Origin of the sequence: Jeotgalibacillus haloalkalitolerans (assembly GCF_034427455.1) — a bacterium.
Classification (GTDB): domain Bacteria; phylum Bacillota; class Bacilli; order Bacillales; family Jeotgalibacillaceae; genus Jeotgalibacillus; species Jeotgalibacillus haloalkalitolerans.
On record NZ_JAXQNN010000001.1, the window covers coordinates 922747 to 980417 of the forward strand.

The window sequence follows — 57671 nt, forward strand, 5'->3', positions numbered from 1 at the left end:
TGTCAGGAGAATTGAAGAAGAGTGTAAAAGAAAGACAGATGAGGTTATGTTTTTTTAATATGGATTCAATTTTTCATCAGGCTCCTTTAGAGGGGCTTTTTTTATTGTATCAGAAGGAAATCCTTTGAAGTTAATTATATATTTTTTCGCAAATCATTATTCTTATTTTTTGTACGGAATATGCTAATAACGCAAAACTATTAGACTATGTATAAAAATTAAATTCTATGAATAGACTGATATTAGCGCAATGTTCTTGCAATGAAGGAAAATATATACTAAAATTAATTAATACTAATTAACTATATAATTTACATGCCAGTGGAAGGGGTTACTTTTATGCCGGACAGGTGGGAGCTCAGCGTAAAATTTAATGACTATGAATATCAAATTAAAGGAAATCAGAAAGTGGTTGCTCAGCATATGTCATTAGCCATGAGCCATGCGAAAGAAGCTAATCATGAAAAAGCGCCTTTACCGGTGGAACTCACTATAAAAGCAGATTCCCCGGAATATCTTAAAGAGCTGATCCCTGTAACAATTGATGCTGTCAGTGGTGGTGGATGGGAACGATCTGTAGATAAAAAAGTTCTGGTTGAATTTGTCGGACAGCTTGGTGCAAGAATCGAATGGGTATATGCGCTTGGAATGGGGTATTTTTTAACTGAAGTGCTGAAAGAAAATATCTTATCTGCCAAAAATCTCAGAAGCTTGTACAGAGAGGCGAACATCACAACTCCACAAAATATCCACCTTGGTATCAACCAGTGTGTGAAAAAGGGCTATTTAAAAGAAATTGGAAAAGTTGATAACGTTAAAACATACATGATCACTGAAGATGGCAAACAATTTATTGAAAAACAGATCAATAAAGAAAAGCCGGATATTGGTGAAGCGATCTATGAAAATAACTATCAAAAAGATGCAATTGAGGATTTCCTCAATCAATTGACTGATGAAGAATACGCAGTGTTAAGGTCAAGTACTGATATGACAGAAAGAATTCTCATGTTGATGTTTTTAATGAAGAGTAAGGGGATTGATGAACCTCTGCGTCCAAATATGATCTACGTTTCTATTGTTAAAATTTTCAATTATGAAGGGCTGAAACGCTCAGTTCATCTTGGATTAAGCCGCACAAGACCTTTAACCAGAAAGCTGAAAGTGCGCAATCAGGTTCATTATGAACTGACAGAGGATGGTTTTTTACAGGCTGAGGTTTATTACGACAATCTGAAGCAATCGATTGAAGAATAACACTGTATATGGTGCATTCTTTATTTGCTTTATTATTATTACCTTAAACCCTGGCAGGTTGAAATGATTGCTTAGTATGGATCGTCTGGTTAAAAGGCACTTTAATAAAGGAAATAAAGTCGTGTTAATAAAGAGATATGTAACTGATTTAGAGGAAATCACAAGCAGCGCACTGTTTAATCACAGTGCGTTTTTTATTTAGCTTTGTTAAAGCAGGCTCTTGATTTCCGCTTCAGGGGGAATTTGCGGCTGGGCGGTGTAACATTACCAAACTTTATTAAGGAAATTTACCCAAAGCCTATTGCACCATCCAAATAATCATGTATAATAACTTTAACACATAAAAGCATAAAAGCGTCGAAGTGTAAAAGTGAATCAGGGGGTAATGTGATGAAAAAGGTTTGGTTGTCAGGTGCAGCGTTGTCTGCAGCAATGGTGTTAGCGGCTTGTGGTGAGGAGACTTCTGAGACGTCGGCTGAGGGCGGCGGTGAGGATTCATATACGATTGGGGTAACGCAGATTGTGGAGCACCCGTCTTTGGATGCCGCGACTGAAGGGTTTAAGCGTGCATTTGAGGAAGCTGGCCTTGAAGTAACGTTTGATGATCAGGTGGCGCAGGGTGATCAGAATAACAGTCAGTCGATTTCACAGAAATTTGTGGCGGATGGTGTGGATCTGATTTTCGCGAATTCAACGCCGAGTGCTTTGAGCTCGCTGAATGCGACGGCTGATATTCCAATTGTGTTTACATCGGTTACGGATCCGCTCGCTGCAAATCTGGTTGCGGATATGGAAGCACCGGGTGGAAATGTGACAGGTACGACGGATATGCATCCGGATGCGATTTCAAACACAGTAGAATTTATGACGAATGAGCTTGTTGTAAAATCAATCGGAATGGTATATAACGCGGGTGAGCCGAACTCGGTTGTGCAGGTGGATGCGGTAAAAGAGGCTGTCGGATCGGACGTGACGGTTGAAGAAGCGGCTGTTTCGACTTCTGCAGATGTGAAGCAGGCGGCTGAATCGCTTGTTGGAAAAGTGGATGCATTCTATATCATCACTGACAACACCGTTGTTTCTGCACTTGAATCTGTGATTGGTGTTGCAAATGATCAGGATATTCCGCTTTTCGTTGGGGAGCTTGATTCAGTTGCGCGCGGCGGATTCGCTGCATACGGATTTGAATACGGAGATATCGGCTATGAAGCAGGTCAGATGGCAGTTGAAATTTTAACAGAAGGGGCTGATCCTGGTGAAATGGCGGTTCAGTACCCTGGCAATCTGAAGCTGATGATCAATAAAGATGCGGCTGAAGAGATGGGCATTGACATCAAGCCTGAGTGGGAAGAGATGGCTGAATTTACTGAGTAAAAGCAATGAGCGGAGCGCGCTGCTTCGCTCTTTTTGATCAAAGGGAGAGAGGAAGGGTTGTATGTGGATGTCGATTTTTACATCAGTCGAGGTTGGACTGATGTTTGCACTGATGGCGCTTGGCGTCTATCTATCTTTTAGAATTCTTGATTTTCCCGACCTGACAGTGGACGGGAGTTTCGTAACAGGCGCGGCAGTTGCGGCAGTGATGCTTGTACATGGCGTGAATCCGCTGATGGCGGTAGCGGCAGCATTTGCAGCAGGTTTTATTGCAGGAACTATCACAGGCTTACTGCATACAGTCGGCGGGATCAACCCGCTTTTATCAGGGATCTTGATGATGATCGCGCTGTACTCAATTAATCTGCGCATCATGGGCGCACCAAACGTCTCACTGCTTGCCCAGGATCACCTGTTTACATGGATCCGCCAGGGCATCGGCGGCACGTGGGCGATCATGATCGTCATGGTTGCATTCGTACTTTTAGTGAAAATTATGCTCGATTTCTTTTTAAAAACAGAGTTCGGCCTTGCGCTGAGAGCGGTTGGCGATAATCACTTAATGATCACGTCTTTCTCAGGCAATATCCACTTTTATAAAGTGTTCGGGCTTGGCCTGTCAAACGGGCTGGTCGCAATCGCAGGGGCACTCGTTGCACAGTACAGCGGGTTTGCTGACGTCAATGCCGGAATCGGAATGATCGTCATCGGACTTGCTTCCGTGATTATCGGTGAAGCGATTTTTGGTAAAAAGACGATTATCCGCACAACGCTTGCTGTGATTGTCGGTGCGATCATTTACCGTATCATCGTTGCCCTTGCACTGCGGGTGGAATTCCTTGAAACAGGCGACCTGAAGCTGATCACAGCAATCATCGTCATACTCGCACTTGTCCTGCCAAAAGGAATCGCCAAACAAAAAGAAACAATGCGAAAACGACAGCGCCGCCTGAGACTCAGCGCGCAGAAAGGATAGTGTCAGATGCTTCAGCTAAACGATATTTATAAGGTTTTTAACGAAGGAACGCCTGATGAAAAGGTGGCGATTGACGATATTTCGCTTGATGTGAAGAAGGGTGATTTCATTACAATTATCGGCAGTAATGGGGCAGGTAAATCCACTCTTTTTAACATTATTGCAGGGAAAATGTATCCTGATCTTGGCGAGGTGCTGATCAGTGACCAGAATGTAACCGGGCTGCCGGAATACAAGCGTGCCCGACGCATCGGCCGCGTTTTCCAGGACCCGATGGCAGGCACATCACCAACGCTTACAATAGAAGAAAACCTGTCTATTGCATATAGCAGAGTGAAGCCCCGCACTTTGCGGCCGGGTGTGACAGCGAAACGCAGAGCATTTTTCAAAGAACAGCTTGAAACACTTGGGCTTGGGCTTGAAGACCGCCTGCGTGCCAAAGTCGGTCTGCTCTCAGGTGGAGAACGCCAGGCGTTATCGCTGCTGATGGCGACATTTACAAAGCCTGACCTGCTTTTACTCGATGAGCACACAGCTGCCCTGGACCCATCCAGAGCAGCACTGATCACAAGGCTTACAAAAGAAATCGTCGAACGCGAACAGCTCACGACCATCATGATCACGCATAACATGCAGCAGGCAGTCGACCTCGGCAACCGCATCCTGATGATGGATAAGGGAAAGATTATTTTTGAAGAAGAAGGTGCACGTAAGAAGCATCTGACAGTTACTGATCTGCTGAATGAGTTTGGGAAGATGAAGGGGACGGAGCTGTCGGATCGGACTTTGCTTGGGGTTTAGATGATAAAGGTTACAGGGACAGAGGTTGGTTTCTTTCCTTAGAAATAGAAATTAGCTGACACAAATTCTGGGTGGCGGCTTAGTCTGTCATATAAATTTATCAAAAAACGTAAAATACTCATAAACCAGTTTATGAGTATTTTACGTTGATTACATTTTATGGATTTTGTGTTAAAATGATCTTTCTGAAAAGATGATTTTTACAGAGGAGCCACTATATTGAAGAAGATTATCGGGTTGTGTTTTTTAATTCTTATAATTTTATCAGGCTGTGGTGAGAATAACGTTGAATGGGAGAAGACTTTGGCAGATTCATCACCTGAGAGAGAGTTTGATATTTTGACCAGTCACTCTCCTGAAAATCATTATACAATCAATTTAAGAGAAGTCAGCGAGAGAATGATAGATGAAAAAGATAAAAAAATTTCTTATCGTGCCTCCGCTTTAAGGATTTATTCCGGGGATTTTGGAGAAGAGATTAACCATTTCGAAGATTACCAGCATGTTGAGGTGTCAACCGTAGACTTTTTCAAAGTGGAGTGGAGAAGTGAGAGTGAGGCTGAAGTTCACATTTATCGTGCCGATCAAAAGGGTGACAGCCGGATTGATGACTCGATCCTGATCAAGGTCCATAAATAAAATGCTGCACCAGCCTTAAATAAGGCGGTTGCAGCATTTAGCTATTCATCTGAATTGATCTCATAGATTAAAAAGGCCAATTTGATCAAGAGAAAATCTCTCAATAAAATTAGCTTTTTGATTAACGTTCAGAAAAATCCGGGAATGGGTCTTCAAGCAGATGCCAATCTGACTGCAGCTCTTTTTCAGTCAGCAGACAATCATCCAGATCTTTAATGATGGTATCCTTATCAAGGTCAATACCAATAAACACAAGCTCATTGATTCGGTCGCCCCATTCAGGATGCCAGCGGTTTTTAAGGTCAGGGTCTTCTGCCATTGAACGGACCTGATCTTCTTGGGAAAGAGCAGCGACCCAGGTTCCCGCAGATTGCAGTTGTATAGACTTTCCTGCCTGTGAAACAAGCCCTGCCGAATTCTCTTTTGTTGCGAGCCAGAAAAACCCCTTTGAACGAACAATTTCTGCAGGCAGTTCACTCAAAAACCCGTAAAATCTTGCCGGGTGAAATGGGTGCTGTCTTTTATAAAGGAAAGACGTAATACCGTACTCCTCTGTCTCCGGAATATGCTCCTCGTTTAATTCCTTTATCCACCCTGCACCCTGACTCGCTTTTTCAAAGTCGAAAGCATTCGTATTTAAAATGTCCAACGGGTCCACCTGACCATACGAAGCCGCTACAAGCTTTGCATCAGGGTTCAGTGTCTTTAATAAAACACGTATTGCATCAGCCTCTTTTTCAGACACAAGATCTATCTTATTTAAAATAATGACATCAGCAAACTCGACCTGATCAATCAGCAGATCAGAAACATCGCGTTCGTCCTGCACATCATCAGTCTGCTTACGGTCAAGCAGGGTCTCGCCGCTCTCAAGATCATCTGCAAACCGCAGCGCATCAACCACTGTCACCATCGTATCAAGCCGGGTCAGCTGACTTAAGTCAATTCCGGTTTCTTCATCCTCGTACACAAAAGTCTGTGCCACAGGGATCGGCTCGGAAATCCCGGTAGATTCAATGATGATGTAATCAATTTCACCAATCTCAGCCAGCCGTTTCACTTCAATCATTAAATCTTCACGCAGCGTACAGCAGATGCAGCCATTCTGCATCTCCACAAGCGTCTCATCCGTACGTGAAAAATAACCCTTTTTCAGCTGCCCTCCGTCAATATTTACCTCACTCATATCATTTACAATCACAGCCGCTCTCAGATCCTGCTTACTATGTAAAATATGATTCAACAAAGTCGTTTTTCCGGCACCTAAATAACCGCTTAACACTGTTACTGGAATCGTCATGAATGGTTCTCCTTTTTAAAACGTAATTATTACGATTTAAAGAATAGCTGATATTTAAAAGATTGTAAAGCGAAAACTTAATGGGATAGGCAGCACAAAACCCTTACTGTTACGCTTCATGTATAATGGAAACATTATCCGGTTAAAGAAGGGAGCCAGAACGATGTCGAATCAGAGAGGACTTTCAACTGCATGGCAAATGCTCGGCTGGCTGCTTTTGGCTCAGGTAGCGGTGGCACTTGTGGGGCGGTCGCTTGCACCGCTTGGCCCGTTGATTGCTGAGGATCTAACACTTACTAAGGCACAGGTTGGTTTGCTGCCTTCGTTTTTATTTTTGGGACAGATGCTCGTCAGTATTCCGGCCGGGATGCTGACTGATAAGATCGGGACGCGGCGATTGCTGTTAATTGTGTGCCTGGTGCTTGGAACGGCTTTCCTGCTGGGATCATTTTCATCGGGATTCTACATATTGCTTTTCTTTATCATGCTTGGCGGAATGGGTTACGGGGCCACACACCCAGTGACAAACAGGGGTATTCTTTATTGGTTTCCAGCTAAAAGAGGAACAGCGATGGGGATCAAGCAGATGGGTGTCACATTTGGTTCAGCCCTTGCAGCAATTGCGCTCCTGCCGCTTGCAGTTGCATTCGGGTGGAGGATAGCTATGGCGATTGCGTGTATTGTACTTATGCTAAGCGGCATCATTGCTTTTCGTTTTTATAAAGAACAGCTCGCTGAAAAAACAGCGCGTGAGCCGGCAGTTCAGGGCAGTATGATGGGCATCATCACGTATAAGCCATTGCTGTTAATCAGCGTAGTGGCCCTTATCCTAAATGGCTCGCAAATGAGCGTGAATACTTATTTGCTATTTTTCGTAACAGATGAACTGTTTTTCAGTCTGGCACTTGCCGGAACAATGCTTGTACTGTCTGAAGCAAGCGGGTCGTTTGGCAGAATCATTTGGGGCTCAATCAGCGACTCGCTTTTTGGCGGGAAAAGGTTCCCGGTTTTAATGATTATCATTGCCACAGCACTGACAGGGACACTGGGCATGGCATTTTTATCAGATGGTATTCCATTGCCGGTGCTCGTAGCGGTTGTACTGATACTCGGTTTTGCAGTGTCAGGATTTAACGGGCTCTGGATGAATATTGCTACAGAACTGACGCCAAGACAGCAGGCAGGTGCAGCGAGCGGAGTCAGTCTGACGATCGGATCGGCAGGCGTCATTATTTTACCGCCGCTCTTTGGTCTGACGATCGATATGAGTGGAAGCTTTCAGACTGCGTGGCTGATGCTGGCGGGGTTGCTGGGTGTGTCCGGAGTGCTTGCTTTTGTTTTAAGGAAATTGAAGGAGTTTTAGTTTGCACATCGGAAATTGTTCCGGTGTGTTTTTTTGTTTGAAGCAGGATGCACAATTCCATCCCGCCTCTGTACCGGCAGAAAATATAAAAAAGGAAATTCAATCCCGCCTCTTGAACTTAACGTTAACGTCAATGATATTTTAAATCTATGCAGGAGTGATACATGTGAAAACGATTCGTGAGGTTGCTGATTTGTTTGGGGTGTCGACTAGGACAGTGAGGTATTATGAAGAGCTTGGGCTGATTCGCCCGGAGCGGTCTGAAGGGAATATCAGGCTGTACGGATCACGTGATATGGCGAAGCTAAAGCTTGTATTCAGAGGGAAGCGGTTTGGTTTTTCGCTTGAGGAGATTAAAGAAATGGTGCTGCTGTTCGACCTGGACCGTTCGGGTAAGAAACAGCTGGAGCGGACGGTTGAATATGGTCATCAGCGCATTGCTGAAATAGAGGAAAAGATTATTGAGCTTGAGGAAATGAAAGATGAAATGAAAGGACTCCTGCTGGAATTTGAACAAAAATTACGGGAAAAGGGGTAGTTGTGATGAACACATCTGATTTATTGGCTTTTCAGGCAGGTAAGTATGGGAGCAGGGATGCGATCAGGTTTATGGGGAAGGGTGTGACCTATGGGGAGTTACATATGAAGGTAAATCAGTTCAGCCAGGGTCTAAAACAGCAGGGGATTCAAAAAGGAGATAAGGTTGCATTGTTTTTGCCGAATACACCGGAGTTCGTCATTGCTTATCTTGCTGTACAGCGGCTGGATGCGATTGTGGTGCCTGTGAATGTAAAGCTGACAGCTGAAGAGCTGGCTTATATTTTAGATCATTCTGATGCAAAAGCTTTGATTGTTCATGAGTGGGTGGAAGCAGCGGCGAAGGATGTGACGTCTCCCGAGATCAGGATTACAACGGCAAATCCTGATACGGGATGGCTATCTTTTAACGCGTTATTTGTAAAAAGTATTGAAGAGGTGCGCAGTGAATCTAAAGAGGATGATGAGTCGACGATTCTTTATACGTCAGGCACAACAGGGCGTCCTAAAGGCGTGCTGTTCAGCTACCGGAATATTTTTACCGTCGCGTCAATGATTGCAGTAGAGATGGAAGTGAAGCCTGAGAGCAGGATGCTGCTGATGATGCCGCTCAGTCATTCGGCACCGTTGCACCTTTTTATGATGGCTGGTTTATATGTTGGTGCGACGCTTGTGTTAACACCGACATTTACACCGGAATTGCTGATTGAAACAGTTGAGACAGAGAAGACCACACACTTTTTTGGTGCACCGGTTGCGTATTTGTTAACAGCAGGTCATCCGAAGCTGAAGACTGCAGATTTATCATCAATGAAATGGTGGATCTATGGAGGTGCTCCGTTATCTAAAGGAGAAATTGAAAAAATTTCATCGGCATTTAAAACGGATCGTCTGGTGTGTGTATATGGGCTGACAGAAGCGGGTCCAAGCGGGTCATTGCTTCATGCGGAAGAACATGCTGAAAAAGCGGGCAGCATTGGCAGGCGCGCACCACTTCATACAGATTTGAAAATTGTAAATGATGATGGTGAAGAGACAGCGGCTGATGAAGTTGGTGAAATTGTGCTTGCCGGGGAAGGGAATATGCTTGGCTATTACAAGGATCCTGAAGCGACAGCGAAAACAATGACTGGCCACTGGCTTCGCACCGGAGATCTTGCAAAACGGGATCAGGACGGGTATATCTGGGTGGTTGACCGGAAAAAAGATCTGATTATTTCAGGCGGTGTGAACGTTTATCCGAAAGAAATTGAAGAAGCGATGCTGACGGTCCCGGGAATGCGGGAAGCAGCCGTAATTGGTGTGCCGCATCCCGAATGGGGAGAGACAGTGAAGGCAGTGTTTGCTGCTGAGAACGAAATTAGTCAGAAGGAACTTTTATTACATTTAGAGAAAAAGCTCGCATCCTTTAAGATTCCAAGATTAATCGAGCAGGTGGAGGCATTACCGCGGAATGCTTCAGGGAAAATCCTGAAACAGGTGCTGCGCGAGGCGGTGGTGAAATGACCAGGGTTTTAACAGAGGAGCGCACGCCGCTGAACCGCAATTTCTTCGATGGCAATGAAACGCTGAAAAAGCTATTAAAAGAAAAACTGGATGATGCACTTTACGCTTTTGCAGATGAAGAACTGCCTGAGCTTGGGCGTGCTGCAGCCAATGAGATTGATGAGCGGGCGCGTCATACGGATCGTGAAGGAGCACCGAGGCTTGAGAAGTACGACCGGTTTGGCAACGATCAGTCAAAGGTGTGGGTGAATGAGGGGTATGAAAAGACGGTTCAGCAGGTGTACGATACCGGGATTGTTGGATATGTGCATGAGCCGATCCCAGCGCTTGGCCGCAAAGGAAATTATCTCTACAGTTTTACACAGGGATTTCTGGTTTCACATGCAGAAGCGGGCTTTTACTGTCCGGTTACACTGACGATGGCGACTGCCTATCTGCTGGATCATTTTGCAGATGAGCGTGTCCGTAGCCGCTTTTTACCGCATGTGTGCTCAACCGGAGACCTGCCGTTGTATGAAGGCGCCACCTTTTTAACGGAGCGGCAGGGCGGGTCAGATGTCGGGGCAAATGTGGTGAAGGCAGCGTTTGAAGATGGAGAGTATCGCCTTTATGGAGAAAAGTATTTTGCGTCAAATGCCGGCATGGCCGGTGTTGCAATGGTGCTTGCGAGAATTGAAGGCGCGCCGGCAGGATCAAAAGGACTGACCCTTTTTGCTGTGCCGTGGAAAGTCGATGGAGAACTGAACGGAATCAAAATCAGGCGTTTAAAGGATAAGCTTGGCGTGCGTGCGGTCCCTTCAGGTGAAGTCGAATTTGATGGAGCAAAAGCTTATGTAGTCGGTGATCCATCAAAGGGCATTTACTACATGCTTGAAGCGCTGAATCTCTCGAGAATCTGTAATGCTGTCGCTTCAATCGGCATTATGCGTAGAGCGCTTCTTGAAGCAAAGGACTATGCTGAAAAGCGGGAAGCATTCGGTGCGCCGCTTACACAATATCCAATGATCAAGGATTCGCTCGGGAAAATGGCTGCCACCCTGCATGCAGAGACAGTCAGCGTGTTTGAGCTGATCTCCCTGTATGACCGGGTATCAGCGGGCGATGCAAGTCGTGAGGATGCACTTCTCGTCAGACTCCTGATTGCCCTTTTGAAAAAAGAAACCGCTGAAAATGCCATTCACTTTTCACACGAAGCCATCGAAATGCATGGTGGAAATGGCTATATTGAAGACTTCGTTACACCGAGGCTGCTGCGGGATGCACAGGTGCTGACCGTCTGGGAGGGTACGGCAAATATACTCGCAATGGAACTGATCCGTCTATTAAAAAGTGGGATAGTCGAAATTTTTGAGACGTGGGTCCATAAGCAGCTGGCTGCCATTCAATCTTCATCCTGGCACGATTTTTTAAAGGGGCAGGGTGAACGGATTTTAGAGGAGCTCAAACAATTCGAACGAATGCCTTCAGACCTTCAGAGCTATGAAGCAAAACGCATGATGCAGGAAATGACAAAGCTGACAGAAAGCCTTTTTACTGCTGCTTTTGCAGTGAGACACGGGGAGAGGGAACTGGCGCTGTGCGAGGTGTTTTGTGAAGAGACGTGGGAAACCAGAAGCTTTGGACAGGAAATGAAAACATCTGAGATGACCGGGCTTTTAATGAGGAACGTATAGAAGAGGCAGGTGAGGGAGTTAGGACTCCTTCACCTGAGTGCCTTTATACTGACTGTTTCTCAAGGCTGACTGAAACAGCCGCTTTCTTTTCGGTCTGAACTAAAGGTCTGCCCACTTTACCAGCGATATAGGCTCCAGCCTTAAATTTATTGAGAATAAAAACAGTTAAAATCGAACCCGAAATGCTAATCACAGCTGCAAATACAAGATAAACAAATGCATATAAATAATCATTCTGTATCAGTTGAGGGTTTAGAAGATTCCGGTAAGCTAATAGAAAAAATGGGTGCAATAAATAAATACCGAATGAATATTGACTGATTTTAACGATCACAGATGGTAAGCTGTTTAGCTTTGTCCCCACATAAAACAAAAAGAATGCCAGTGATACCGTATAAATAAAAATATCGATGCGCTTAGAATGAATTTCCTGATATAGGCCACTGACGTGTAAAAATACAAGAGAAGCGGCAGTTACTAATAATGTGAGGGTAATCATATATTTATATCGATTTAAAAATGTGAGAAAGCTTTCATGATATTTTCCGCAATAAAATGCAATGGTGAAGTAGCCAATCCATGCTAGAAAAGTCATTTTATATGGGAAAAATGTATATGGATCAACAAAGTTAAAATAACTTAAATACAATAAGTTGACTGCAATTGAAACAGATAAAACAGCTTTGGGGCTGAACCGATGCTGAACATATCTGATAAAAAACAGATGTAAAAGATAGAATTGAAAAATAATCATAATAAAATAGCCATTAAAGTTACCTGCAATAAAATAATCATAAAACATGAAAAGCAGCTGTTTTCCTGTAAGACTTCCGGCTTGCAGTATATCAATCATCATCGTTACAAAACCGATGACGAGAAAAGGGACAAAAATATATTTCATTCTTTTAGTAAGGAAATGTGCAGGTGTGCTTGAATGATAGGTTTTTGCCAGTACAAACTCAGAGATAAAAATAAACATAGGTGTACCAAACATCAATAGAACCTGGAGCAGACTTAATCCAGCAATCAGTTCAGTGTGGTGAAAAGCAGCATTTCCGTCAACATTCCTGTTCAGTGAGGTAATCGCGTGAATAAAGACAACAGCCAAACATGCCAGGGCTCTTAACAAAAAAATCTCTTTAACAAGCGGTTTCATTTCAAGCACCCCCTCAATACGTTCTTTATTAAGAACATATTACTCTTTTTTTCGACAGAAGTAAACAGGATCAATGACATGTGAATATTCATGAAAAGCAGAGGATACAAAATCAATTTCAAAAACCGATTGTATTTTTATACAAAATAATGATAATATATAAAGCATCTTAGCAGCTGATTGTGAGGTCATTGGATATGGAACGTATACATAGTGAAGTTGAGAGAGCAAATGCTTTTTCTGCAAAGCAATATATGAAGTTTTGGCTGCCGTCTTTGATCGGTGTTTTACTTTTTCTTGTACCGGTGAAGTTTGGTGGGAAGGTGACGATTGGACTTGGAATTTTGGCAGATAGTCTGCAGGGTGCGCTTGCTGCTTATATTCCGGGATTTATGACGTTTGTGCTGGTATTATCAGCGCTGGGCAGTCTCCTTGTTAAGCTGCCGGCGCTCAGCCAGGTCAAACAGAAGCCGGCTGTTGCGCTATTGTTTGATGTTGCGCCGTTTTGGGTGTCACTGCGCGTAATTGGTGCGCTGTTTGCATTAGCGACATTATTTGAAGCAGGACCTGAGCTGATCTGGTCGCCGGTGACGGGGCAGGTCATGCTGTATGATCTGATTCCTGTGCTGATGGTCTGGTTTTTGTTTGCATGTTTATTCATGCCGCTGCTGTTAGAGTTCGGCTTGATGGATTTTATCGGAACGATTGTGCGAAAAGTAATGGTGCCGCTGTTCACATTACCGGGCCGTTCGTCGATTGATGCGCTGGCATCGTGGATGGGTAGCGGAACGGTTGGTGTGCTGCTGACGACTCAGCAGTATGAGTCGGGCTATTATACAAAGCGTGAAGCGGCAGTGGTTGCGACGAACTTTTCAATTGCGTCGATTGCCTTCAGCTTAGTTATCGCCAGATTTTTAAATATCGACAGCATGTTTGTACAGTTTTATTTCACCGTGATCGTAACGGGTGTGATTGTAGCAGTCATTTGCCCAAGAATCCCACCGCTTTCACGTAAAAAGGAAACGTATTACGAGCCTGTTGGCAAGCAGATCGAAGAGGTTGTGCCTGAGGGCGTTTCGAATTTTAAATGGGGTGTGGAGAAGGCTGTTGAGAAAGCAGATCAGGTCAAGAGTTACCGTGGTGTAGCAAAAAAAGGTATCGTGAACGTCCTTGATATCTGGTTTGCGCTGATCCCGCTCGTGATGGCGATCGGAACAATTGCACTTATCATCGCTGAATTCACGCCTGTATTCACTTACCTGTCATATCCATTTGTACCGCTGCTTGAGCTTCTCCGAATTCCGGAAGCACAGGCTGCTGCACCTGCAATGATTGTAGGATTTGCAGATATGTTCCTGCCGGCAGTTATTGGGAGCGGTATTGAGTCAGAGCTGACAAGATTTGTGATCGGCGTCTTATCCTTAACACAGCTGATCTACATGTCAGAAATCGGCGTGCTTTTAGTGAAGTCAAAAATTCCGATTTCAATCTGGGAGCTGTTCATCGTATTCCTGCAGCGTACAATCATCAGCCTGCCAATCGCAGCATTGATGGCTCATCTATTATTCTTTTAAAAATGTCCGGGGGAGCTTTGCTTCTTCGGATTTTTATTTTTATAAGGGGTCTCATCACTGATATACTAACAACAACCAAACTAGGGAGTGAACACATATGAACTTCACAAAATACATCTCAAAACATATCGAACCCGCCCTTAAACACGACCTGCCCGGTGCATGGATGCCGGTTGTGCCTGAAGGCTGTGTGCGGCTGAGCTCAGGGTTCCCGGATGCATCGCTTGTGCCGGTAACTGAACTGAAGCAGTCTGTGACACGTTTATTAAATGAAGAGAACGATTTGCCGCTTCATTATGTGGGCAGTCCGAAAGTGGATCAGCTGCACACGTGGCTGATCAAACGCATGAATGAAAGAAACATACATATCAAGCCTGAAGAACTGCTCGTTACATCAGGTGCATGCCAGGCCATTGACCTGATTGCCCGCATTTTAATGGATGAAGAAACTTATATCGTTGTCGAATCACCCACCTACATGGAAGCGCTAGAAATTTTTCAGAACTATACCGACCGGATTCTGACTGTGCCGGTTGATCAAGATGGACTGCGTACAGAAGAGCTTGAGGAGATGTTAGCTGGGAGAACGCGTAATCATCAGCCGCTTCCCAAGGTGCTGTATACGATTCCAACCTTCCAAAACCCGACAGGCACCACACTTTCAATCGAAAGAAGAAAGCACCTGCTTGCGCTGGCAGAGACATATGAATTTCTGATTATGGAGGATGATGCATACGGAGAGCTTCATTTTGAGGCGCCGGTCCAGACGCTGAAATCAATGGATGAGGACGGCAGAGTCTTTTACATCGGCTCATTATCAAAAGTCGTCGCTCCGGGCATGCGGGTCGGCTGGATTGCAACTGATGAAGCATGGATTGAGACACTATTCCGCTTTAAAAAAGACCTGGACCACCCTTTCGCTCAATCCGTTATGGCGACTTACCTTGAAGGAGTTGACTGGTCAAAGCATTTGGAAAACCTGCAAACCCTTTATCAATCTAAATGTAATACCATGCTTGAAGCATTGTCTGTACAAATGCCAAAAACCGTTACCTGGACGCGTCCTGATGGGGGTTACTTTGTCTGGCTCACTATACAGGAAGCTGATACGGCAGCACTTTTAGAGAAGGCGACAGATACAGGTGTATCCTATATCCCCGGGAAGTATTTTTATCTGGAGCAGGAAGATGGTCTGACTAATCTGCGGCTGTCATTTAGTGCAGCAGATGAGAATGAGATTGTTGAGGGAGTCAGGCGGCTGGCAGTGTGTATGAGTCAACTTTAGTAAAATGACTGGCAGAGTCTGCTTAATAGGGCAGGCTCTGATTTTTTCATCAAATAAACTTCTTGTCTGATCAGGGACTGAATGTTCTTTACAGGGATCTTTATGTTCTTTATAATGAACAAAAGAGGCTTTTAGAGAACGTTCCACTGAAGCATTCAATTGTGGGATAGAGAGGTGAGGCTGATGAATATAGATCATGTTTTATGCAACGGTCAGCATAATTTTCAAGTCAGAAATTTTCCAGCTGATAACAGGAAGCTCACATGATGAGCCGGCAGACTGCAATTAATATAGGTGCTCAAATCATCAGTCTGGTTGTAACATTTGGAATCAGTTTTTTTCTGACTCCTTTTATTGTCCGGAATATAGGCGTTGATTCTTTCGGATATATTGGACTAACGAATAACTTTATTAATTTTATTCAAATTATCACTGTAGCAATTAATTCGATGGCAGGAAGATTTATTACAATCAGTCTGTATAAAGGAGAAACCCTGCAGGCAAAAAAATACTTTGCTTCAGTTTTCTTTTCGAATTTATTTATTGTCCTGATCTTAACAGGTCCGGTTGTATTTATTTTATTAAATCTTTCTGATTACATTAATATTCCTGCTGCACTGGTTGCTGATGTGACCATGCTTGTGGGCTTAATGTTTATTGTTTTTTGTATGAATGTATTAGGTACAGTTTTTGGTGTTGCTGCGTTTGCCAGAAATCGCCTGGACTTATTGTCTGTCGCTGATATAGTGGGAAATCTTATTAAAGTCGCTGTATTAGTATCTGCATTCAGTTTGTTTATCCCAAAACTGACTTATGTTGCTGTTGCGATGATCATTTCTACATCATTTATGATGATACTGAATATTTATTATACGCGTAAGCTGTTACCTGAAATTAATATCAGATACAAATATTTTGAATTAAAGAGCATTAAAGAAATTCTGTCAGCCGGTATATGGAACAGTCTTACCAGGTTATCTTCGTTTCTGTCAAAAGGATTGAGCCTGTTAATTACAAACTTATTTATTGGGCCGGGAGCGATGGGCCTGCTCGCGGTTTCCCAAACGATTCCCAATACAATCGGTACAATCATCAGTAAGTTATCTGATGTTTTTGCACCTGATTTAACAATCAGTTTTGCGCATGAAGATAATAAAAAAATGCTTATGCAACTGAATACATCAATTAAAATACTTGGTTTTTTCTCAGCTATTCCATTAGCCATACTCTTCACTTATGGAGAACACTTTTTTGAGTTGTGGCTGCCGGGACAGGATGCTGATCTGTTGCATCGGCTTTCTATTCTTATTTGTCTGGGGTTTACAGTTGCTCTCCCGATGGAGGGGATATGGAATGTATTCACTGTGGTAAATAAGGTAAAGCAGACATCATTTTTTCTATTGGGGAATGCAGCTTTAACACTCCTGCTAATGTTTGCCGGTCTGAGCCTGATTGATGATTCTGTCCACCGGCTTTATGTAGTTGCTTCTGTTGAGGCTTTTGTTTCATTAATTAGTTCACTTATTTTTCTGCCAATCTATGCAGCTAAATGTATGAATGTGAGTGTTAAAACATTTTATCCACCTATATTAAAAAATACGATATCGCTTCTGCTGATTGTCAGTCTATCATTTTATTTGAAGGAGCTAATAGATATCTCAGGCTGGCTGACCTTTATTATGCTTTGTTTGTTGACTGCGATAATCAGTGTGCTGATAAACAGCTTTTTCCTTCTTAATCGCTATGAAAGAAAGGTGCTGACCTCAATTATTTTAAAAAAGAAATAAAGAAAACCTACTGTAATCATAAAAGCGGACCCGCTCATTCGGGTCCGCTTTATCAGTATCCGGCTGTATTAAAAGTCCAGCTGATTCTTTTATTCTCTTTTAATGTGATGAGCAGCTTAAAGGTTTTGTAATAGATAAAAACAGAGTTCATACATACTGCAAGACCTGCTTTACATGCCCGGGACATATAGATGTTTTGTCTGATTTCCCGCCATTGACGCCGCAGGAATTGTCTGTATGCACGATTGAATTCAGTATTTGCTTTATAGGTATTGTAGTAATCCATATCATAAAAATACACAAGTGGATGTAATAGAAATGCAGCATACAAGCGATAATAAGTATCTCTGGAAATTTGCCGGTTAGACTTTAGTGCCATAATATTCTGTTCAATGACTTTTACAAGATCAGGAGAGATTTTCCGTTTGGTTTGTCCCATAATACTGTCATGTCGTTCAAAATATAAATAAAGGCCTGCAGAGGTAACTGCAATCTGATCGACTCTGGCATAAATTTGCGGTATCAATAATAGATCCTCGTATAAGATGCCCTTTAAAAAACGGGTGTCTTCAAATAACTTGCGATCAAAAAGTTTACTACAGGCTTCCCACTGAGGCTTTTTAATAATTGTTTCTATTAAAACATTGTCTCCTGTAACCAGGCGGGGCGTGGTATCAAAATGATATTCAGGCTCCTTTCCTTCGGGAACGCGCTGAATTTGTGCAACTGATATTCTTGTCTGGAGGCTGATCAGATTATCATATAATACTTCAACCATTTGAGGGGCAAACATATCATCACTATCCAGAAATGTAATATACTCACCCGTTGCTGCGTCAATACCTGCATTTCTTGCATCAGATAATCCGCCATTTTCTTTATGAATGACTTGAATACGGGAATCCTCCTCAGCCCATTTATCGCAAATTTCCGGACACCGGTCGGGAGAACCATCATTCACCAGGATAATTTCAAGATGAGGGTATGTCTGATTCACGACACTCTTAATACAGCGGTCTAAGTAGGGTTCCACCTTATAAACCGGAATGATCACAGAAACTTTTTTCATTTTATTTCACTCCTCCACATGGTAATCATAAGTTCTTTTTAAAATATATTTTGTTCTTTATAAAGAATATAATACAAGTTTACTTTCCTTTTCATTTTATGTCAAACAAAAGTGAAATATGACATTGATTGTAGCTTTCAATTAATGAAAGGGAATGCATGATATAATATATTTATCAGAAAGTTCAATCTATTATAAGGGGTTTTTGGCCTTGTCAAAATTGATAAAAAGCGCTGTGATCGGAACTGGTTTTTCTGCAATGGCTCATTTGGAAACGCTGAAGAGGCTGCCGGGGGTGGAGGCAGCAGGAATCGTATCAAGGTCTGCTGAGAAGGCAAAGCAGATTGCAAGAGAGTACCGGCTTGAATTTGCTTATGGTAGTATTGAAGAGTTGCTCTCAAATCCTGAGATTGACGTCGTACATAATTGCACTCCCAACGTGATGCATTATGAACTGAATAAAAGAATCCTTGAATCAGGGAAGCATGTGTTATCGGAAAAACCACTTGCGTTAAATAGTGATCAGTCCCTGGAGCTTCTGGAAATTGCGGAGGCATCAGGGCTTATAAATGGCGTCTGTTTTAATTACAGACATTATCCTATGGTGGAGGAGGCACGCAGCCGGATTGAGAGCGGAGAATTTGGTCGCCCTCATTTAATTTCGGGTGGCTACCTGCAGGACTGGTGCCTATATCAATCTGATTATAGCTGGCGAATGGATCCCGGATTAAATGGACCGTCAAGAGCAATAGCTGATATCGGCTCACACTGGTGTGATACAATGCAGCATGTTTTGGGTAAACGCATCGTACGCGTCATGGCTGACCTGACGATTTTACACGTAGAACGTATGAAGCCGGCTGAAGGGACAGGCAGCACTTTTTCTCATGAGAGAACCGCGCAGTATGAAAAAGTCAGTATTCATTCTGAGGATGCAGGTAATGTACTGGTTCAATTCGAGGACGGTACAAAAGGAATGTTTACTGTCTCACAGGTGACTGCCGGTAAGAAAAATCATCTTCATTTTACGATTTCATTATCAGATGCAGCATTTGAATGGAATCAGGAGGAACCAAATCTATTATGGATCGGCAGACGGAACCAATCGAACCAATTGCTGATGAAGGATGCAGCGCTTTTATCTCAACAGGCTGGAGCGTATGCACATTTTCCGGGTGGGCATCAGGAAGGATGGCCGGACTGCCTGAAAAATTTAATGTTATCTTTCTATGGGAAAATTGCGCGTGCTGAACAAACAGTTTCTTTTGCTACTTTTGAGGATGGACACTACAATATGAGAATTATAGATGCGATATTAAAAAGCGCCAGTGAAAGAGCATGGATAGATGTGTAAATAAGAAGAATTTAAGAAATTTGATGGATATATTGTAAAAGATTTATATGTAAAATTTATAATATTTATTGTTCATATAGTCCTGACGCGGTATAATGATTCATACAAAACTTCTCAAAAAAGGGCAAACATAGCGAAAGCGGTGTACGCAAAGTTACAGATCTACAGCAGCTGAATAGTAAACTGCCATGATGGCTGAACTGCCAGGATTTATTCTGTTGGACGAGAGGTATGTCTGAAAGGGTGAATGTAGATGAAGTTGCGTTATTGGGTGGATTGCCGGTTAAAGAGAAAGCATCGTTACAGTTTTTATGATGGAAAGTGTATTGTATGCAAAAAGAAGCAGCCGAGCAAATCTTTGCGGGCAAGGTAACTGCCGGAGAGGTAACAGGGTCAATGGGCAAGAAATCTTCGTCACAATAGTCATCGGGTATAGCTCTCATATATAATGGATCATTATGATTAATTACAATAATATGGGGGGAAATAGGGGCGTTCAACGATCTAATTCATGTTGAACATATGCTGAAAACTAGAAAAACACTTGGAGGATAGAGGTAAATATACCCACTTCCAAGTGTTTTTCTAGTTCATATAAAAAATGAGAATCGCATGTAATTGTGATGCTGATTAATCTATCTCTCTAAACCTGATCGTCAAACCTTTTAAGAAGTTCCTGGCGTATTTATCACCACAGGGCTTATAATTTTTATGCCCTTCTTTTCTAAGCAGCGCACCCAGTTCACCTTTTGAAACATTGAGCCCTGCAAGTTCAAATAGATGAAGCATTTCTTCAGTTGTGAGTGATAGAGCAATCTTCACTTTTTTAAGCATCACATTGTTTACGCTGGCATGATTTTTAATGGATCTGTCAGGCTTCTGATCAGGTCTCGCACCTCTTTTAAAAGCAATAAACCCATTTAGAAATGACTCAAGCATAGAGTTAGTGCACTTAATAAAGGATTCAGTCTCCACATATTCATCACTTTCATCATCTTCGTACGGCTCTTTAGAAAGAATTTTTAACACTTCATCTTTCGTTACGTCAATTCCGCCAAGCTTAAAAATCTCAATCATTTCAGTATTTTTAAGGTCAAGTGCATATCTCAATCTGATTAATATATCATTATTTGTCATGTAAAAGCTCCTTTGATCAGCAGTTTCGATTTGTTCAGTTAGTTGATTGTAACAGGAAGTGGGTTTGAGTGCCAGACCCGGGAATGGGATTCTAAAAAATATGATTAAGGTGGCAGAGGTAAGGATCTCAAAATATATGATACAGTACCCTGCGCCGTTTGTTTCAACTTTAATATCACAGCACAATAATACTTTGAATTCGAGATTTTTGATGATTTACGCTATAATTAAACTGAATTTTCAGAAAGGGGAGAGTACATTGAGTAAAGGGACTGAAACGCTGCTGGTGAATTCATTTATTGACGGGGTGCTGGATCCGGAGAAGGAGATGCTTGGGCCGGTTCGGGATGGTGGACATATTATTGCAAATACGGCGCCGGGATGCTGGGGACCGATGATTACGCCATGTATCCGTGGCGGTCATGAGGTGACGAAGCCTGTGTTTGTTGAGGGTGCAGAGCCCGGAGATGCGATTGTGATTAAGATTCATTCAATTAATGTAACCTCTCTTGCGACTGCCTCCGGGAATGACGCGCCGGTGGATGGACGTTTCCTGGGGGATCCGTTTGTTGCGGTAAAGTGTCCTGAGTGTGGAACGATGTATCCTGATACGGTCATTGAAGGCATTGGACAGGAGGCAATCAGATGTGCGAACTGTCACGCTGATGTAACGCCATTTGTCTTTACCAATGGTTATACGATCAGTTTCAGTGAGCATGGCGATGTCGGGGTGACGATGTCTAAAGAATCAGCTGAAACCATTGCACGCGATGGCCGTCATTATATGAAGACGCCTGATGCCTCTGTTCAGAATCCGATTGTAACGTTTGCGCCTCATGATTTAGTTGGTGTCGTAGCGCGGATGCGACCGTTTCTTGGACAGCTTGGCACCACACCATCGCGGCCAATTCCGGATTCGCATAATGCAGGAGATTTCGGGTCATTCCTTGTGGGTGCGCCTCACGATTACAAAGTGACAGAGGACGAGCTGAAGGAGCACCGGACTGACGGGCATATGGATATCAGCCGTGTACGAGCAGGCTCCACACTGATCTGCCCTGTAAAAGTGCCAGGTGGCGGCGTATACTTAGGTGATATGCATGCGATGCAGGGAGACGGCGAAATTGCAGGTCACACTGCTGACGTCTCAGGTATCGTGCATCTGCAGGTTCATGTCATCAAGAATGCCAACCTTGAAGGGCCGATCCTCCTGCCAAATGAAGAAGATCTTCCGTACACAGCAAAGCCTTTTACAGAAGCAGAATTGAAATCTGCCCATGCGGTAGCGAAGCAGTGGAACATTGAAAAACTGGAAGAATCACTGCCAGTGTCAATTATCGGTACTGGTTCCAACCTTAACCTCGCAACAGACAACGGCCTGCAGCGTGCAGCTGACCTGTTTGGTGTGACTGTACCAGAAATTATGAACCGCACAACGATTACCGGATCAATTGAAATTGGGCGGCATCCTGGTGTTGTGACAATTACGTTTCTGGCGCCTGTTGGGTATTTGGAGAAGGCGGGGATGCTGGATGTGGTGAGGGGGCATTATAGAGAATGATACAGGGGGACGGAGGTAAGTGTATCTAAGTGGGTGTAATTTTAAAAAAGAGATAACAGCCTCCGTCCCGCCAAAAAGTCGTAACCTTCTTCCAAGTATAGTAAACTACAATTAACACATACATAGGGAGAGATTACATGATCACTGAGGTGTATATGGTACGACACGCCCATTCAGTATTTTCGCTGGAATTTGAGGAAACGCGTGGGCTATCAAAGCAGGGCTGGAAGTCGGTTGAGAAGGTGACGGAAGTTTTATTGAACGAAGGCATAGATGTGATTTATTCAAGTCCCTACGTACGCGCCAGGCAGACATTAGAGGGGCTGGCGAAAGGATTGAATCAGGAGATTTTAATTGATGCCAGGTTCCGGGAGCGGGATCTTGCGGCAAGAGACCACCATTTTGAGGATCCGATTTCTGCAATTAAAAAGGTTTTTGATGACCGTGATTTCAAATTCCCTGAAGGTGAGTCAAATAATGAAGTGATCCAGCGTGGAGTGGCTGCGTTGAAGGAAGTTGTTGGTGAGCATAGCGGGAAGAGGATTGCGATTGGTATCCATGGAAATATTTTTGCCTGTATCATGAGCTGGTTTGATGATCGTTACGGCTTTGAATTCAGCCTGCAGACAACAAAGCCTGATATTTATAAGTTGTCCATCGATGAGAATTTTTCATTACAAACAGTTGAAAGACTATGGAAAACAGACTGGATTTCAATGTAATCTCGCAATTAGATCAACCTTATCTTTTAACATATTGTGTTAAAAAAAGAAGTAGTTTATAATATACAGGAAGTATTACACAATGACATAAGGGGGATTTGTGTTATATGTTGAAATTTTTTAAAAAGCATTGTACATTATGTGCCCGCAAAGAGGAGAATCTGACTACATATATAGATAAAATCAATCAAACTCTCCATGTTTGCTCAGCATGTAAAGCGTACGCCGAAAGAAGAGAGTTCAAAAAAATAGTTTAACTGTTTTACTCATGGCATGATCATGAGTTTTTTTTTGGAAAAAAAGCTGAAGAAACAAAATAAAAACGCCCAAAGGACGTTTTTACCAGTTGTTTTCCTCATCATAAAGATCTTCAGATGAATCAGCTTCAGATGAAAATCCTGACGACTCACTTTCCTGAGCCGCTAATGGTAAATCCAAATGCTCTCTCAGATCAGACTGTACTTCAGCCAATTGGTCTGCATAAGCCTCATAATAATAGATGTTATTATAATAGACTCCTTCTCCCTGAAGAGTTTGCGAGTCTACATTTAAATCTGAATTGGCAGCATAAGTGATGAAAGATCTCATTTCTGAAAAACGCATATTTGTTTTCATATTATCTCCAACTGCATCTATCACATCTGCATACTTATTGATTGATCCAACAGATTTAGACTTCGTCAGTATGGCTTCAATTACTTCCTGTTGACGGCCGCCTCTGGCAATGTCACTATCCTGGTATCTTGACCGTACAAATGCCAGCGCTTCTTCACCATTGACAGTCTGTGTTCCTTCGTTTAAAATAATTGCATTTTTCTTATCTTCTGAGTTCATTTCAGTCATATCAAATGGCACATCGACTTCCACACCACCCAAAGCGTCCACTACATCCATAAAAGCATAAAAATTCATTCTTACGTAATAATCAACAGGCACATTTAACAGCTCTTCCACTGCTTCCATTGATGCTTTAGGACCGCCAAAAGCATGTGCATGGTTAATCTTGTCTTCTCTGCCTACCTCAGGAATATATGCAAGAGTGTCACGGGGAATACTAGTCAGTTTTACCGACTTGTCATCATTGTTGAGTGTTGCAAGAATAATCGCATCTGTTCGAGTCGTACCGTTTTCAAAGCCGGATGCATTTTCCCGTGATTCGCTTCCATCTACACCTAAGAATAAAACTGAAACATTATCAATATCAGGATCTACTTCTTTTTCACGCAAGTTTGACTGCTCGCGCCCTTCAACTTCCTCAAAAGAATCATTGGCAACATTCTGGGCTTTTGTATACAGATAACCACCATACACTAAGCCAGACGCAATTAATAAGAATAATGGGACCCCAATCAGCATCATTCTTTTTCTTATACGTTTATTTTTCCTGTTTTTCTTATACGTTTTTCTATCCATACCCAGCCTAGCTCCTTTACTTGGGTGTCATCCAGTTTACCCGAAAAAAATTACGGCAGACTCTATTGTACTAGTTTCCCGAGTATTCGTAAAATGAAACTTTCGTTACAATTGTCTATAAACGTGATACAATTTCTTCCCTGTATAACGCTTCACCCTGAGTAATGACAGCCTGACCATTTGTTAATTCAGTCATCCAGACAGTGAACTCCTCCACATCATCCTCCATGACATAAGTTTCTACAGCTACTTCTTCTAAATATTGAATATCCTTTAAAGGATATTTTGAAGATCTGACTTCATTCTCAACTTTACCCAGCCATGTATAATCCATCTTTGAAACCATGATCCGATTTAATGACCTTTCTACAATTCCCGCTGCTTTTAATCCCTCTGTTACAGACTTTCCATATGCACGGATCAGTCCGCCTCCACCGAGCTTAATGCCGCCGAAGTAGCGGGTCACAACCACTGTTGTATCTTTTAATCCCTGCTTCTTTAGCACTTCAAGCATTGGCACTCCTGCAGTACCCGATGGTTCGCCATCGTCATTTGCCTTTTGTATCAGATCATGTTCGCCAATCATATATGCTGAGCAGTTATGGTTAGCTGATGGGTGCTTCTTTTTGATTTCCTGTATGAAGTCCTGAGCTTCCTCTTCTGTTTCTGTTCTCTTTAAATAGGTAATAAATCGGGATTTTTGAATAATGATTTCACTTTCGCTGTATCCTTTTACAGTTAAATATTTTTTTAACATATTTTACTCCTTCATTTACGGGCATTTATTACACAATTATAACAAGAAATTGCACGTTGCGTCATTTTTTGCAGAGATGCAACAAAGGTGAAATGTCATATGCGTCAATTGTAATGCAACTTTAATATCGCGACAAAGTGATGATGTTATAATAGATAAGGTCTTGTTGATTAAAAGGGCTGTGCGAAAATATATTAATATAACTTCTTTTTTGCTTAATTTCGACATGTTGCGGTGCGAAACTTTATTTAGCCCAATACTTTCAATTTTACTGGTTTAACAGTATAATTTTTTGTAAAGACATGTATATGAGAGAAAGGAGTCTGCACGTGTCCGGAAATAGTATAGATACCCAGGTTCTAGATTCAATACTGGGTAAAATGATAGAGACTGTGGATCAGAGTAAATCAGAAATTTTTGAAATAGGTGAGCAGACACGGAATGAATATGATCAGCTTGTAAGTGAACTTTCATTAATTCGTGAAAAAATTGCAAGCGTGATATATACAGGTGATGACCTTGAAAGGCGTTCGCGCTTTGCCAGAAAACGCCTGGCGGAAGTCAGCCATCATTTTAAGGATTTTTCTGAAGAACAGGTCCGTCAGGCTTATGAAACGGCACACGATCTTCAGATGAAACTCTCAGTAAACAGACAGGAAGAAAAACAGCTTCGGGAGAGACGTGATGATCTTGAACGCCGCTTGCAGAACATGGTCGAAACGATAGACAGGGCAGAAAATCTGGTCACACAGATTTCGGTTGTACTGACTTATTTAAATAGCGATTTGAAAAAAGTTGGTGCAGCGCTTGAAGATGCTGCACAGAAGCAAATGTTCGGGATGCAGATTATTGAAGCGCAGGAAGAAGAGCGCAAGAGACTTTCCCGGGAAATACATGACGGTCCTGCCCAAATGATGGCAAACGTCCTGATGAGATCAGATTTGATCGAAAGAGTATTCAGAGATAAAGGCACTGAAGAAGCAATTACCGAAATTAAAAGCTATAAAAAGATGGTCCGCTCAGCATTATCTGAGGTCAGACGGATCATATATGACCTGAGACCAATGGCGCTCGATGACCTGGGTCTTGTTCCTACCCTCAGAAAATACTTAAGTACGATCGAAGAGTATAGTAATGGTACTAAGTTATCATTTAAGCAAATTGGGGAAGAATCAAGACTGGACCCGAAATTCGAAGTCTCACTCTTCAGGCTGATTCAGGAGGCTGTGCAAAATGCAGTAAAGCACGCACAGGCAAATGAAGTAACAGTGAAAGTGGAAATGCGTTCCGATTGTGTAAATGCAATCATCAGGGACGATGGAATAGGCTTCGATCCTTTAGAAAAAAAGCAGGGCTCATATGGCATGATGGGTATGAAAGAAAGAATTGAACTTATATCGGGAAAAATGGATGTTCAATCAAAACCCGGACGAGGTACAACAATCAGTATTAATGTACCAATTACAAGTTAAAGATTGAGGGGGAACCAAACATGACAAAGATTTTAATTATTGATGATCATCAGTTATTCCGTGAAGGTGTTAAGCGTATCCTGGATTTCGAAGAGACATTCGAAATCGTTGGAGAAGGCGATGACGGTTCTCAGGCAATCGAACTTTACGAAACGCACCAGCCGGATGTTGTATTAATGGATATTAATATGCCGAACGTTAACGGCGTAGAAGCAACAGGTCAGCTCGTTCAAAAGTATTCAGATGCAAAAGTCATCATTCTTTCTATCCATGATGACGAGAATTACGTATCACATGCACTTAAATCAGGTGCACTTGGCTATATGCTGAAAGAAATGGATTCAGAAGCACTGATCGAAGCAATCAAAACAGTTGCTGACGGTGGATCTTACCTGCACCCTAAAGTGACAGTAAACCTTGTAAGTGAATTCCGCAGACTTGCTGAAGCTGAATTCACAGGCAACTTCCAGCAGATGGAAGTTCGCCGTCCGCTACACCTTTTGACAAAGCGTGAATGTGAAGTACTTCAGATGCTGGCAGATGGTAAGAGTAACCGTGGAATTGGTGAAGGGCTTTATATTTCTGAGAAAACAGTTAAAAACCACGTAAGTAACATTCTTCAGAAAATGAATGTAAACGACCGTACTCAGGCTGTTGTTACAGCGATTAAGAATGGCTGGGTTGAGGTACGATAAATAGAGGTTAGTTGAGCTCCGTCTTTGTGGCGGAGCTTTTTTAAATGGAGGTATTGGGAAAAAGACCGGTACAGTTGCGGAAGATGTATCGTTTTGTGTCAGGGATGTAGCGATACGCCTGGGAAGCTGTAGCAATTGTTGCCGGGGTTGTAGTAATCCACCCGAAAGCATGTAGCAATCTCCGCAGATCCGGTAGTAATCAAGCAGTATTCATGTTACTCCCGTTAACTGAATTGTAATACCAGCCTCTCTTGATGAACTTGAGAAACTAAGTGACTGATACCCAAGTGCATGCAGGGCAGCCGGGCTAGTATGTAGCAATTGTTGCTGGAGTAGCAATTCTGTCCAAAGGTTGTATCAATTCTCCGGATGCAGATACAGGTATCAGGACAAACAAAAAACTCCGCCAAATCAGCGGAGTTTTTGTTATTTCCGGCGTCTCGCAAAGTCGACAAACTTAAATTTATCAAGTCTGTGGCGCGACTCGGTGTATTGGAAGATGGATGTGTCTTCTAAATGTACAAAGTTTTTCACGAGCACGATGTGGCTGTAGCCGTCGAGATCGAGCAGAGCACGGTCCTCATCGGTTGCGGGTTCAACTGTGATTTCTTTTTTTGCGTAAGAGATGTTCAGACCCAGCTGTCCTTCGAGGTAAGCATAGATCGAATCCCCGCAGATTTCTTCTGTAAGAGAAGGGACGCTTGACTGCAGCAGCCAGTCTTTGTCCAATATGACACGCTCACCCTGGATGGTACGTGCGCGGACAACTTCCCATGTCAGTGCATGTTCAGGGCATTCGAGCTGGTTTGCAAGCCAGTCTTCAGCTTCGATCAGTTCAAGTTTGTGGACGGTGGTCTGGATATCCCGGCCAAGTGACTGCTGGATTTCCTTGAAGCTGACCAGTCCTGTGACAGGAAACGTCATTTTGCTTATATCAAGAACCAGAGATCCTTTACCCTGCATTTTTTGGATGAACCCATTTTGCGATAAAAGTGTAAGCGCTTTCCTGATTGTTTCGCGTGATGTGTTGAATCGCTCACACAGTTCGTGTTCTGAAGGGAGTAAAGCGTTCGGCTTGAAGACTCCGTTTTTTATCTCTGAGGAGAGTTCTTGAAAAATGTTCATATATTTATTTGTAGTTGCCATATATATCACCCTTGTTTATTGTATCATATGAGGGGACAGGATTTTAGTGAATGTACCATTATTTTCATATGATATTTGAGTTAATATAACGCTGCTCCTTTCCGTGGAGGACTCCGCTTTCCGCGGCCGCGCGGTGAGCCTCCTCAAGCTTCGCTTTACGGGGTCTCACCTGTCGCTTCTATGCCGCAGGAGTCTCCGTCCTCCACTCCAAGGATCCGCTGAGTCGGGTAACTCGAACAATATGATATTTGAAGATTTTATAAGCAGAAAGGACGGTTTGTATGAACAGGGTTTTGAAGGCATCGTTTGCTGCCGGTCTGCTTGCGGTTGTACTGGCAGGTTGCAGTGATGAGGAAAGTACGAATTCGAATAGTGCGGATGATGGGCTTACAGGTGAAGGCCAGGAGACGCATTCTTCTGAGGGAATAGGTGGAGAATCTGAGGAAGGCATCATGTTTGATGAGGAAGGCAATGTAGAGAGTGCCGAGGTGCCTGCAGAAGTGGAAGAAGAAATATTGGCAGTATTTGATGAGTATATTAAAACGTTTAACAATAAAGATTTAGAAGGCTATCTGGATCTGCTGTTATACGGGGAAGATTATTATAATGAAGAGGAAGAGCGTGCTGCGCTTGAGGAAGTGTTTAACCAGTTTGACGTTCATCGTGAAGTGGTTGAGCAGACGATTAGCGGGTATGAAGAAGGGTCGGCTCAGGTGTTTACCAATATGGAGCTGACAACGACGGATCCTTCGTCCGAGACTGAGGTTACCAGAGAGGGTCGTCAGGTCACGGTGTTAAAAGAAGTTGACGGAGAGTGGAAGATCGCTTCGATTCAGTTTATTGCTGCGCCTTAAGCGTTTGAAACGAAGCATTCCGGTTATGATTAAATAATCACTGCTGAAGATTGGTGAGGAGGATTGCTGTCCGTCAGCGAAAAACAAGGTCCTTCATGGAACACATCAGCGTTATTTAGTTTTATAGTTAAGAAATGCATCTCAACAGGAGGTGCATTTTCTGTACATATCGACATATTTCCTGGGAAATGGAGTTGGAGAAAGTGAAAATTATTCGCGCGGACATATGGGGAATCCACCTGCCGTTAAAGGAACCGTTTGTTGTTTCATATGCAAGGTTTGATTCAATGCCATCTATTATTTTAAGGCTGACAACTGACAGTGGGCATGTAGGATATGGTGAAGCAGTACCCGATGAGCATGTGACAGGCGAGTCGTTTTACGGTTCGTTTGCGCTTTTAGAAAAAGTAATCGTGCCTGAAGTGACAGGGATGTCGCCTTTTCAAATGGAGGAAATTCACTCCCGCATGAATCGCGCGCTGAAAGGTAATCCTTCTATTAAAGCTGCTGTGGATATTGCGTGCTATGACCTGATGGGGAAAATCACAGGGCTGCCTGTGTATGAACTGATTGGCGGGAAAGCGCATGAAAAGCTTAGTTATCCGAAGGTGATTTCGATTGGTTCTCCTGAAAAAATGAGTGAGGCTGCATTCGCTGCACTTGAAAAAGGGTATGAGCACTTGAAAATCAAGCTGAGCGGGGATGCCGGACTTGATGTGGAGCGGTTAAAGGCCATCAGAGAAGCTGTTGGATATGACGTCCCAATCCGGGTTGATGTCAATCAGGGATGGGGAACTTATGAAACAGCTAAGCGGGCGCTTGATCAAACGGAATCGCTGCACCTGGACTGGGTTGAGCAGCCACTTTTACCTGAGGGTTTTATGGAGATGAATGAACTGCGCCAGTCAACGGTGACACCGCTTATGCTGGATGAGAGTATTTGTTCAGAAAAAGATTTGCAGCGTGCCATTGATATGCGTTCGGCAGATAAAATTAATCTAAAGCTGATGAAAAGCGGCGGCATTTATCCGGTTATTCATATGGCGAAAACGGCTGAAGCAGCAGGACTTGCCTGTCAGATTGGATCAATGGTGGAGTCTTCGATTGGCTCAGCAGCAGGATATCATGCTGCAATGGCCAGAAAGAATATTGAAACGACTGAACTGACCGGGCCGCTGCTGTTTTCAAAGGATCCGGGTAATTTACAATATGAGGTTCCTTACGTTCATTTAGCTGAAAAGCCCGGAACTTGGCGTTGATGTGGATGAAGCAGTGCTTAAAGAGTTAAGCGAGTTATATGTGGAGGTGGGAGAATGAATCTTGAACAGTTCTGGCAGGATCTTCACGGGCTTGCAGAAACGAGCTTTAAAGAAGTGAAGACGACTGATTACATTGCTAATATGCTGGAACGCGAAGGCATCAGGGTTCAGCTTTTTAAAAAGCATACAGGACTGATTGCTGAAGTGGGAAGCGGTGAGCCGGTTGTCGGTTTCAGAGCCGATATGGATGCACTGTGGCAGGAGGTTGACGGTGAGATGAAGGCAAACCATTCCTGTGGTCATGATGCCCATATGACAATCGGGATCGGTACGCTTTTAGCACTGAAAAAGAAAGAGGCTGACTTGCAGGGGACGTTCAGATGTATCTTCCAGCCGGCTGAAGAGCAGGGGAACGGATCATTGTCTGTGATTAAAAATGGTGGAGCGGACGGACTCAGTGTGCTTTTTGGGGTGCATTTGAGACCTCGGGATGAGCTTTCTTTTGGGGAAGCTGCCCCGTCTATCTCACACGGTGGCGGTATTTTCTATGAGGGTAAGATCTCCGGCGGCGATTTGCACGGGGCAAGACCGCATCAGGGTGTAAATGCGATTGAAGCAGGCTTTGCGCTCGGTCAGCAACTGCACACAGTAAGGATTTCACCAATGATTCCACATTCTGTGAAAATGACCAGCTTTCATGCAGGGGCATCGAATTATAATATTATTCCGGGCTCTGCAACGTTTGCACTGGATGTCCGCGCGCAGACAAATGAGGCAATGGATGAGCTGAAGAAGCTGATTGATGACAAGGTTTACGCCTTGAGTATGATGCTGAAGGTTAACATAGAGGGCAAATGGATTGATTATACGCCTGGTGCAGATGTGAATGAAGAAGCAGAGGCAATCATGCGGGAAGCGATCGTACAGGAGATGGGTGAAGAGGCACTGCGTCCGCGTGTTGTCACACCCGGCAGTGATGATTTTCATTTCTATACAATTGAAAAGCCTGAACTGAAAGCATGTATGCTGGCACTTGGGGCTGATCTGGAGCCGGGACTGCATCACCCAGATATGAGGTTTAATCATGATTGTCTGGAGCAGGGTGTGCGCGTGATTTCGCTGGCAGTTGAGCTTGCGATGGGTGAGTAGTGCTGGCGTGGGTCTGACACTATCCGGTGCAGCACTCATTTTCCGGGAGACTGCACTCAATGATGCTGTCACTGCACTCAACGCCGCGAACAGTGCACCCAACCCGGGTGTATCGCTACGTCAATAAGCAGGGTATAACACTCAATAGGTATCATACGACGTTCGAACCGAAATTGACACTGTCTCGATATATAAAAACCGCCTGAGGATCATCTCCCAGGCGGTTTTTCACATCTTACTTTTTATAATGAAACACAATCGACTCATAAGGACGAAGCGTGTAGTGATCCGCATCACCATTTACATCATCATAATTCTGGATCAGCACCTCAGGACGTGTGAAGCCAGCCAGCTTTTCAGAGAGTGTTCCAGGCATTTCAAACACAGTTTCTTCTGCATAGTAGTTATTTAGTACAAGCAGCGTTTCGTTTTCAGTATTCCGCGTGTAAGCAAAAATGGATGGGTGATCTGCAAGCAGCAGCTCATAGTTTCCATCTGTCAGGATATCAAAATCCTTACGCAGCTGGATCAGTTTCTGGTAGTGATAGAAGACTGAATCACGATCCTCCAGTGCTTTTTTAGCATTGTGCTCCTGATAGTTTTTCGCTACAGGAATCCACGGTGTGCCGCTTGTGAATCCTGCGTTTTCGCTGTCGTCCCACTGGACAGGTGTACGGGAGTTATCGCGTGATTTTTGACGAAGGATTTTAAGGATTTCTTCCTCGCTCCTGCCTTCTTCTAACAGGATATTATAAATGTTCAGCGACTCAACATCACGGTATTCATCAATCGAAGTAAACTTCGGATTGGTCATGCCGAACTCTTCACCCTGATAAATGTAAGGGGTACCCTGCATCATATGAACAGATGTCGCAAGCATTTTCGCAGATTCATTGTGATACTCACTGTCATTTCCATAACGCGAAACCACACGTGGCTGATCATGGTTGCACCAGAATAGCGCGTTCCATCCGCCGCCTTCATTCATGCCGACCTGCCATGTAGAAAGAATCTCTTTCAGTTGAAGGAAGTCAAAGTCAGCAGCTGTCCACTTTTCGCCGTTTGGATAATCCACTTTTAGATGATGGAAATTGAACGTCATGCTGAGTTCTTCCCGCTCAGGGTTTGAATATTGAATGCAGTGATCAATCGTTGTTGAAGACATTTCACCGACTGTCAGCAGATCATGCTTTGAAAAGACCTCCTGATTCATCTCATGCATATACTCATGTACGCGCGGGCCGTCTGTGTAAAAACGGCGTCCGTCACCGTCACCAGTTTCATCAGGGAAATCCTGATTTTTTGACACGAGGTTGATTACGTCAAGGCGGAAACCATCCACCCCTTTTTCAGCCCAGAAATTCATCATGTCATAAATCTCACGGCGTACTTTTTCGTTTTCCCAGTTCAGATCTGCCTGTGTCACATCAAACAGGTGAAGGTAGTACTGACCGGTTGCTTCATCAAACTGCCACGCATTGCCGCCAAATTTTGATGCCCAGTTCGTCGGTTCAGAACCATCTTCTTTACCGTCTTTCCAGATGTAAAAGTCACGGTACTCACTATCTTTTGACTTGCGTGATTCAATAAACCATTCATGCTCGGTTGACGTATGATTCACTACAATGTCCATGATGATACGGATATCGCGCTTATGGGCTTCCTCGAGCATGCGGTCAAAGTCTTCCATTGAACCGTATTCTTCGTGAATGGAGAAATAATCACTGATGTCGTAGCCGTTGTCACGCTGAGGTGATTTGTAAGGCGGTGTGAGCCAGAGGACATCGACACCCAGTTCATTTAAATAATCAAGTTTTTCAGTAATGCCGTTCAGATCACCGACACCATTTCCAGTCGTATCATTAAAGCTCTTCGGATAAATCTGATACACAACTGCTTTCTTCCACCATGGCTGTGCCATTGAAATTCCTCCTTCAGATTTTATTTATTAAGTAGGGCTGATGATTTCCGTTTCAGGGGGACGCTTTCCGGACGGTTGTTGCTGAGCCTCCTCGGCTATGCCTGCGGGGTCTCAGCTTCCAACTAATCGTCCCGGAGTCGCCCCCTTCCACTCCAATCATCAGCTGTGCAATAAGATTGATGATCCTTAATAACCTCTAAATTGTATACAGTTAAGTCATTCATAGCGTTTTTTCAAATTAGATTCGAATAGTAAGTAGTAACTCAGCGCAGCGGAACGATTATTAAGTTCCGTCTGATACGCTACAAATGAAAAACAGAGCTGTGAAAATTTCTTCTCACAGCTCCATATCAAGTTTTATTCTTCTTCAAGCTTACCTTTTTTAATAATCAGTGCGTAGGCAAGTGTAAGAGCGAATGGGACAACGATCACGATGCCCATGCCAAGTGCGAATAGTCCCCAGAACTGACTCTGGATTGAGATGATTCCCGGTACACCGCCGACGCCGATTGAGTTGGCGAGGACGAAGTTGGCACCAAGGATAAGTCCTGCAATTCCTGAACCGATCAATGCGCAGATGAATGGGAACTTGTAGCGCAGGTTAACCCCGAACAGTGCAGGCTCTGTTACGCCAAGCCATGCAGAGATCCCTGAGGAACTTGCAAGACCTTTTAATTTTTCATCTTTATTTTTCATAAAGAATGTCGCGGCAAAGATCGCAAATGCTGCAGAACCCTGTGCAATGTTAGACAATGCAAGGATTGGCCACAGGAATGTACCGCCCTGGTCTGAGATCAGCTGTAAGTCTACCGGCAGGAATGTGTGGTGCATACCTGTGATAACAAGTACTGCATAGAATCCGCCGTAGATCAGTCCGCCTAACCAGCCGAAGTTTTCAAACATCCAGACAACTGCATCAGTTACTGCTGTACCTGCTGCAAATGTCAGTGGTCCAATCACGATAAATGCTGCAAATCCTGTGATTAAAATTGAAACCGGTGCGACAACCAGCAGTTTGATTGAATCATGTACGCGTCTGTTTAAGAACTTTTCAATCACAGCATATAAATAAGCTGCCACTAATACCGGAAGTACCTGTCCCTGATAACCGATTGATTCAACAGTTAAGCCGAATAAATTCCACGTTGGTACAGTTCCCTCCTGAAGCGCATCCGGGTAAGCGTAAGCACTTAACAGGTTAGGGTGTACCAGTACTAAACCAAGTACGATACCCATTAAAGGGTTGGCCCCGAACCTTTTTACCGCTGACCAGCCGATCAGTGCGGGTAAAAAGGTGAAGGCGGCGCTGGCTATAATGTTAATGACTTCTGCAATATCAGCCCACTGAGGATAAGTGACGATCAGTGGATCTGCACCAAACAGGTCCGGTGCTGTTAACACATTGTTCAAACCAAGCAGTAAACCTGCTGTTACGATTGCCGGAAGGATAGGAATAAAGATATCAGCTAACAATTTAATTGCGCGCTGCAGCGGATTCATCTTTTTCGTCGCTGCATTTTTTACATCATCCTTTGATACTTCCTGGATACCGGTTTCCTCTGCAAGCACCTTGTAAACCTTGTCTACAAGACCCTGTCCGATTACAACCTGATACTGTCCGCTGTTAGCAAAAGATCCTTTTACAAGATCAATTGATTCAAGCTTCTTTTTGTCTACCTTACTGTCGTCGTGCAGGACGAAGCGGAGACGTGTGACACAGTGAGTAGCCGTGTCGATGTTTTCCTGTCCGCCGATTGCCTCAACAATCTGGCGCACCTGTTCACGATTCACATCGCTCATCTATGAAACCTCCCTTTCGAAACCGTTTTCATTTTTATGACGCTATACATCTATTCCCTTTATTCAGGAAAAAACACTGGTAATGAGAGGGTTTTGTGAAGGCTGGGGTCTGTCCCGGGTCTTTCCCTGTCTGCGGTAGACCCGGGACAGTCCCGCCTCTACATTTTTCTCAATAAACAGCGCTTTCATTTAGCAACCCCTATCCTATAACGTGTATATACAAGTTGTCAATCAGGAAGTTTTATTGTAGGAGGGAGAGGTATTTCGGATAACGAAATAGATGGATATTTTTTCAAATTATCTGTCAAATTCTATTGTGCTATTCGACAAAAAAGGGTAAAATATACTAAAATAAATAGAACTTTAGTCTTATTGATTATGATTTGTTTTGGATAATATCTCATATGTTTCTTTTATTTGTTTTCGGAATTTCGACACATACCAGGAGGGATTGTGGTGAGATGGCTATTATCTTTACTGACTCATAAGTTGCGTTCCAGCCGTTCAAAAGTACTGCCATCGGATCAGCCGCTTTCTACTTTACTTCACCTGGTGAAAGTGGGCTATTTAGCAATGGAGATTGCTGATAAGCTTTCGTATAAAAATAAAGACATTAATAAATTGTTCTTTGAGATCATAATTTCAAAGCCGGAAACACTTATTTTACACAGGAAATCCGTTATTTCTGCAGCATCACATATGCTGGAGTGGTGTGAAAAGGGTAGTGATCTCCCGGAGAAAATCAGTCTGTATCAGGCAGAAAACAACGTGATACGTGCAATGTATGATGTGCATTTTGATCACAAAAATGATCTTCTTCCTGAAAGGGTGAACAACAGAGTCTCATTAAAACATAAATATCAGGACATCTGGTTGGTTTACCGTGACGTGCTTGCGGCGGCTACCGGCAATAAGCTGATGTTAATTGAGGCGCATGAGGTAGAGCGTTTTAAGAATGGCGTTGTGCTGAGTGAAGGCAGGATCGAGGAAAGGTCTGATGTTTCGGTTGTAAGAAATGAAGCAAGAAAGTGTTTTGAAGCACGGCATTTTTCCAAAACAGTAGTGATGAGCTTTCTGCTGGTGCTGTCAGAAGCGATGACCAATGTGTATAAGCATGCAGGACACGGAAAAGTGATGATTGTCGAACAGGATGAGGCAATTCATTTTATAGTAGAAGATTCCGGGAAAGGCATTCCGCTTGAGCAATTGCCAAAAGCTGCATTACTTTCTGGTTACTCCACGCAGAATTCAATGGGCCAGGGGTTTACATTGATGTTGAAAATCGCAAGCTGTGTCTATCTTCATACATCAGAGAAAGGTTCAATATTTGTGCTAACGTTTGCCCTGTCAGATAGGACGAAGGGTGATCACGAAATTACAGACATTTCTTTAAATGAAGAGCTCGAAAAGCAACTGGATGAAATTATTTAGATTGTACTTCTGGTGCTCTAAAGGTCTGCTGCTTTAATCCATCAGTTAGTGAATCTCTATTTTTTGGACAGTGTAATGCCGAACTTGAAAAGGGCAGGTGAATAAGATGCAGAGTATCGTGTCGAGGGGGAAATCGATTAAGGAAGCGGTTCAGACTGGGGTGGAACTGCTCGAGGTATCTAAACGTGATGTACATATCGAGGTACTTCAAAATCCGGCCAAAGGGTTTTTAAAAATGGGTTCAAAGCAGGCCGTTGTCAGGCTGACCCTGCTTAATGAAAATAGAGAGACGTCAGTTAAAACAGATGTCTCTCCATCACCTGGTTTAAGTGAAGAACAGGCAGAGGTAAACGACTGGTTTGCTCAGGCAGAATATTTCTTTGATAAAGTGGAAGTCGACCGGATAGAGCCTGAAATCAATCAGCCTCCAAAAAAGAGCTTTCAGCCAACAGAAGGTGAGATGCTGGAGCGAAATGGTGCAGTCTGGGTGGAGGACGGCAGGCTGATGGTGGAACCGGGTACGCATAAGCTGCCTATCATTACGATTCCTAAAGAAATTACGCTTTACCGGAATCAACATCCGGTTGATGAAAAAACATTTATTCTTTCTGCAAATGATTCATACAGATTGGTCATTGAAGATCAGATAAAAGAGACGGAATGGTCGATCACGATTGATCATAATAAGTTAAAGGCTTATCTGGAAGTGAATCCGGGCTATAAAATCACCCGCACGATCCAGGATGCGGAGCCGTCCTCACATCTAACCCTTGCATTTAAAGAGGAAAAGCAAACCTATCTGACACTAACTGAACGGGACATAAAAGAGGACATGCAGGAGAAATCAATTCTTCAGAATATTGATCAGATTGAACTGATGAGAGCCGTCCGGAATACAGAACCCGAAACATACACGATTGCACGCGGCGTCGCACCGGCTGATGGAAAAGATGGCTGGCTTGAACTGATGGTAGACACGCATATCAAGGAAGGGATGCATGAGGATGATCAGGGAAAAGTCGACTTCCGTGAAACGAAAGTATTTCCAAATATTGAAACCGGGGATATTATCGGCATTGTTCATCCATCTGTAGAAGGCAGCTCAGGGTACTCCGTTTTTAGTGAAACCATTCCGCCAAAGCCTGTCTATCCAGTGATACTCAGGCTGGGGAAGGGTGTAAAACTGATCGGAGACCAGGTAGTTGCGAAAGAGTTCGGCCGTCCTCATATTGAAGAGCGCGGACAGCTTGTAAAGATCATGATTATGCCGAAGCTTCTTCACAGTGGTGATGTCAACCTGGAGTCAGGTAATATCTCCTTTTTCGGAGATGTCGAGATCACAGGTGAAGTGCATAACGGTATGAAGATTGAAGCCCAGGGCAATGTCATCATTGCTAAAAACATCAGTGGATCTGTATGTAATGCCACGGGGGCGATCAGTGTTAAAGGAAATGTGATTTCCTCAGACCTGTCTGCGGGTCAGAGCAATATGGTGACCTCAAAGCTGTCCATGCTGGTCGGCATACTTAAGCAGGATATTGACCGGATTATTGCCGTGATCACACAGCTGGTTAATTCACCCGGCTTTAAGTCAACTGACTTTGCTAAAGGCGGTCTTCAGCCACTCGTCCGCATTTTAATGGAAAAGAAATTTCAGGATTTCAGACCGAGAGCGAAAAGGTATGTGCAGCTTGTGAAGGAAGGGCGGGCACAGCTTGATGATGAACGCTGGGAAGAGACAGCTGAACAGATTTCATCCCTGTTTGTAAACCTCTCCGCGAAGCCGATGTCCCTGAATATATTCACACACCTCTCCCAGAAGCTTGCTGCACTTCAGGAAGAAGTTGAGTTGTTTGATGAAACAAAATCAACTGTCAGTGTTCAAAATGTCCTGAACAGCAGAATTCACGCAGGTGGAAATCTGTTTATCAAAGGTCAGAGCTGTGTGAATTCAAGAATCCATGCAGGTGGCTATATGACCATTACAGGTACACTGCGCGGTGGTGAAGCCTACGCTGAAAAAGGCATGTATATCGGTGGGACAGGTGCGGAAAGTGGTACACCAACCAATCTTTCTGTCCCATCAAATGCCACGATTAAAATCGGTACAGCGCTTGAAGGGACGGTTCTGAAAATCGGTAACCGTAAAATCGTACTGACAGAAGATCACTATGCTGTAACAGCATCCATTAACGCGAAGGGACAGATCATTTTACGCTGATCGATGCTGAGAGGAGAGGGTGAATAGCATGTTTTTATATGAAATAAAGCAGGAGGGCAGCCATGTCCTCGTGATATTTGAAGGGGACCTGGATATTGATTGCACAGAAACAGTCGAAGACGAGCTGATTCCTGCATTAACAAACTATAAAAGTGTCACAATCGAATTCGAAAAAGTGGAATTCGTCGACTCATCAGGAATGGGTCTGTTGCTAAATCTGGTTCAGTCGCTGAAAGATGAGGGCATCACCGTCCGCATCAGACAGGTTCGAGAAGAAGTCATGGAGGTATTTGATCTCCTGCAAATCCCTGAAATTCTGGGGCGAAAGATATTTGTGAGGTAAAAGCAGTTGAAGTACGGGGCCAGGCCATGTATTTCAGGATAGACTATAGAAAGGGGCGATGTATATGTTAGACCCCAGAAGGACAACAGGAATTACCCGGGATTCGATGACAGAAAACATTATACAATCCATGGCACATCATATTGCGGTCATTGATCAGACCGGCAAAATTCTGATTGTAAATAGTGCCTGGTCTGACTATACAAGGTTCAATGGCGGAGATCCTGATGAAACGGGCGTAGGGAATAATTATTTTGACGTATCTGATAAGGAAACAGTCAGGCAGATTAACATGGTTCTCAATGGAACAGCTGATCGGATAGTGATTGAATATCCATGCCACGCCCCGCGCGAAAAGCGGTGGTTTGCGATGAACGTTACGCCACTTAGAGATGCCGGTCAGAGAAAGATTATCGGTGCAGTCATTACTCATATGGATGTAACGGACCGGAAATTACTTGAGCTTCGCCAGCAAAAGGATCTGGATATGGCCAAATCTATTCAGAAGCGGGTTGTGATCGATCCGGTTGAAGAAGAGCATATTAAAATTAAAGGCTTTTACTTGGCCTCTGATCAGCTGTCAGGAGATTTGTATGCCTGGTATAAGCTGAACGCCCATCAATACGGTGTGATTCTGCTTGATATTATGGGGCACGGTGTAACAGCGGGGATGATGAGTATGGCAATCCGTTCGATTCTAGAGGGCATCATTACGGATGAAATTGAACCGGAAAAAGTATACCGGAAATTAAATGATCAGTTCCATAAGCTGTTCAAATCAGGCAAAGGCTATAAAAACTTTTTCTGTACAGGAATTTATATGCTGCTTGATATCAATGATAGAATTATTTCGTATGTCAATGCCGGTCATCCTGGTGGCGTAGGTGTTTCAGGGAAAGAAAGCTTTATTTTAAAAAGTAATAATCCGCCGATCGGCCTTTCAAAAGAACCGGTCGTTATCTCAAATAAAATCCAGATCAGCGAGCATACAAAAGTGATTTTATACACAGACGGCTTCACTGATTCAATGGGATTAAGAATCACTGAAGGGGAGCAGTTTATTTTGCAGGAAATGAGAAGCAACGACCAGATTCACGATCATTTCGAACAAATTGTTTCAAATCTGGATATAAAGGACGATATAGCAGTTGTAAGTGTCAGTTTTGACTGAATTTTTCGGGGAGGGATGACCATGGATGAACAGCATTTAATTAAACTGCTCCGGCTGCCGGCTGCGATCGTCGATGAAGGGGGCGTAATTCAGTTAGCGAACCCTGCATGGGATCAATTCGGGCCCATGGTCGACCATGCGGGTAAAACGTACAGTGAACTGAATAAATTGATCAGGGCACCACACATTAAGAAGGAATGTCAGAAGATCTGGCGGGGCAAAAATGAGGCATTCGAATATTATTTTCGTACGGTTTCACGCGACCACTGTCAGCTCAGTATCTCTAAATGCAATGAGCACCACATGCTTTTTCAAATCATAGCTGCAGTTGATTCAGGTGTAGTTGCTGAAAATGCAGTGGACGTCCTTGAAAGTATGAATGAAGCCTTTTTCTCACTTGATGAAAAGTGGTGTTTTACATACGTCAATCATATGGCAGAGCGGGTTTTATTCAAAACGAGAGAAGAAATGATCGGAAAAAATATGTGGCGTCTGTTTCCTGAAGCATGGGGCACAAACTTTGAGGAGCATTACTTTAAAACCATGCATGATCAGATTCCGACTCAGTTTGAAGAATACTACCAGCCGAATGAAAGCTGGTTTGACGTTCATGCCTATCCGAACAGGCAGGGAGGGATCTCTGTCTATTTCCGCAATATTAATGAACAGAAAGAACTCGAAAAATCCTTATGGCAGTCAGCAAACTCAGATCATCTAACAGGGCTGCCAAACAGGCGTTATTCCTATGAATTAATGAAGGGATATATAGATAAAGATCAGCCGTTTACCATTTATTTTCTGGATTTAAATCAATTTAAAATTATAAATGATCTGTACGGCCATGATGTAGGTGACAGACTGATTCGTAAAATCGGAATGCGGCTGGAAAAGAATCTCCCGGATGAGCTGACAATCTCAAGGCTCGGCGGGGACGAATATCTTATTTTACTACCGGATGCACCTGATGAAGATGAGGTGATCGGATTCGGAAACCGCATCATTAGTATGTTCAGTAGAGCCTTTGTGCTCCAGGACCGGCCCGAGATTCATATCGAACCGAGTATAGGTGTAAGCCAGTATCCAAAAGACGGCAACCTTGTGGATACGCTGATTGATAAAGCGGATATTGCGATGTATGAAGCGAAAAAAAAGCAGGCTACAAAAGCCATATTATATAACCCGGACATGCATGAAAGTGTCTCCCGTGACCTGATCATTCAGCAGGAGCTTAAAAAAGTGATTGAACGCGGCGAACTGGAATTCGTCTATCAGCCGCAGGTAGATGCCACCAGGACCTGGATTACGGGCGTAGAAGTACTGACACGTTGGTCCCATCCTGTTTTAGGACCAGTATCACCTGCAGAATTTATTCCTATTGCTGAAACATCAGGCATGATGGAAAAGCTGACACGCTATCAGCTTGAATGGTGTCTGAAAAAGTTCTCTGACTGGAGACAGCATTTTGAATTTGATGGAACCATTGCCTTCAATATTTCTTCGAGTCTATTTAGAAACAAAAACTTTATCGCCTTTTTAGAGCAGGTGATTAAAGAGTATGGAATCCCATTTCAGCAGATAGAGCTCGAGATCACTGAAAACATCCAGCTCTTTTCCCATAAAGAAAGCGTCCAGACACTCGAGCGGTTAAGGGAAATGGGTATCCGTGTTGCCATTGACGATTTCGGAACAGGCTACTCAACGCTGTCCTATCTGAATAAGTTTCCGGTTGATAAAATCAAGGTGGATAAGCACTTCACAGACCAGATCATGGTCGATGAAAAAGGTGAAGCCATCCTCGTTTCCATTATCAAGCTGGCCAACAGCCTCGACCTCGACGTTCTGGCAGAAGGCGTAGAAACAGAAGATCAGCGTGACTTCTTACTGATGAATGGCTGTGACGACATGCAGGGATATTACTTTTTTAAGCCATTAACGCTGGATGAGTGCGAGCAGTTTTATTATGAGAAGGTTTTGAAGGATAGAGTGCCTGAGTAGGTGCTCTTTTTGTTTTGGGGTGGTGGATCGGTGCTGGTGAATGCATTATTGTGGCCGGTGAGGTAGGTGGTTGGCACTTTGAGGTAGTGATACACCCGGGTTGGGTGCAGTGTTCGCGGCGTTGAGTGCAGTGCCAGCGCGATTGAGTGCAATCTCCCGGAAAATGAGTGCTGCACAATCCCCACTTGATGCCTTTGAGAAACTAAAAGCCTGTGACTTAAGGGCGTGAAGTATGGGTGTAGCTCGACCGCAGTCACAGTTCAATCGGAGGAGGTGGTAAGCTTATCGGCGTAGCGATACACCCGGGTTGAGTGCAGTGTTAGCGGCGTTGAGTGCAGTGCCAGCGTGATTGAGTGCAATCTCCCGGAAAATGAGTGCTGCACAATCCCCACTTGATGCCTTTGAGAAACTAAAAACCTGTGACCTAAGGGCATGAAGTATGGGTGTAGCTCGACCGCAGTCACAGTTCAATCGGGGTAGATGGTAAGCTCATCGGCGTAGCGATACACCCGGGTTGAGTGCAGTACTATCAGCGTTGACTGCTGTGCAAGCTCATTTGACTACTGTATCCACAAAGCCCGGGTGCAAGTCCGTCACCACTCGCCCAAAAAAGATTCTCAAATAAGATGCACTCTCCCCACGATTAAGCTAAAATAGAACATGACAAGTGTCATATATAAGTATCCATTTTGATGGAAATGCAGGATAGATAGGATGATTCAATGAGAACGGCAGTGGTAACTGATAGTACGGCTTATTTGCCGGTGGAACTGCGTGAGATGTACGATATTCGCATGGTGCCGCTTTGTGTCATCATGAATGGCAAGACATATGAGGAAGAGGTCGATCTCACAACAGATGAATTTTATGACGAGGTCCGTAAAGGCGGTGCGCTGCCGAAAACGTCTCAGCCTGCGGTCGGTACATTCGCTTCTTTGTTTGAAGAGCTGAGTAGGGATTACGATGAAGTGGTCACGATTCATTTATCAAGCGGGATCAGCGGTACATATGCCGGTGCGGTTCAGGCTGGTGAGATGGTTGACGATGTAAAAGTGTATCCTTTTGATTCGGAAATCTCCTGTATGGTACAGGGGATGTTTGTGCTGGAAGCTGCTGTGATGGCAAAGGATGGTGCAGGCGCTGAGGAAATTCTGACCCGTTTAAATGAACTGAAGGAAACGACGCGCGCTTATTTTATGGTTGATAATCTGGGTCATCTTCAGCGTGGCGGACGTCTATCAAATGCGCAGGCGATTATTGGAAGCATGCTTCAGGTAAAGCCTTTATTGCATTTTGTAGATACAAGAATTGAGCCGTTTGAAAAAATCCGGACGCGTAAAAAAGCGATGAAGCGGATTGTTGATTTACTGAAGGATGATGCTGAGAAATATGAGCAGGTGCAGGCTGTGATTATCCATGCGAATCGTGAAGAAGAGGCGATTAAATGGAAAAATGAGATCAGCAGTGAACTGCCGAATGTATCGTTCCGCATCAGTCATTTTGGACCTGTGATTGGCACTCATCTTGGTGAGGGGTCGATGGGTCTTGGCTGGATGAAAAAATAAAAGTGTTCCTTCCTGAAGCGTTTCGCTGCGCTTCGGGCGGACGCTTTCCGCGGCCGGGCGGTGAGCCCCTACGGCTTCACCGTATGGTCTCACCTGTCCCTTTCCGCCGCCCTGCGCTCCGCTGCACTCTAAACTTCACTATCTCCTTAAGCTAACCACTATGAACTATAATTACAACAAAATACCCCAAAAGGAGCCCCCACACATGACTACTCCCCAACAATTCCTCTCCGGAAGACAGTTTCTGCTCTCAGAAGTCATTCAACTATTTCCTTTATCTCAAATTGAAAATCAGGTCGAGTGTATCCCGGCTGTTGAAAAATACGTTTGTAACCGCTGTGGTAATAAAAAGCGGCATTTATTTGCAGCGCATCCGTGCGGGAAGTGCGGGCAGCAGTGCACGTATTGCCGGAATTGCATTCAGATGGGAAAAACGTCTGAGTGTGAGCGGGTTGTGCTTTGGAAGGGTGCGCCTTACAAACCGTCGCCGCCACCTGAGCCGGTTCTGCAATGGGAGGGTGAGCTTTCGCTGCCGCAGCAGAGAGCTTCTGATGCACTGGTTACATCAATTGATACAAAAAAGTCCATTCTCGTCCATGCAGTTTGCGGCGCGGGGAAGACTGAGATTTTATTTCATATGATAGAAACAGCATTGCAAAAAGGACTCCGCATCTGCATTGCGACGCCGAGACGCGACGTTGTACAGGAGCTTGCTCCAAGGCTAAAACGTGCATTTCCAACTGCAGATATTGAGTCTCTTTATGGAGGCAGCGAGGACAGGCTGCCGCATGCACACCTCACCATTGCTACAACACATCAGCTGATCCGATTCAGGGAAGCATTTGATGTGATGGTCATTGATGAAGTGGATGCATTTCCTTTTTCAGCAGATGATGCGCTCCAGAACACCTCACAATTAGCCCGCAAAAAATCCTCTACTTTGATTTACCTCAGCGCAACACCCTCGAGAAAAATCAAAACTGACCAAATTATTAAAATCCCCGCCAGATTTCATGGCTTTCCGCTGCCGGTTCCTGAGACGAAGTGGCTGGGTAACTGGCGTAAAGGATTGCTTAAAAAAAGGGTGGATCCGGCTTTATTAAAATGGTTATCCGTTCACCCGAAAGTACTTGTTTTTATGCCGGATATTGAATCGATGCAGGCATATGCCGGTCTGTTGGATGTGCCGAGCGTTCATTCTGCTGATCCGGATCGCGGTGAAAAAGTGATGGCTTTTAGAGAAGGGAAGTGTGAGTTGCTGCTGACGACCACCATTTTAGAAAGAGGCGTTACTTTTTCAGGGGTGGAGGTGGCTGTAGTGGGTGCAGGCGATCCGGTTTTTACTGAAGCGGCGCTCGTGCAGATTGCGGGAAGAGTCGGACGGGATCCACTGAAGCCAAAAGGAAATGTGACGTTTTTTCATAATGGGCTGACGGATGCCATGGTCAAAGCGCAGCGGCATATCGTCCTGATGAATAAGGAAGCAGCTAAGCTTGGATATGTGAAGGGGTTTCTTGTATGAGGTGCCTTTATTGCAATGGTGTAATGCTTGAAGAGATTGGATGGACTGACCTGTTTTTTAAAAGAGTGGAGGATCCGTTTTGTGATGTGTGCAGGGCGGAACTGATCAGGTTAGAAGGTCCGGGGTGTACGGTTTGTTCAAGAGGAATGGAGACAGAGGGAATTTGCAGCGACTGTAACTCATGGGCAGAAGACCCTGTTTTTCAGGATGCGCTGATTTCTAATCATTCGATTTACGCCTATAATCCTGCGCTGAAAGAGCTGATCAAGCGGCTGAAATATAACGGTGATTATGCGCTCGCGGGATGTTTTCGCAAGGAGTTAACAGATCTGCTTAAGCCTTTTAAGAAAGAAGCAATTTTGACGCCTGTCCCTGTGAGTGCCGATCGTTTAAAAGAGAGAGGGTTTAACCAGACGGAAGCTTTACTGGAGTGCGCCGGAATTAAATATGAGCACTTATTACTTCGGCGAAACGGTGAAGCTGCGCAGGCGAAGAAATTAAAGCGGGACAGGCATCGTGGTGAGAATCCTTTTGCGGCGATCAGGGCACTGGATGGGGAACCGGTTGTGCTGATTGATGATTTATACACAACCGGTACGACAATCAGAAGAGCTGCGCAGGTTTTGAAGGAATCAGGGGCAGGAGAAATCAGATCTATCACGATTGGGAGGTAACCTCTCCTAGTGATAAAGTTGTGAAGGGTAAAGATAAAGACCTATATATTAGCTTCCATTTATTCCTCATTCGTTTTATACTAAAGAAAATGACTTGAGGAGGACTGGCAAATGGCGGAGCTGAAAAATTGTCCGAAATGTAATGCCATCTTTAATTATAATGGTCTTCGTGATGTTTGTCCGAAGTGTCAGAAAGAAGAAGAAGAGCTGTTTGAGCAGGTCTACCGTTTTTTAAGGCAGCGTGAAAACAGAGCGGCTACAATTGAGCGGATTACTGAAGTGACGGGTGCTTCAGCGAGCCTGCTGCACAAATGGGTCCGTAAGCGCAGGCTTCATCCGGCACAGTTCCCGGGGCTCGGTTATCCATGTGATAACTGTGGTACGCTGATTATTCAGGGGAAAATCTGCAGGTCCTGCACTGACAATATTAAAACAGATTTAAAACAGCACGAATCTAATATGGAATTTCGTGAAGCGGTTGCGAATAGCAATAGAAAAACTTATTTATCAAACCGAGACAAATAACATAAAGACGCCTGGGACTTTTATTCTAATTTTCCCCTGCGTCTTTAATTTTTGTTCACCCTGCCGATATAATGGGTAACACAACAATATCGACTATAGAAAGCAGGTGAGAGCTTTGAAAATTAATCCTTTTCATCAGAATCCGGTCAATCCTTATAAACGCCAGGAAGCAAAAGTGGAGCAGGCAGAGCTGCAGAAGCAGAAAAAGGCGGATAAGGTAGAGATTTCAGCAGAGGCAAAGGAAATGCAAAGCTTAAATAAAATACAGGAAGGCCGTCAGGAACGGGTTGATCAGCTGAAGGCAGCGGTAGAGAACGGAACATACAAACCGGACGCTAATAAAACAGCTGAAAACCTTATGAAATTCTATCGTCAGTCCTGATAAAAAATTGCTCATTTGATGGGCAATTTTTTGTGTATAAATGGAGGTGTAAAAAACGTGCAGATTAAAATGGATCCATCAGTCAGCAGTCAGCCTCAGGGCCAGAAAGAAGTTTCATTGAAGCAGGGTGATTTATTTTCAGCAACTGTAAAAAGTAAACATGGCAATGAGACTATACTTCTGGTCAGAGGGCAGGAAGTGAAAGTGAAAACAGATGGCAAACTGCCTGATTCAGGGCGTGTTCAGCTCGAAGTGACCGGTACGAAGGAAGGTCTTCCTATGGTGAGGCAGTCACAGCAGCAAACATCCGCACAGGCGCATGATTTTGTGAAAATGAATGACGGGAAACCGCTGTCACCTGAGTTGAAAAACGCATTACAGCATTTATCAGCAAAAGGCGTAAAAGTGGATCCGGCATTAGTTAAAGAATTAAATCAATTTTTATCTAAAACGGATGCCACACCTCAACAAAAGCTTGAAACCATCCAGGCAGCAGTGTCCAAAAACCTTGATCTGACTGCAAATAAACTGTCAGCGATCCATTCAGCGCTGCACGGACCTCCAATCAGTAAAGCGGTGTCAGAGCTGCTTTCATCTGCAAGAGTGGATGTGTCATCCGGTCAGAGGCACTCTGCAAGCCAGATACAGCAGGCGGCAAGACAGCAGCTGATTCAGGCACTGAACCTGCTTGCTAAAGGTGCTCCGGCTGAAGTAAAAGAAATGATCAGGCAGCTTGAAGCAACAGGTGATGTGAAGGCAATTGCGTCAGAAACGCAAAAAGTTCTCAGCTCTTTGTTAAAAGAAAATCCTGAAGCTGCCAAACTCCTTCAAAATGCGCTGAAGCTGGATTCGCTTATTCAGCCTGTTGTGCAGCCACAGACAATTGATCAATCAAAAGCGCTGCTGGTTCAGGACGCAAAAACCGCCATACAAAAAATGCCGGATATTTCAAAAGTAACAGAGCAATTTAAGGTGTTGGCTAATAACCCTGAGATGAACGGTGATGTCAGACAGGCCCTTCAACAGGCTGCAGCAAAAGCTGAGCAGTTTGTCCAGAATGGTCAGGAACTTCAGGCGAGGCAGGTTATGATGCAGGGAATCGAGCAGGCAGCGGCAGCTTATCCACTGAAAGCGGCATCTGAGCAGTATATGCTGTCAGATGAACTGACCTCTCAGATTCCAATGCATTCAAGGGATGTCATTGTTATGAGAGTCAGCGAAAAAATGTCTCAGGCAGCCATTGACTTTAAAAATATCCAGAAAGATATGACGAGAAACTTAAGTCAAATTGAGTTTGCTGCAAACCGCCAGCAGGCACTTCAGCAGTCCAAGCCATTGTTAGAGGCGACGATCAGAATGCTTGATAAAGCCATTTTAAAAGGCGACTTCATGCTGTATACGAATATGGAGACAGAGAAAGACCTGCTGAAGGCAAGCGGCCAGCTGGCTGAAGCGTCAAAGCTTTTAGCTAAAGGTGAAGTCGCGCAGGCAGCAAGGATTACTTCGGAAGTGAAAGCGATGATGGAAAAGATCGAATTTAAACCGTCGGATGTAAAAGTACAGCACTTCGTTTCGAAGGAAATCATGCAGCTTGAGCAGCCTTCTCTTCAGAAATTAACTGCTCAAAATCTCCAGCAGTCCATGCAGAACCTGAGGAACGAACCATCTGCACGTCATGCATTTGAACATGTGCGGGCAATGGGTATGACGTTTGAAAATGAACAGGCTCATTCATTGTTAAATAAGAGTCAGGATCAGGCTGCGTCACTGAAGGGGATGCTGATGAAAATGGCAGGCGAAGGCAAAGCGGATCAGACACTTACACAACTTACCGGCCAGCAGCTGCTCAGTAAAACAGATGCTTCAGGGCTACAGAGTATGGTGATGACTTTGCCATTTATCCTTCAGGAAAAGGTTGAAAGCTTTAAAGTGTACATGCAATCGAAAAATGGCAGTCAGAAGGTCGACTGGGAAAATTGCAACCTGTATTTTCTCTTTGATACGAAAAAGCTTGGAGAAATTGGTGTATCACTGAATGTTTCTGAGCGGAATCTGTCTATAAAAATGAAGAATGATCAGCCGGATTTTGAAAAGAAAATGGAGCCAATCACAAGTCTCGCAAAAGACCGTCTTGAAAAAATCGGATACAGCGTTCAGCAATTACAGTTCGACAGGCTGACTGCAGAAGAAATTAATGAGGTTTCAGCTGAACCGGCACAAGCCGTTCCTGTGATGACTGAGAAAGGGTATGATTTTTCTATATGAGACCGCATTATTTTAATCCTGGTGCCAAAAGAAAAATGAATGGTCCGACTGCAGCAGTTATCCGGTATGATGAAAGAGATGATTCACCGCATGTCGTTGCGCAGGGAAGCGGCGCGCTCGCTGAGAAAATACTTGAACTTGCAAAGGAACATAATATTCATCTTGAAGAAGACAACAGCCTGCTTGCAGATCTGCTCGATATCGATCTTGGAGAAACCATTCCGCCGCAGCTGTATGCCGTAATTGCGGAGATTTTGCTGCTAATTGAGGAGATGGAGAAGACCTATTAAGGTAGACCGGGGACAGACCCTGGTCTATTTTTTTATATAAATGCAAAATTACCTATTAACCATTCTCCATTCTTCCCGATAAAGAAAGTAGCAGGAGGGGAAGAGATGGACTTTTTATCGAAAGAACTTTTATATCAGAAATCACCTCAGGAGCTGACTTCTCTTTTATATGAAGCAGCGATTACAAAGCTTGAAAAGGCAATTCAGGAGACAAAAGATAAAAATTACATAGAAGCGAATCAGTCATTTCAGCGTGTAAATGATATTTTGCATAGATTGGGTGCCGGCTTGAACTATGAGAGTGGCATTATCGCTGATCAGCTGGATGCAGTGTATAACTTTATGGCTGAAGAGATAGTGATGGCGAATCTGAAAAAGGATGTTGCACGTGCAGAGGAAGTGCTCATTCTTCTGAAAGAAATCACTGACTCCTGGAATCAGGCAACAAAAGCGAGTCCTGGCGCTAAAACACGCCCAACTAAAGCGAACCCATATGAGCAGCATGTCAAGGTAGAAGTACAGGATCAATCATTAAACAAATTGGAAGCGGGGAAATAATCAATGAGAATTAATCATAATATCCAGGCTTTAAATGCATATAGAAACCTTAATCAGACAATGAATGATACGTCAAAGAGTCTTGAGAAGCTGTCTTCAGGTCTTCGTATTAACCGTGCGGCAGATGATGCAGCGGGTCTTGCAATTTCAGAGAAAATGCGTTCGCAGATCCGTGGCCTTGAGATGGCTGAGCGTAATGCGCTGGATGCAATATCACTTGTTCAGACAGCAGAAGGCGCGCTTGCATCAACACATGACATCTTACAGAGAATGCGTGAACTTTCTGTCCAGGCGTCGAATGGGACACTGGAAGATGAAGATAAAGAAGCAGTGCAGGATGAAGTAAATGAGCTGGTTAAAGAAATCAATAGAATTGCAGATAAAACTCAGTTTAATAGTAAAGTCCTTTTAGATGAATCCGAGGCTGACGGTTTTACATTCCAGATCGGTGCAAATGAAGGTGAGCAGGTTGTCCTAAATATCGGAAAAATGGACGCTTCTGAGTTAGGCATTGATGCCCTAGATTTAGTAGAGGAACCCCAGGAAGCAATTACGAGTATTTCTGATGCAATTGCGCTTGTTTCAAAAGAAAGAAGTAACCTTGGAGCCTTCCAAAACCGTCTTGAACATACGGTATCAAACCTCCAGTCTGCTAACGAAAACCTGACTGCAGCAGAATCACGTATCCGTGACCTTGATATGGCAAAGGAAATGTCACAGTTCACAAGAAATAATATTCTTAACCAGGCAGGACAGGCAATGCTTGCACAGGCGAATCAGCTTCCGCAGGGCATTCTGCAGCTGCTTCAATAATGTTACAATCAGTGGAGAAGTAGATTTTTTACTTCTCCATTTTTAAATCTATGAAGGCAGGGGTCAGGCCCCATCCTTCACAACTACCCCAGTGGAGGGATCAACAATGGACGTACAACGAATCGGCCGTGCCGCTGAGACAAATAAAACACAAAAGAAAGAACAAGTTGCGAAAGAATCGGTTTCATTCCAGGATGTTATGTCAAAAAAGCGTACAACAACGCTATTGGATAAACTTACAGCTATGAGTGCAGAAATTGAAGACCAGGGTAAGAAGCTTGCAGATTCCAGAACAGTAGAAGACCTGCGTAAATATAAAGGTCTTGTAAAGAAGTTCATGGAAGAAGCTGTTAACAACGGTCTCCAGCTTGAAGACCAGCGTGGATTCAACCGCAGAGGCCGCACAAAAGTCTATAAAATCGTCAAAGAAATTGATACGAAACTGATTGACCTGACAAACCAGGTCCTTGATAAAGAAAAGAAAGGCCTTGCTATCCTAGGGACAATTGGGGAAATTCAGGGGCTGATTATAAATGTCTATTCTTAAGACTTCATAACTGCAGAATGTTTCCGATATATAAGGTGATGGTTATTGAAGAGAGGGTCTGTCCCTGCCTTCACACTACCTCCACCTTAAAACAGGAGGATCAAGATGACTCAACAATCAATTAAATCCATTCTTCATCAGCAGCTCAAGCTGCATAAAAGCCTGCTTGAACTGGCAAAGCAAAAGACTGCTGTAATTAAGGAAAATAACCTTGATCAGTTGAATCAGTTAATTAAAGATGAACAAAAACATATTCAGGCGATCAGTGCTTTGGAAACGAAGCGCCAGCAGCTAAATACACTGGAAGATCTTCAGGCAGAAAAAGGTGAACTGCTACATGTCATCATTGAGCTGAAATCAGTGAATGAACTGAATCAGGATTTGCTGACTCAATCGATGCAGCTCGTTTCACTCAACCTTGACATGCTGATGCCGCAGCCTGATTCGATCAATTATTCAAAAGAAGATAGCGATGACGACCAGCCTGTCAGGTCTATGTTTGACTCGCAGGCCTGACCATTAGGGAGGAACAACAATGCGTTCTACATTTATGGGACTTGAAACAGCAAAACGTGCGCTTTTTACACAGCAAAGCGCATTACATACAACGGGACACAATATCGCCAATGCGAATACGCCGGGGTATTCAAGACAGCACGTGAATTTCGGTACGACTACTCCGTTCGCACCTGCAGCAATGAACCGTCCGCAGCTTCCCGGCCAAATGGGAACTGGTGTTGAAGCGAACTCAATCCAGCGTGTGAGAGATTCATTCCTTGATATTCAATACCGTCAGGAGTCAAATAAACTTGGCTACTGGGATTCAAAATCAAGTGCCATCAGCGAGATGGAAAACATCGTGAATGAACCAACGACAAATGGGCTTGGGGCTGTTATGGGTGAATTCTGGCAGTCACTTCAGGATCTATCGGTCTACCCTGAGAATGACGGAGCGCGAAATGTTGTTCTAGAGCGTGGACAGTCAGTCGTTGACACATTCCATTATCTGAATGACTCACTGAATCAGATCAAAGATAATATTGGAAATGAAATCAGTGTATCACTGGATAGTGTGAATTCATTACTTGCTCAAATTGCGAGCGTGAACAGCCAGATCAGTGATGTAGAACCTCACGGGAATATTCCGAATGACCTCTACGACCGCCGTGATGCGCTGGTGGATGAACTATCAGGATATATCGATATCCGGGTTACTTCAATTAAATCTGAAGGCGATCCTGCTGATGAAGCAGAAGGTCTTTATAATATCAGCATTGTCGGTGCAAATGGCAGGGAAGAAATACTTGTTGCCAATAAAGACTACAATCAGCTTGGCTTTTCAAATGGAAGTGGAAAGCTGACGACATCTACACCTGATGACATCAGTCAGATTGCGATTTTCTCAAGCACTGGGAAAGAAATTGAATCAAAAAAGCTTTCAATCTCTGATGCAAATGGGAATCCGCTTTTTTCTCAGGGGAAGATCAGAGGATTAATAGAATCATATGGTTATAGCTATCAGGATAGCACCGGAACTACTCAGGTTAAAGGAACATATCCTGAAATGCTGGATAATCTTGACCGCCTGGCTTATTCATTCTCCCAGACTTTTAATGCTGTACACGAAAAAGGAATTGATCTTCAGGGGAATTCCGGTCAACAATTCTTTGGAGACCTGGGCGGAGATCATGAAAATGCGTCGAAGCTGATTTCAATGAGCGATATTACATCGAAGGAAATCGCTGCTTCGACAACGACAAATGCTGATGGTGAAGTAAATGCAGGAGACGGTAAAAATGCAGTCAACCTATCAAACATTCAAAACTGGCTGATGAACGAAACGGTCACACTGGATGGTTTTGACGGAGCAGAGTCAATTAATCTCAATGACTACAATCGCCTCGAAACAGCTTCTATGAACTCTTTTTATGAAGGGGTTATTGGTAAGCTGGGTGTTCAGGGACTTCAGGCAAACCGTCTTGCAGGAAACAGTGAGATCCTCAGACAGTCAGTTGAGGAAAAAAGAATGTCAGTCAGCTCTGTCTCTTTAGATGAAGAAATGACAAACATGATCCAGTTTCAGCACGCTTATAATGCAGCTGCAAGAAACATTACAATGGTCGATGAAATGCTTGATAAAATCATTAACGGCATGGGCTTAGTCGGCAGATAAGGAGTGAACTAAATGCGCGTAACACAATCAATGCTTTCAAGTAACATGCTGCGCAACCTGACGCAGAGCTATGAAAAAATGGGCAGACAGCAAGAGCAAATCGCGACGCAGAAGAAGATTTCACGTCCATCTGATGATCCCGTTGTCGCAATGAAAGGTGTCCTTTATCGTCGTAACCTGACAGAGGTGGAGCAATACAAACGTAACTTCTCAGAAGCATATAACTGGGTGGAAAATGCTGATTCATCACTTGATAAAGCGAACCAGGCAATGCAGAGACTGCGTGAACTGCTTGTTCAGACTTCAAACGATACGTATGATGCCGATCAGCGAAAAGCAACACGCGCTGAAATTGAGCAGTTGAAAGAGCACATCGAAGAAATCGGCAACACAAAGTTCGGTGACAAGTATTTGTTTAACGGAACTGATACTACGAATAAACCGCTTGATGTAGCAAATGGTGTATATCCGGAAAATAATGAATCGGTTGAGATTGAACTATCAAAAGGTGTTCATATTAAAGTGAATATTGATGGTACATCTGTATTTTCTCAGGAAATGTTTGATGATATTGATAACATCATTGCAACCCTTGAAGATGAGAATTCAACCGGTGATGATATTAATAACTTTATAACAAATATGGATACTCATATGACAAACCTGTCAAACGAACGTTCATCACTCGGTGCAAGATATAACCGGATTGAACTGATGGACTCACGCGTGAGTGAGCAGGAAGTCATTGCAACCCGCGTGATGTCTGATAATGAAGATATTGATTTTGAGAAAGTGATTACAGATATGAAGGTGCAGGAGAGCGTGCATCGTGCGGCGCTGAGTGTGGGTTCAAGGATTATTCAGCCTTCGCTGATGGATTTTCTTAGATAAAAAAGGGGGATAACCAATGAACATTCCTCAAATACAAATTAATCAGACCCATGCAAAAATCGGAATGGAATCACCCAGAGGACAGCAGCAGATCGAACAGCCTCAGGCAGTGCTTGACCTGAAGCAGACTCCATCTGAACTGAGCATCACAACGACTAAAGGCAGGCTGACAATTGACCAGACAGAAGCCTGGGCGTCGATGGATATCAAACCTATATCTCGCCGAATTCGTGAATGGGCTGCTGAAGGAAATCAGGATGTATTAAAGGGCATGCAGCGTGTTTCAGCAGAAGGTGATGAACTGATGAAAATTGAAAATGGCGGCGATCCGATCAAGTCAATTGCAAAAAGGAACTATGAAGGTCAGCCTCCTTCGTTTAACATTGGTTTTATTCCACCCCCATTCAGTGTGAAAATGAATTATCGCCCTGGCACAACTAATATCCAATTCACTGAAGGCGGAGTGGAAAACAATACACGTGCACAAAAACCGAGAATCAGTTACACCCCACAGGAAGTAAAAATTCACATGCAGCAGCTGAACTCAATCAGCTTCAGCGTTGTGAATGAGGAAATCTAAAATAGGAGCTGTTTGTTCCATGAAGATCGAAACAAAGTACCACGGTGAAATCGAACTGAATGAAAAAGACATCTGGCATTTTGAAAAAGGCATTCCGGGTTTTGAGGATGAAAAGCAGTTTACTGTTCTTTCGTTTGAAGGTAATGAGGTATTTTTCGTCCTGCAATCCGTGAATACACCGTCACTTGGGTTTATTATCAGTAACCCTTTTTCATTTTTTAAAGAATATGAAATTAAACTTGATGACGCAGTTACTCATGCATTAGCGCTTGAAAAGCCGGAAGATTCAATGGTAAACGTCATCCTGACGGTAAGAGAACCATTCAATGAATCAACCGCTAACCTGCAGGCACCACTCGTTTTTAATCTGGAAAACAAAAAGGCCAAGCAAATTATTCTCAATGACTACTCCAGAAAACAGCCCGTCGCAGCGGCTGCGACAAAGGAGTGATCCCATGTTAGTGCTGACGAGAAAAACCGGTGAAGCGATTCGAATTGGTGATGATATTGAAATTACAGTACTTTCAGTGCAAGGTGATCAGGTGAAGCTCGGGATAGATGCGCCGAAGCATGTCGATATACATAGGAAGGAAATTTTCCTGGCGATTCAGCAAGAGAATGAAGCAGCAAATAACACGGTAGATTTAACAAAATTATTTTCAACAGACTGATCCGCACATTGATGCGGATTTTTTTTGTAAAAAAATATAAAAAAGTTAAATAATTCGAATGTGTGCCGATATTACTGTTGTAAGCAGGGAATTCAGGGCGGCCGACCTTTAGAACTTGCTATAAAAAATACCGTTCACAAGGAAGTGAATGGGTAAACTCAGGGAGGAAATTAATAATGATTATTAATCACAATTTAAATGCAATGAATTCACACCGTCAGATGGGCGTTAATATGAACCAAGGTGCAAAAGCAATGGAGAAGTTATCATCAGGAATGAGTATCAATCGTGCTGGTGATGATGCAGCTGGTCTTTCTATTTCTGAAAAAATGCGTGGACAAATTCGCGGTTTGGAACAAGCATCACGAAATGCACAGGATGGTATTTCACTAATTCAAACAGCTGAAGGAGCACTGAATGAGACTCATGCAATATTACAACGTATGCGTGAACTTGCAGTCCAGGGAGCAAATGATACAAATGCTGCTGAAGATAGAGTAGCTATTAAGGCTGAATTAGATGAATTAAGCGCAGAAGTTGATAGAATCGCAGCTGATACTGAATTTAATACTCAAAACTTAGTAGGAGCTGCTGGTGCTGGTGTTGGTACCGTAAGTATTCAAACAGGTGCGAATTCTGCTAATTCAACGATCGATATTACGTTATCTGATATGACTGCTGGCACACTTGGTGTAGGTGCAGCTGCTTTAGTAGTTGATACTAATGCTAATGCTAATACTACTATTGATTCTATTCAAGGTGCTATTGATTCTGTATCTGCTTACCGTTCAGAACTAGGAGCAACTCAAAATCGTCTTGAACATACTATCAAGAACCTTGATAATGGTTCAGAAAATTTACAAGCGGCAGAATCGCGTATCCGTGATACTGACATGGCTAAAGAAATGATGGAGTTTACTCGCTCTAACATCCTAAATCAAGCTTCTCAAGCTATGCTTGCTCAAGCAAATCAACAGCCACAAGCTGTATTACAATTACTTCGTTAATTTAATTTCAAAGTAAAGAGACTCTAGTTGACTAGGGTCTCTTTTATCTTTATGCAAGTCCATCAATACATTCGCTTAGCTGTTAGAAAACATTCTATCGCATCAACTATAGTCATTTGATAATATAGTTAACGCGATGAAAAAAATGTATCGTCATATTTGCTCATACAAGTTACAAAGGCTTTTGGCGATGAACGATAAAAATACGACAAAATAAAAATTTTAAAACAGTTAAATATCTTGTCGAGGTGCCGATATAACTACTGTAAACAGTTTATAAAGGGCGGCCGACCTCTATGAACTGTTATAAAACTTACCGTTCACAAGGAAGTGGATGGCTATACTCAGGGAGGAAATTTACAATGATTATTAATCATAATCTAAATGCAATGAACTCACACCGTCAAATGGGTGTAAACATGAACCAAGGTGCCAAAGCAATGGAGAAGCTTTCATCAGGTATGCGAATCAATCGTGCTGGTGACGATGCTGCAGGGCTTTCAATTTCAG

At 43.5% G+C, this 57671-nt stretch carries 53 protein-coding genes and 1 riboswitch (2 of these 54 only partly in view); of the genes, 44 read left to right on the forward strand and 9 right to left on the reverse strand.

The window, feature by feature from the left end:
- From UFB30_RS04270 to UFB30_RS04295, 6 genes are all read left to right on the forward strand, one after another.
- Nucleotides 1-58, forward strand: partial view of a hypothetical protein gene (locus UFB30_RS04270; protein ID WP_322420435.1) — the end only. The gene continues 518 nt to the left of window position 1, outside the view; 58 of the gene's 576 nt are visible here — the last part of the coding sequence; its start codon lies off the left edge, out of view; it ends in the stop codon at nt 56-58.
- 281 nt (nt 59-339) lie between these two features.
- Nucleotides 340-1257 (forward strand): hypothetical protein, encoded by a 918-nt coding sequence (locus UFB30_RS04275; protein ID WP_322420436.1) that lies wholly within the window; start codon nt 340-342, stop codon nt 1255-1257.
- Between the two features lie 390 nt (nt 1258-1647).
- On the forward strand, nt 1648-2631 hold the full coding sequence (locus tag UFB30_RS04280; protein ID WP_322420437.1) for an ABC transporter substrate-binding protein: 984 nt from the start codon (nt 1648-1650) through the stop codon (nt 2629-2631).
- Between the two features lie 61 nt (nt 2632-2692).
- The gene (locus UFB30_RS04285; RefSeq protein ID WP_322420438.1) at nt 2693-3607 is read left to right on the forward strand and encodes an ABC transporter permease; all 915 of its coding nucleotides are present in this window, start codon (nt 2693-2695) and stop codon (nt 3605-3607) included.
- 6 nt (nt 3608-3613) lie between these two features.
- On the forward strand, nt 3614-4408 hold the full coding sequence (locus UFB30_RS04290; protein WP_322420439.1) for an ABC transporter ATP-binding protein: 795 nt from the start codon (nt 3614-3616) through the stop codon (nt 4406-4408).
- 219 nt (nt 4409-4627) lie between these two features.
- Nucleotides 4628-5047, forward strand: a complete 420-nt coding sequence (locus UFB30_RS04295; RefSeq protein WP_322420440.1) for a hypothetical protein — start codon at nt 4628-4630, stop codon at nt 5045-5047.
- Nucleotides 5048-5168: 121 nt separating this feature from the next.
- Here UFB30_RS04295 and UFB30_RS04300 read toward each other — a convergent pair whose 3' ends face one another.
- On the reverse strand, nt 5169-6347 hold the full coding sequence (locus tag UFB30_RS04300) for a GTP-binding protein (protein ID WP_322420441.1): 1179 nt from the start codon (nt 6345-6347) through the stop codon (nt 5169-5171).
- 163 nt (nt 6348-6510) lie between these two features.
- Here UFB30_RS04300 and UFB30_RS04305 point away from each other — a divergent pair, with 163 nt between their 5' ends.
- The 4 genes from UFB30_RS04305 (at nt 6511) to UFB30_RS04320 (ending at nt 11426) form a co-directional block, all read left to right on the forward strand.
- The gene (locus tag UFB30_RS04305) at nt 6511-7710 is read left to right on the forward strand and encodes an MFS transporter (RefSeq protein WP_322420442.1); all 1200 of its coding nucleotides are present in this window, start codon (nt 6511-6513) and stop codon (nt 7708-7710) included.
- Between the two features lie 166 nt (nt 7711-7876).
- Nucleotides 7877-8248 carry a MerR family transcriptional regulator gene (locus tag UFB30_RS04310; protein WP_322420443.1) on the forward strand — a complete coding sequence of 124 codons (372 nt, stop codon included), beginning with the start codon at nt 7877-7879 and terminating at the stop codon, nt 8246-8248.
- 5 nt (nt 8249-8253) lie between these two features.
- A complete protein-coding gene (locus UFB30_RS04315; RefSeq protein ID WP_322420444.1) occupies nt 8254-9753 on the forward strand; it encodes a class I adenylate-forming enzyme family protein in 1500 nt (499 codons plus the stop codon).
- Complete coding sequence (locus UFB30_RS04320) at nt 9750-11426, forward strand: acyl-CoA dehydrogenase family protein (protein ID WP_322420445.1); 1677 nt, start codon at nt 9750-9752, stop codon at nt 11424-11426. The genes UFB30_RS04315 and UFB30_RS04320 overlap by 4 nt, the downstream gene beginning before the upstream one ends.
- Nucleotides 11427-11469: 43 nt before the next feature.
- Here the strand turns inward: UFB30_RS04320 and UFB30_RS04325 are convergent, their stop codons facing one another.
- Complete coding sequence (locus UFB30_RS04325) at nt 11470-12582, reverse strand: acyltransferase family protein (protein ID WP_322420446.1); 1113 nt, start codon at nt 12580-12582, stop codon at nt 11470-11472.
- Nucleotides 12583-12779: 197 nt separating this feature from the next.
- Here UFB30_RS04325 and UFB30_RS04330 point away from each other — a divergent pair, with 197 nt between their 5' ends.
- The 3 genes from UFB30_RS04330 (at nt 12780) to UFB30_RS04340 (ending at nt 17228) form a co-directional block, all read left to right on the forward strand.
- Nucleotides 12780-14156, forward strand: coding sequence for a YjiH family protein (locus tag UFB30_RS04330; RefSeq protein ID WP_322420447.1), 1377 nt, complete (start codon nt 12780-12782; stop codon nt 14154-14156).
- A 97-nt stretch (nt 14157-14253) separates the two neighbouring features.
- Nucleotides 14254-15441, forward strand: coding sequence for an aminotransferase-like domain-containing protein (locus tag UFB30_RS04335; protein WP_322420448.1), 1188 nt, complete (start codon nt 14254-14256; stop codon nt 15439-15441).
- 266 nt (nt 15442-15707) lie between these two features.
- Entirely contained in the window at nt 15708-17228 is a 1521-nt protein-coding gene (locus UFB30_RS04340; protein WP_322420449.1) for a lipopolysaccharide biosynthesis protein, read from the forward strand.
- Between the two features lie 52 nt (nt 17229-17280).
- On the opposite strand, the gene UFB30_RS04345 is transcribed toward UFB30_RS04340, so the two are convergent.
- Nucleotides 17281-18297: a glycosyltransferase family 2 protein gene (locus tag UFB30_RS04345; RefSeq protein WP_322420450.1), complete on the reverse strand. Its 1017-nt coding sequence runs from the start codon at nt 18295-18297 to the stop codon at nt 17281-17283.
- A 211-nt stretch (nt 18298-18508) separates the two neighbouring features.
- Here UFB30_RS04345 and UFB30_RS04350 point away from each other — a divergent pair, with 211 nt between their 5' ends.
- Nucleotides 18509-19651, forward strand: a complete 1143-nt coding sequence (locus UFB30_RS04350) for a Gfo/Idh/MocA family protein (RefSeq protein WP_322420451.1) — start codon at nt 18509-18511, stop codon at nt 19649-19651.
- Nucleotides 19652-19764: 113 nt separating this feature from the next.
- A riboswitch (cyclic di-GMP riboswitch) is annotated at nt 19765-19859 on the forward strand.
- A 422-nt stretch (nt 19860-20281) separates the two neighbouring features.
- On the opposite strand, the gene UFB30_RS04355 is transcribed toward UFB30_RS04350, so the two are convergent.
- Nucleotides 20282-20788: a YehS family protein gene (locus tag UFB30_RS04355; RefSeq protein WP_322420452.1), complete on the reverse strand. Its 507-nt coding sequence runs from the start codon at nt 20786-20788 to the stop codon at nt 20282-20284.
- Between the two features lie 259 nt (nt 20789-21047).
- On the opposite strand from UFB30_RS04355, the gene UFB30_RS04360 reads away from it, so the two are divergent.
- Both UFB30_RS04360 and UFB30_RS04365 read left to right on the forward strand, forming a co-directional pair.
- A complete protein-coding gene (locus tag UFB30_RS04360) occupies nt 21048-22349 on the forward strand; it encodes an acetamidase/formamidase family protein (protein ID WP_322420453.1) in 1302 nt (433 codons plus the stop codon).
- A gap of 137 nt (nt 22350-22486) precedes the next feature.
- On the forward strand, nt 22487-23071 hold the full coding sequence (locus UFB30_RS04365) for a histidine phosphatase family protein (protein WP_322420454.1): 585 nt from the start codon (nt 22487-22489) through the stop codon (nt 23069-23071).
- 339 nt (nt 23072-23410) lie between these two features.
- Here the strand turns inward: UFB30_RS04365 and UFB30_RS04370 are convergent, their stop codons facing one another.
- Together UFB30_RS04370 and UFB30_RS04375 are read right to left on the reverse strand one after the other, a co-directional pair.
- Nucleotides 23411-24484 carry an LCP family protein gene (locus tag UFB30_RS04370; RefSeq protein ID WP_322420455.1) on the reverse strand — a complete coding sequence of 358 codons (1074 nt, stop codon included), beginning with the start codon at nt 24482-24484 and terminating at the stop codon, nt 23411-23413.
- Between the two features lie 115 nt (nt 24485-24599).
- Nucleotides 24600-25241, reverse strand: coding sequence for a YigZ family protein (locus UFB30_RS04375; protein ID WP_322420456.1), 642 nt, complete (start codon nt 25239-25241; stop codon nt 24600-24602).
- Nucleotides 25242-25570: 329 nt separating this feature from the next.
- On the opposite strand from UFB30_RS04375, the gene UFB30_RS04380 reads away from it, so the two are divergent.
- Both UFB30_RS04380 and UFB30_RS04385 read left to right on the forward strand, forming a co-directional pair.
- Nucleotides 25571-26713 (forward strand): sensor histidine kinase, encoded by a 1143-nt coding sequence (locus UFB30_RS04380; RefSeq protein ID WP_322420457.1) that lies wholly within the window; start codon nt 25571-25573, stop codon nt 26711-26713.
- 20 nt (nt 26714-26733) lie between these two features.
- The gene (locus tag UFB30_RS04385; RefSeq protein WP_322420458.1) at nt 26734-27408 is read left to right on the forward strand and encodes a response regulator transcription factor; all 675 of its coding nucleotides are present in this window, start codon (nt 26734-26736) and stop codon (nt 27406-27408) included.
- Nucleotides 27409-27834: 426 nt separating this feature from the next.
- Here UFB30_RS04385 and treR read toward each other — a convergent pair whose 3' ends face one another.
- The gene (gene treR, locus UFB30_RS04390) at nt 27835-28554 is read right to left on the reverse strand and encodes a trehalose operon repressor (protein WP_322420459.1); all 720 of its coding nucleotides are present in this window, start codon (nt 28552-28554) and stop codon (nt 27835-27837) included.
- 281 nt (nt 28555-28835) lie between these two features.
- On the opposite strand from treR, the gene UFB30_RS04395 reads away from it, so the two are divergent.
- The 3 genes from UFB30_RS04395 (at nt 28836) to UFB30_RS04405 (ending at nt 31816) form a co-directional block, all read left to right on the forward strand.
- Entirely contained in the window at nt 28836-29408 is a 573-nt protein-coding gene (locus tag UFB30_RS04395; protein ID WP_322420460.1) for a Cif family virulence factor, read from the forward strand.
- Nucleotides 29409-29611: 203 nt separating this feature from the next.
- Nucleotides 29612-30667, forward strand: a complete 1056-nt coding sequence (locus tag UFB30_RS04400; RefSeq protein WP_322420461.1) for a mandelate racemase/muconate lactonizing enzyme family protein — start codon at nt 29612-29614, stop codon at nt 30665-30667.
- 54 nt (nt 30668-30721) lie between these two features.
- Nucleotides 30722-31816: an amidohydrolase gene (locus tag UFB30_RS04405; protein ID WP_322420462.1), complete on the forward strand. Its 1095-nt coding sequence runs from the start codon at nt 30722-30724 to the stop codon at nt 31814-31816.
- Nucleotides 31817-32051: 235 nt separating this feature from the next.
- Here UFB30_RS04405 and treC read toward each other — a convergent pair whose 3' ends face one another.
- Both treC and treP read right to left on the reverse strand, forming a co-directional pair.
- The gene (treC, locus tag UFB30_RS04410) at nt 32052-33737 is read right to left on the reverse strand and encodes an alpha,alpha-phosphotrehalase (RefSeq protein ID WP_322420463.1); all 1686 of its coding nucleotides are present in this window, start codon (nt 33735-33737) and stop codon (nt 32052-32054) included.
- Between the two features lie 357 nt (nt 33738-34094).
- Nucleotides 34095-35537: a PTS system trehalose-specific EIIBC component gene (gene treP, locus UFB30_RS04415; RefSeq protein ID WP_322420464.1), complete on the reverse strand. Its 1443-nt coding sequence runs from the start codon at nt 35535-35537 to the stop codon at nt 34095-34097.
- A 456-nt stretch (nt 35538-35993) separates the two neighbouring features.
- Here treP and UFB30_RS04420 point away from each other — a divergent pair, with 456 nt between their 5' ends.
- From UFB30_RS04420 to UFB30_RS04530, 23 genes are all read left to right on the forward strand, one after another.
- Complete coding sequence (locus UFB30_RS04420; protein ID WP_322420465.1) at nt 35994-36968, forward strand: ATP-binding protein; 975 nt, start codon at nt 35994-35996, stop codon at nt 36966-36968.
- Between the two features lie 106 nt (nt 36969-37074).
- The gene (locus UFB30_RS04425; RefSeq protein ID WP_322420466.1) at nt 37075-39189 is read left to right on the forward strand and encodes a FapA family protein; all 2115 of its coding nucleotides are present in this window, start codon (nt 37075-37077) and stop codon (nt 39187-39189) included.
- A 28-nt stretch (nt 39190-39217) separates the two neighbouring features.
- A complete protein-coding gene (locus tag UFB30_RS04430; protein WP_322420467.1) occupies nt 39218-39532 on the forward strand; it encodes an STAS domain-containing protein in 315 nt (104 codons plus the stop codon).
- 64 nt (nt 39533-39596) lie between these two features.
- Entirely contained in the window at nt 39597-40703 is a 1107-nt protein-coding gene (locus UFB30_RS04435; RefSeq protein WP_322420468.1) for a SpoIIE family protein phosphatase, read from the forward strand.
- Between the two features lie 21 nt (nt 40704-40724).
- Nucleotides 40725-42698, forward strand: coding sequence for a sensor domain-containing protein (locus tag UFB30_RS04440; RefSeq protein WP_322420469.1), 1974 nt, complete (start codon nt 40725-40727; stop codon nt 42696-42698).
- A 722-nt stretch (nt 42699-43420) separates the two neighbouring features.
- The gene (locus UFB30_RS04445) at nt 43421-44263 is read left to right on the forward strand and encodes a DegV family protein (RefSeq protein WP_322420470.1); all 843 of its coding nucleotides are present in this window, start codon (nt 43421-43423) and stop codon (nt 44261-44263) included.
- A gap of 205 nt (nt 44264-44468) precedes the next feature.
- The gene (locus UFB30_RS04450; protein WP_322420471.1) at nt 44469-45785 is read left to right on the forward strand and encodes an ATP-dependent helicase ComFA; all 1317 of its coding nucleotides are present in this window, start codon (nt 44469-44471) and stop codon (nt 45783-45785) included.
- Entirely contained in the window at nt 45782-46459 is a 678-nt protein-coding gene (locus tag UFB30_RS04455) for a ComFC family protein (protein WP_322420472.1), read from the forward strand. Before UFB30_RS04450 ends, UFB30_RS04455 begins: the two co-directional genes overlap by 4 nt.
- 111 nt (nt 46460-46570) lie before the next feature.
- A complete protein-coding gene (locus UFB30_RS04460; protein WP_322420473.1) occupies nt 46571-46984 on the forward strand; it encodes a TIGR03826 family flagellar region protein in 414 nt (137 codons plus the stop codon).
- 115 nt (nt 46985-47099) lie between these two features.
- Nucleotides 47100-47366, forward strand: a complete 267-nt coding sequence (flgM, locus tag UFB30_RS04465; protein ID WP_322420474.1) for a flagellar biosynthesis anti-sigma factor FlgM — start codon at nt 47100-47102, stop codon at nt 47364-47366.
- A gap of 57 nt (nt 47367-47423) precedes the next feature.
- Nucleotides 47424-49631: a hypothetical protein gene (locus UFB30_RS04470; protein WP_322420475.1), complete on the forward strand. Its 2208-nt coding sequence runs from the start codon at nt 47424-47426 to the stop codon at nt 49629-49631.
- The gene (locus UFB30_RS04475) at nt 49628-49921 is read left to right on the forward strand and encodes an EscU/YscU/HrcU family type III secretion system export apparatus switch protein (protein ID WP_322420476.1); all 294 of its coding nucleotides are present in this window, start codon (nt 49628-49630) and stop codon (nt 49919-49921) included. Before UFB30_RS04470 ends, UFB30_RS04475 begins: the two co-directional genes overlap by 4 nt.
- A 105-nt stretch (nt 49922-50026) precedes the next feature.
- The gene (gene fliS / locus UFB30_RS04480; protein WP_322420477.1) at nt 50027-50479 is read left to right on the forward strand and encodes a flagellar export chaperone FliS; all 453 of its coding nucleotides are present in this window, start codon (nt 50027-50029) and stop codon (nt 50477-50479) included.
- A gap of 3 nt (nt 50480-50482) precedes the next feature.
- Complete coding sequence (locus tag UFB30_RS04485) at nt 50483-51292, forward strand: flagellin N-terminal helical domain-containing protein (RefSeq protein ID WP_322420478.1); 810 nt, start codon at nt 50483-50485, stop codon at nt 51290-51292.
- Between the two features lie 106 nt (nt 51293-51398).
- The gene (locus tag UFB30_RS04490; protein ID WP_322420479.1) at nt 51399-51839 is read left to right on the forward strand and encodes a YaaR family protein; all 441 of its coding nucleotides are present in this window, start codon (nt 51399-51401) and stop codon (nt 51837-51839) included.
- Nucleotides 51840-51944: 105 nt separating this feature from the next.
- On the forward strand, nt 51945-52355 hold the full coding sequence (locus tag UFB30_RS04495; RefSeq protein WP_322420480.1) for a flagellar protein FlgN: 411 nt from the start codon (nt 51945-51947) through the stop codon (nt 52353-52355).
- 19 nt (nt 52356-52374) lie between these two features.
- Complete coding sequence (gene flgK / locus UFB30_RS04500; protein ID WP_322420481.1) at nt 52375-54012, forward strand: flagellar hook-associated protein FlgK; 1638 nt, start codon at nt 52375-52377, stop codon at nt 54010-54012.
- Between the two features lie 12 nt (nt 54013-54024).
- Nucleotides 54025-54903, forward strand: a complete 879-nt coding sequence (gene flgL / locus UFB30_RS04505; protein ID WP_322420482.1) for a flagellar hook-associated protein FlgL — start codon at nt 54025-54027, stop codon at nt 54901-54903.
- 16 nt (nt 54904-54919) lie between these two features.
- Nucleotides 54920-55483, forward strand: a complete 564-nt coding sequence (locus UFB30_RS04510; RefSeq protein ID WP_322420483.1) for a DUF6470 family protein — start codon at nt 54920-54922, stop codon at nt 55481-55483.
- Nucleotides 55484-55502: 19 nt separating this feature from the next.
- On the forward strand, nt 55503-55934 hold the full coding sequence (gene fliW, locus UFB30_RS04515; protein ID WP_322420484.1) for a flagellar assembly protein FliW: 432 nt from the start codon (nt 55503-55505) through the stop codon (nt 55932-55934).
- A 4-nt stretch (nt 55935-55938) separates the two neighbouring features.
- On the forward strand, nt 55939-56154 hold the full coding sequence (gene csrA, locus UFB30_RS04520; protein ID WP_322420485.1) for a carbon storage regulator CsrA: 216 nt from the start codon (nt 55939-55941) through the stop codon (nt 56152-56154).
- A gap of 176 nt (nt 56155-56330) precedes the next feature.
- Complete coding sequence (locus tag UFB30_RS04525) at nt 56331-57161, forward strand: flagellin N-terminal helical domain-containing protein (protein WP_322420486.1); 831 nt, start codon at nt 56331-56333, stop codon at nt 57159-57161.
- A gap of 362 nt (nt 57162-57523) precedes the next feature.
- Nucleotides 57524-57671 carry the 5' portion of a flagellin N-terminal helical domain-containing protein gene (locus UFB30_RS04530; RefSeq protein WP_322420487.1) on the forward strand. 683 nt of this gene lie beyond the right edge of the window, so 148 of the gene's 831 nt are visible here — the first part of the coding sequence; its start codon is at nt 57524-57526; the stop codon falls past the right edge of the window.

Coding starts and splice junctions, on each gene's coding strand:
- UFB30_RS04275 (WP_322420436.1), top strand. CDS start 340: ATGCCGGACAGGTGGGAGCTCAGCGTAAAATTTAATGACTATGAATAT.
- UFB30_RS04280 (WP_322420437.1), top strand. CDS start 1,648: ATGAAAAAGGTTTGGTTGTCAGGTGCAGCGTTGTCTGCAGCAATGGTG.
- UFB30_RS04285 (WP_322420438.1), top strand. CDS start 2,693: ATGTGGATGTCGATTTTTACATCAGTCGAGGTTGGACTGATGTTTGCA.
- UFB30_RS04290 (WP_322420439.1), top strand. CDS start 3,614: ATGCTTCAGCTAAACGATATTTATAAGGTTTTTAACGAAGGAACGCCT.
- UFB30_RS04300 (WP_322420441.1), bottom strand. CDS start 6,347: ATGACGATTCCAGTAACAGTGTTAAGCGGTTATTTAGGTGCCGGAAAA.
- UFB30_RS04305 (WP_322420442.1), top strand. CDS start 6,511: ATGTCGAATCAGAGAGGACTTTCAACTGCATGGCAAATGCTCGGCTGG.
- UFB30_RS04315 (WP_322420444.1), top strand. CDS start 8,254: ATGAACACATCTGATTTATTGGCTTTTCAGGCAGGTAAGTATGGGAGC.
- UFB30_RS04320 (WP_322420445.1), top strand. CDS start 9,750: ATGACCAGGGTTTTAACAGAGGAGCGCACGCCGCTGAACCGCAATTTC.
- UFB30_RS04325 (WP_322420446.1), bottom strand. CDS start 12,582: ATGAAACCGCTTGTTAAAGAGATTTTTTTGTTAAGAGCCCTGGCATGT.
- UFB30_RS04330 (WP_322420447.1), top strand. CDS start 12,780: ATGGAACGTATACATAGTGAAGTTGAGAGAGCAAATGCTTTTTCTGCA.
- UFB30_RS04335 (WP_322420448.1), top strand. CDS start 14,254: ATGAACTTCACAAAATACATCTCAAAACATATCGAACCCGCCCTTAAA.
- UFB30_RS04340 (WP_322420449.1), top strand. CDS start 15,708: ATGAGCCGGCAGACTGCAATTAATATAGGTGCTCAAATCATCAGTCTG.
- UFB30_RS04345 (WP_322420450.1), bottom strand. CDS start 18,297: ATGAAAAAAGTTTCTGTGATCATTCCGGTTTATAAGGTGGAACCCTAC.
- UFB30_RS04355 (WP_322420452.1), bottom strand. CDS start 20,788: ATGACAAATAATGATATATTAATCAGATTGAGATATGCACTTGACCTT.
- UFB30_RS04365 (WP_322420454.1), top strand. CDS start 22,487: ATGATCACTGAGGTGTATATGGTACGACACGCCCATTCAGTATTTTCG.
- UFB30_RS04370 (WP_322420455.1), bottom strand. CDS start 24,484: ATGGATAGAAAAACGTATAAGAAAAACAGGAAAAATAAACGTATAAGA.
- UFB30_RS04375 (WP_322420456.1), bottom strand. CDS start 25,241: ATGTTAAAAAAATATTTAACTGTAAAAGGATACAGCGAAAGTGAAATC.
- UFB30_RS04385 (WP_322420458.1), top strand. CDS start 26,734: ATGACAAAGATTTTAATTATTGATGATCATCAGTTATTCCGTGAAGGT.
- treR (WP_322420459.1), bottom strand. CDS start 28,554: ATGGCAACTACAAATAAATATATGAACATTTTTCAAGAACTCTCCTCA.
- UFB30_RS04395 (WP_322420460.1), top strand. CDS start 28,836: ATGAACAGGGTTTTGAAGGCATCGTTTGCTGCCGGTCTGCTTGCGGTT.
- UFB30_RS04405 (WP_322420462.1), top strand. CDS start 30,722: ATGAATCTTGAACAGTTCTGGCAGGATCTTCACGGGCTTGCAGAAACG.
- treC (WP_322420463.1), bottom strand. CDS start 33,737: ATGGCACAGCCATGGTGGAAGAAAGCAGTTGTGTATCAGATTTATCCG.
- treP (WP_322420464.1), bottom strand. CDS start 35,537: ATGAGCGATGTGAATCGTGAACAGGTGCGCCAGATTGTTGAGGCAATC.
- UFB30_RS04425 (WP_322420466.1), top strand. CDS start 37,075: ATGCAGAGTATCGTGTCGAGGGGGAAATCGATTAAGGAAGCGGTTCAG.
- UFB30_RS04430 (WP_322420467.1), top strand. CDS start 39,218: ATGTTTTTATATGAAATAAAGCAGGAGGGCAGCCATGTCCTCGTGATA.
- UFB30_RS04435 (WP_322420468.1), top strand. CDS start 39,597: ATGTTAGACCCCAGAAGGACAACAGGAATTACCCGGGATTCGATGACA.
- UFB30_RS04440 (WP_322420469.1), top strand. CDS start 40,725: ATGGATGAACAGCATTTAATTAAACTGCTCCGGCTGCCGGCTGCGATC.
- UFB30_RS04445 (WP_322420470.1), top strand. CDS start 43,421: ATGAGAACGGCAGTGGTAACTGATAGTACGGCTTATTTGCCGGTGGAA.
- UFB30_RS04450 (WP_322420471.1), top strand. CDS start 44,469: ATGACTACTCCCCAACAATTCCTCTCCGGAAGACAGTTTCTGCTCTCA.
- UFB30_RS04455 (WP_322420472.1), top strand. CDS start 45,782: ATGAGGTGCCTTTATTGCAATGGTGTAATGCTTGAAGAGATTGGATGG.
- UFB30_RS04460 (WP_322420473.1), top strand. CDS start 46,571: ATGGCGGAGCTGAAAAATTGTCCGAAATGTAATGCCATCTTTAATTAT.
- UFB30_RS04475 (WP_322420476.1), top strand. CDS start 49,628: ATGAGACCGCATTATTTTAATCCTGGTGCCAAAAGAAAAATGAATGGT.
- fliS (WP_322420477.1), top strand. CDS start 50,027: ATGGACTTTTTATCGAAAGAACTTTTATATCAGAAATCACCTCAGGAG.
- UFB30_RS04485 (WP_322420478.1), top strand. CDS start 50,483: ATGAGAATTAATCATAATATCCAGGCTTTAAATGCATATAGAAACCTT.
- UFB30_RS04490 (WP_322420479.1), top strand. CDS start 51,399: ATGGACGTACAACGAATCGGCCGTGCCGCTGAGACAAATAAAACACAA.
- UFB30_RS04495 (WP_322420480.1), top strand. CDS start 51,945: ATGACTCAACAATCAATTAAATCCATTCTTCATCAGCAGCTCAAGCTG.
- flgK (WP_322420481.1), top strand. CDS start 52,375: ATGCGTTCTACATTTATGGGACTTGAAACAGCAAAACGTGCGCTTTTT.
- flgL (WP_322420482.1), top strand. CDS start 54,025: ATGCGCGTAACACAATCAATGCTTTCAAGTAACATGCTGCGCAACCTG.
- UFB30_RS04510 (WP_322420483.1), top strand. CDS start 54,920: ATGAACATTCCTCAAATACAAATTAATCAGACCCATGCAAAAATCGGA.
- fliW (WP_322420484.1), top strand. CDS start 55,503: ATGAAGATCGAAACAAAGTACCACGGTGAAATCGAACTGAATGAAAAA.
- csrA (WP_322420485.1), top strand. CDS start 55,939: ATGTTAGTGCTGACGAGAAAAACCGGTGAAGCGATTCGAATTGGTGAT.
- UFB30_RS04525 (WP_322420486.1), top strand. CDS start 56,331: ATGATTATTAATCACAATTTAAATGCAATGAATTCACACCGTCAGATG.